Raw genomic sequence first — 44,160 nt, 5'->3', positions numbered from 1 at the left:
AGCCAAACGGCGCAAAACGTGACTGTCCCAAGATCATCGGCATGTCAGCGATCCGTTCTCTCGATGGGCGCGGCATCTTTCATGCCACCTCCTGAATTCAGAAAATAGTGGCGGCGGCACCGCCGAAACCCGCCCGTTGCACGGAGGGACGGGAGGAAAGGGCTGCTGCCGTCCCCGCCCCTGTGATCCTTCCGGCCTCCAGCAGATAATCGCGATCGACAAGGGCAGAGCTTCCGCGAACACCCTGTTGCGCCAGCGCAAGGCAGGACAGCGTTCTGCGCTTCATACCATTCATGATTTTCCTCCAACGGCGCAGTAGCGGGATTGCCATTCTCCTCAAGGCTTCCCTGCGCTGATGGAAGTTTAGCAACGACAGGCGCATATAAAATGCACTAATGTAATGCATTATTGTACTTTTGGAGGGTGAATGCCGCATCACGGCCAGATAGCTGCTAACAGGATCGAAACGACGGCGCGCATACTGACTTCGTCCCTGCGCGTGTCGGAGTTCAAGCTGGAACAGGGCGCAGCCCATCTTGTCCTCGTCTCAGCCGGTGAAGCGGAGATCATTCAGGGCGAAAAGACACTTGTGGTTACCGCGCCGGGGCTGGCCTGGCTGCCTGCCTCCGGCCCCGCCGGCCGCCTGCGGCTGAATGCCGGAAGCCGCGGATCACTGCTGAAAACGACCGAAATCGGCCTTGCGCATGCCATGCCAACCGGAACGAGCGCAATCATGGTGCGCAGCACATTGCAGCGCGTTCTGACCCGGACGCTGGCTGAAAAAGACAGCCTAGAACTGGCGGGTTATCTCGACACCATCGCGGATGAGAATTTCCGGTCATCGACAGGATCGGATACGATCATCGCCAGCCTGTTATCCGTCACCCTTATCCGCATCTGCCAGCATGCCATGGCCGACGTCGCGGGCGCGGCTTCCACCGCAGGCAGCCTTACGGAGCGGTTTGTGCTACTTGTCAGTCAGCACAAACGCGACCAATGGGGCGTGGAAGACTATGCGGGTCAACTCGGCGTCAACCGTGAACGTCTTGGATTTGTGGTGCGCAAGGCAACGGGGCTTTCACCACAGGCCTATATTCACCGCGAACTGCTTTCCGAAGCGCGTGACCTTCTTCTTAACTCTTCACTGCAAGTCGCTGAAATTGCGTTTCGATTGGGATTTCAGGATCCTGGGTATTTCAACCGCTTCTTCACCCGCAATGAAGGCACGTCTCCCGGCCGTTTCCGGCGAACGGCGGTGCGCATACAGAACGTAGCACAGCCGTCCTATGCCGCATGGCCTTGAGTTCTGCCCGGCAGGTGCAAATCAGGACGGGCAGAAGAGACAACGGAGCGAAGTGCCGGCCTGTTTGCCCGGCACTCCAACGGGGCGTTAACGGGCGCTGTCGATAATCTGGCCGCCGTCCGGGGTCAGGCTCGAGCCTGTAATGAACCTCGAATCGCTGCTTGCGAGGAAAAGAGCGACCGGAGCGACATCCTCTTCAGGGGAACCGTAACGACCAAGGGCATTCGTGGGAGCAGGAGCGTCGACGCCCGCACCCCAGGTGTCGGCAACGGGAAGCAGGTTGTTCACGGTGATATTGTCAGGACCCCATTCGCGCGCAGCAGATCTCGTCAGGGCGCGGACGGCCTCCTTTGCAAGATTGTAAGGTCCATACGGCGACATGCCGAGAATACCGGCCAGCGACGCGAAATTAATGATCCGGCCCTCGCCACTGGCCTTCAGGTACGGATAACAAGCCTGCATCGTGCGAAGATAGGCGATCGGCCCCATATCGAGGTTTCGTTGCAGTTGCTCGACTGTCAGCTCGAGGATCGGGGAGTGAACGACAGTCGGGTCGAACGCGACATTCACGAGAATGTCGATGCCGCCAAATACCTCCGCTGCCTCAGCCACAGCCCGGGTGATCTGTTGGCCATCGCCAAGATCACAGACGATGCCGAGCGCGGTGCCACCACTGGATTGTATCTGACTGACGACCGCGTTCACATTTTCAGGCGTCAAGGACAATACCACGACCTTGGCGCCCTCCCTTGCAAAGAGTTCTGCCGTCGCACGGCCAATCCCTCTGCCTGCGCCCGCCACGATGGCTACTTTTCCGGTCAGTTTTCCCATTTTGATTTCCTTTCGTGATGAATGCGTCAGAGCTGCCGTGTAAGGGCATAGGGGGACGGGACTTCGCGTGCCGCGTTCTGCATGGCGAAGGAAACGACGAGCAGCCCGAGCCCGATGGCGGCAGGCAGTGCGCCGGCAGGTTTGCGGACGCCGATATGTGCAAGGCCGGACAGCAGCAGGTGAAACAGTACCCCCGCATACGCCAGATCGCTGATGGCGACGTTGAACCGCGCAAGGATGGCGATGACGGCGGCGATCTTCACCGCCGTCAGAAGAGGCACAAGGTATGCAGGGTAACCGAAGCCGGTTATCGTCTCCCTCACCCAGTCGGATTTGACGACGTAGATGACTGCCGACGCCAGATAGAGCAGGACGAGAAGGGTTGTTGCGACCCAGTAGATGTAGAATGAAGACATGGGATATCCATTGCCGCCGAATGTCTTCGGCAGCTTGATTTGTTCAATATTTTCGTTGTTCCGGAACAGCTTGGGGCTCATGATCCGGCGTTCACATGGAAAATGTGCTATTGAATGAATATGCGCAAGTAGGATGAATTTGGCGTGGTAAGTATGGAAAACCAGACTAATGGCGGTAAAACCATTAACATGCACGAGGAAATGCGTCGCGCTTTCGCGCTGCTTTCCGGCAAGTGGAAGCTCGAAATCATGTGGCTTCTCAACCAGCGGATCTATCGTTTCAACGAGCTGCGCAAAGCCATTCCCGGCATCACACAGCACATGTTGACCTCCCAATTGCGTGAGCTCGAGGCCGATGGACTGGTCTCTCGCACCGTCTTTGCAGAGGTTCCGCCACGCGTGGAATATGAAACTACGGCAAAGGCGAAAGGACTTGGCCCGACCATGGAGGCATTGATGGCATGGTGGAACGAGTACGGCGCGAGCGTTCCGGTTAAAACCACCACCCGTGGACGCAGACGGTCACCGCAAAAATAGATGGATTATTGCGGCCGTTGCGCCGCCGTCCTGTGCCGCCCGATCGGCAGCATCATTGGTTTGCCCGACGTCGGGTCTTCGATGACACGGCTTTCTATGCCGAAGACGTGCCGCACGTTTTCTTCCGTCAGCACCTCCTCCGGCGTGCCGCAGATATGCAGCTTTCCACCGGTCATGGCGACCAGATGATCAGCGTAGCGCGCCGCGAGATTGAGATCGTGCAGCACCATGACGATGGTGGTCTGACGGGCATGGTTGAGGTCCGTCAGAAGATCCAGCACTTCCACCTGATGGCTGATGTCGAGGAAGGTGGTGGGTTCGTCGAGCAGCAATATCTCGGTCTCCTGGGCGAGCGCCATGGCGATCCATACGCGTTGCCGTTGCCCGCCGGAGAGTTCGTCCACCGGCCGCTCGGCAAGTTCCACCGTATCGGTGGCGACGAGGGCTGCGGCCACGGCCTCATCATCCTGGCGCGACCAACGCGCGAAAAGGCCGTGATGCGGGTGCCGGCCGCGGCTGACCAGATCGGCAACGACGATGCCCTCGGGCGCAATCGGTGACTGCGGCAAAAGACCCATCCGTCTTGCAAGTTCGCGCGAGGGAAGACGGTGGATCGACTTTCCGTCGAGCAGGACCTGACCGGCGCGGGGAGAGATAAGCCGCGACATGCTGCGAAGAAGCGTGGACTTGCCGCAGGCATTGGCACCGACGATGACGGTGATCCGTCCGCGCGGAACGACAAGATCCAGCCCTTCGATGATGAGGCTTTCACCGTATCCGGCCGAAAGACGGTTCACGGAAAGGGAGTGGCTGGTCATAAAGAGCCTCCGCTGCGGTTCACCCGCACGATAAGGTAGATCAGATAGGGCGCGCCGAGCGCGCCGGTGACGACGCCGACCGGGTAACGGCCCGGCAGCAGGAACTGGCCGCAATAATCGCCCACCAGCACCAGGGCTGCCCCAACCAGCGCAGCCGGAATGAGCAGCGACCCATTGCTGCCAACGATACGCGCGGCAATCGGCCCGGACAGAAAGGCGACGAAAGCAATCGGCCCCGAAACTGCCGTGGCAAAGGCGATCATGCCGACGGCGGCGATAATCACGATAATGCGCGTTCTCCCCACCCGGACCCCAAGCGCCGCGGCCGTATCATCGCCAAGCCTCAATGCCTCGAGATCGCGCGCGCGACTGAGCAGCAGGCCGCCAAAGAGGATGAGCGCAACGAAGAGCGGCAGCGTCTGGGCAAGTTTTGCGCCGTTGACGCTGCCCGTCAGCCAGCGCATCGCCTCCTGCAGCGTCCAGGCCGGAGCAACGGACAGGATATAGGCGATGAAACTTTCGAGCATGGCCGAAACGCCGATGCCGACAAGGATCAGCCGCGTTCCGGCAACGCCGTTGCGGAAGGACAGCAGATAGACCAGCAATGCGACGCCAAGCCCGGCGACGACGGCGAAAACCGAAACGAGCGGTCCACTCAGATGCAGGACGACGATGGCAAACACCGCTGCCACGCTTGCGCCGGAACTGATGCCGATAATGTCAGGGCTGGCAAGCGGGTTGCGCAGCATGATCTGGAAGGCGACACCACCCAGCCCGAAGCTCAGACCCGCGAGAACGGAGAGCAACGCGCGTGGCAGGCGCAACTGCCCGACCGTGAAAGTGACCCCGGCAATGTCCTCTCCGAGCAGCACCCGCAGGACGTCACCGGGCGGCGTGAAGGATTGTCCCAGCACCAGCGTCAATACGAAAACCGCGATCAAAAGAGCTGAAAGGGCTGCAATGACAAAGCGACGCCGGCGCTGGCGGTCGTGACGATTGGAAACCAATGTTTCCATGACGGACGTGTGCATGTTCACAGTTCGCGTACCCGCTGACGTCTGACGATCCAGATGAAGAAAGGTGCGCCGACAAGCGCGGTGACGATACCGACATCGAGTTCGGATGGCCGCGCCACGATGCGCCCGACAATATCGGCCGCAAGCAGCAGACAGGCGCCGCCGAGCGCGGAAAATGGCAGAAGCCAGCGATTGTCGACGCCAACGAGCAGGCGGCAGAGATGCGGAACGACCAGCCCAACGAAACCGATTGGCCCGCAGATGGCAGTCGCCGCGCCGCAGAGGAGGATAGCGCCAAAGGATGCAATGGCTCTCGCGACCACGACATTCTCGCCAAGACCGGCAGCCAACTCATCACCAAGCGCCAGAGAATTCAGCTTGCGTGCCGAAAGAAGGCTGATGGCAAAACCGGCGGCGAGAAACGGCAGCACGGTCTCAATCCGGTCAAAGGTGGCACCACCGACACCGCCGATCTGCCAGGAACGGATGCCACCGGCAATATCGCTGCGCGGCAGCACGACGGCAATGACGAGTGAGGAGAAGGCGACAGAGGTGGCGGCACCGGCCAGAGCGAGTTTCAGCGGCGTTGCCCCACCGCGTCCGAGCGAGCCGACGACATAAACGAAAACCGCAGCTGCACCCGCCCCGACAATCGCCGTGATGATAAAGGCCTGCGCCGAGGCAATGCCGAACCAGACGATGGCGATAACGACGGCAAGTGATGCGCCCATATTGACGCCAAGAATACCGGGATCGGCAAGCGGATTGCGCGTAACGCCCTGCATGATGGCGCCAGCGAGCCCGAGCGCTGCCCCAGACAGCAGGGCAAGCAGCGTTCGCGGCAGGCGAACCGCGACAGCCGCTTCCGCCACCGTCTCGACGCGACCGGCAAGCGCTGCCGTGATGTCAGCGAACGTGACGTCACGGGTGCCAATCGCCACGGAAAGCGCACATAGCAGCGCCAGAAGCGCCAGCACGGCGCTGAGCCATGCGGTCCGCATGCGGTTGGAGCGGCCACCTGGCAGCACGGCCGGACCTCTGGAAGGCCCTTCCATTGTCATTTCGCTTTACCAGAGGACTTATCCGCTGCTTTCGCCAGAAGATCGGCGTAATCCTTCAAAACCCAGGAAATCGACAGCGGTGTGGGATTGGATGCGGTGCCGAGCGGATCACGCCCCAGCATGACGATGGCGTCATCGGCAACGGCGGGCATGCGGGCAAGCAGCGGATCGGCCCGCATCGCCTTGAGCAATGGCTGGCTGCCATAGGTCAAGACGATATCGACATCGTCGAAGGCATCGACTCGCTCGGCGCTGACGCCGGCGGCAAATTGCCCCGGTTTCGTCGCCTCCGCCACGCTCTTCGGCGAGGTAAGCCCAAGATCGGTGAAAAATTTCACCCGGCTGTCATTGGCGGTATAAAAATTGACGACACTGAGATTGGTGGCGTCGAGATGGGTGACGAACATCGCCGACTTGCCTTTCAGCTGCGGATGGCCGGCAACCACCTGCGCGATCTCACCCTCGATGCGTTTGATCAGCGCCTCACCTTCCGCCGCCATGCCAAGCCCGGCACTGTTCAGCCGGATCATCTCGCGCCAGTCGGTTGCCCACGGTGACACGGGATAGGCAACGACCGGTGCGATCTGGCTTAGCGTATCGTAGTCGGACTGGCTGAGGCCGGAATAGGCGGCGAGGATGACATCCGGCTGCGTTGCCGCCACGGCCTCGAAATCGATACCATCCCCCTCATCGAACAGAACAGGCTTTGCAGCACCCAATTCAGAAAGCTGCTTCGCTACCCACGGCAGCATTCCATCACCGTCATCATCGCCGAAATTGGCAGCGGCAAAACCGACGGGCACGATGCCGAGCGCCAGCGGCACCTCGTGGTTTGCCCAGGCGACGGTCGCGACACGCTGAGGCTTCCTCGCAATCGTGGTCGTACCGAAGGCGTGTTTGATGACGACGGGATAGCGCGTCGCCTCTTCCGCCGAAGCAATGGCTGGCGCGATCATCGACAGGAAAAACACGAATGCCGGCGCGAGGCAGCGAAACAGGAAAAGCATGGGCGAAGCTCTCAACGGTTCAAAAGTGGACTTGAACTCTCAGCTTCACATGCCCCCGTCAACCCCGGTGAGGAAATGCCGCCACAACAGTGGTGAAATTTCCGGGGTTTTGTACAAAACCGCGAAAAGTTACAATACCGGACAAACTTTCTCAAGTTATTGGGCGCTTCGAGAGCGGGCCGTGGAAGCGGCGATTGGGGCATCAACTTCTGGAATTTAGCAATGAACACTGAAATGAATGGCGTCAACGGCAGGACCGCGCGACTGCGCTATGGGCAGGCAGCCCTTCTTGCCTGCACGGCGCTTGTGACGGTACTGCCCGCTCGTTCGCTGGCGCAGGAGGCCGCCAATACGGGCGGAAGCACGGTTCTCGAGCGCATCACCATCGACAGCGGTGACAATGACCAGAAGTCGATCGTCGCAACCCGCACGACAAGCGGCAGCAAGATGGCAACCGACATTCTCGATACGCCGGCCGCCGTTTCCGTCATCACCGCCAAGGAAATGCAGCAGCGTGGCGTGCAGACCGTGGAAGAAGCCTTGCAATACACGGCAGGTGTGACCGCGGATTTCTACGGCTCGGACGACCGTTTCGACTATTTCAAGATTCGCGGTTTCGACGCCTACACCTATCGCGACGGGCTGACGCTCGGCCGTCCCTTCGGCGCGCTGCGCGAAGAGACCTATGCCTATGAGCGCGTGGAAGTCCTGAAGGGCGGCAATTCCACGACCTTTGGCGTATCCGATCCCGGCGGTTCGGTGAACTACTCGACCAAGGTTCCCAAACGCAGCCGCTTTGGTGAGGCCTATGTGACAGGCGGTTCCTATAGCCGCGCAGAAACCGGCTTCGATTTCGGCGACAACATCACCAGCGACGACACCCTCTCATACCGCCTGACCGGCAAGCTCAGAAATGCCGACGCGGAATATGACTATTCCCGCGACGACGAAAAATTCTTCATGGGCGGCCTGACATGGCGGCCCACCGATGCCACCAGCCTCACCGTCGTTTACGATCATCTCAACAAGGACGGCGTTCCCGGCGGCGGCGGCCATCCGGTCGGCTCGCATATCGACAGGAGCCGTTTCTTCGGCGAACCGGACTATAATTACCGCGGCACCAACCGCAATTCGCTGAGCGTGATGTTCGACCATGATTTCGGCTCTGGCCTGACGCTGAGTTCGAACGCGCGCTACAGCAAGGCAAATACCGATTTCGGTTATGCGTATATCTCGTCCACACCGACCAATGGCTCGACCATCGCCAACCGTTCCTATTTCGGCAACGAGACCGAAACCGAGAATTTCCTGATCGACACCCGGCTGCAATATGACGCGACGTTCGAAAGCGTCGAAAGCCGCAGCCTTGTCGGCGTTTTTTATAACGACTACTTGTCCGGCAGCAAAAGCTACTTCGGTTCTGCGCCAGGCATCAACTGGCTGAACCCGGTCTATACCGGTGCGCCCGCTTCGGTGCCGCTCTACGCCAGCTCGTTGACGGATCAAAAGACAAGGGCAATCTACCTCCAGCAGGACCTGACCTTCTTCGACAGGCTTACCGTCAGCGCCGGTCTGCGCAATGACTGGATCGACACCGACCAGACCAACAGGCTGAACGGCACGACGGCAAGCGGCGACATCAGCGAACTGACAAAGCGCATCGGCGTGTCTTACAAGGTCACGAACGAGATCGCGCCCTATATCAGCTACGCCGAATCCGTGGTGCCGGCCTCGGGCCTGACCGTCGAGCCCGAACGCGGCGAGCAGATCGAGCTTGGCGTGAAGTATCGCCCGGATGCCTTCCCTGCACTGTTCACGGCATCGATCTACGACCTCAAGAAAAACAATATTACCGTCACCAGCCCGATCACCAGCCTGCCCACCACCATCGGCGAGGTGCGCGTGCGTGGTCTCGACTTCGAGGCCAAGGCGGAGGTTACCGACGAGCTGAGCCTGACGGCGGCCTATTCCTATCTCAACGCGGAAATCACCGAAAACGGCATCGCTGGCAATGTCGGCAACCGCCCGCAATTCGTGCCTGAACATCAGGCCTCGCTTTGGGTAAACTACACGCTGGCTGGCAACGACAAACGCGGTGACATGACCTTCGGGCTCGGCGGACGCTTCACTGGCGCGTATTATTTTGATGATGCGAACAAGGTTTCGACCGGCAGCAGCGTGACCATGGACGCAGCGTTCAGCTACAAAATCCAGGAAACCACCTCGCTGGAGGTGAATGTTTCCAACCTCTTCAACGAGAAGCACGTCTCTTATGGCGGTTTCGGCGCAGACTTCTACAACCCCGGCCGAGCGTTCTCAGCTACGCTGCGCAAGACGTGGTGAGGGTAAGTATATCTCTACTTTTCAACATACTACGTAACCATCCTAACGTTCCACGTCATCACCTGGGGTGACGTGGAACGAAGCTCGAGGCATGCGCCGAACCCGCTCCGCATAGACGGCAAGGCGACCATTCAAAGCAGCCTGTGCATGCGCCGCCAGGCGGCTGGCGTATTGCCCACGGACTGGCGGAAGGCTTTGGTCAAATGGGCCTGATCGGAAAAGCCTAGCTGGGCGGCAATATCGGCCACCGTCAGATCGCCTTCGAGCAACAGTTTCTGGGCAAGGCTTATCCGCCGCTCCAGTTGCCATTGCAGCGGCGTCTTGCCCGTTGTCTGGCGGAACACCGTTGCGAACCAGCTTTCCGAAAGCCCGACGATGTCGGCCATTTCTGCAACCGTCATGCGGTCGTCACCGCGGCTTTCGACACGGAAAAGCAACTTGTTCATCTGCGCCTGCGTCAGCCTGCCATTTACCTGTTCCGGCGAAGATCCGGGAATATCGAGAAGACCGGCGACGATGCTGCCAACAAGGCTTTCCGCATAGACCGCATGTTTCGAAGGCTCGGCGAGTTCATCGACAAGCAGTCCAGCCAGTGTTTCGACCGAACCGATATCCTGTATCTCGACCGGGCGGCGCAAGGCTGTCATCGCCGCCGAACTGCCGACCGATGGCGACAGGAAACGCAGCAGGCGGTCCTTGTGGATATGCAGATTGAGATGCGAAAACCTGTGCGTAGCATTGCTGCTCGTCCACATCGGAACACCGGCCGGCACATAGACCGCCCGCGTCATGGGGCGGGAATGCTGCGTGAACTCGCCGTCGCGGTTGGAAATGCTGATGCGCGACGAGACATCGTTGAAAAATATCATGATACGTGGATCGGCGGCCAGGTAATAACCCTTCGCGCCCATCTGGCTCTCTGCCTCCCAGAAGGCGCTGACGAGCCCGTCCAGCTGGCGCCATTTGACCGGCGCAGTGACGCTGATCCCTTCCGTGTGCCAGGTCATGGAGTGCCAGAAACTCAATGCGGGTACCGTTCAGTTGTCGAGCCGAGGTTGTAAGACATGCGCGTCACGATAACGGCGCCGCACGCTCCACCATATGAGGCCGCAATAACATGACTTATCAATTCATGTTAATAGCAAAGATGGTTGTAATGCAAAACATTGCTGTGCTGCCAGTCGATCCCGCTCCAATGTGAGCCTTGGAACCTCTGCCCCGACCAGCCGTTTGATCTCCAGACAAATGAAATCACGAAGGGAGATCACTATGAACGACAAAAGGGAACCCGGCGATTTCGCCGACAAGAAGCGCGAAGAGCAGGGCCGCGGCGTCATCGTCGCTGGGCCGGATGCGCATGAGAATGAAAAGGGCGGCAAGGCGCCGGGGGATAGTGGCGAAAAGCCATCACCCGAAAAACCGGTTCCATCCTCAGACCGCAGATAGAAAATTGCCCCTCCCTGATCGCTCAGGGAGGGGCTTTTTTGGACTAGTCAGCCTTATCAGACAAGGTCGAAACGGTCGGCGTTCATGACCTTCGTCCAGGCGGCGACGAAATCACGCACGAACTTTTCCTTGTTGTCGTCCTGCGCATAAACTTCCGCATAGGCACGCAGGATGGAGTTGGAGCCGATAACGAGGTCCACGCGGGTCGCCGTATATCGGGTTGCTCCGGACTTGCGATCGCGAATCTCATAGAGATTGCCGCCGGTCGGAACCCAGGAATAGGCCATATCCGTCAGCGTTGTGAAGAAATCGGTGGTCAGAGCACCTGGGGTCTGCGTGAACACACCATGCGCTGCGCCGCCGTAATTGGCGCCAATGACGCGCAGGCCACCGATGAGAACGGTCAGTTCCGGCGCCGTGAGGCCCAGAAGCTGAGCGCGGTCCAGCAGCAGTTCTTCGGGGCTGACGACATAGTCCTTCTTCACCCAGTTGCGGAAACCATCCGCCAGCGGCTCGAGCGGCGCAAAGCTGTCTGCATCAGTCTGCTCGGCTGAGGCATCGCCACGACCGGGTGCAAAAGGCACGGCGACATCGAAGCCGGCTGATTTCGCCGCCTGCTCAACACCGTAGTTGCCGGCGAGAACAATGACATCAGCGATGCTGGCGCCAGTCTCACGGGCAATCGGCTCCAACACCGAAAGCACATGGGCCAAACGGGCGGGCTCGTTGCCTTCCCAGTCCTTCTGCGGCGCAAGGCGGATGCGCGCACCATTGGCGCCGCCGCGCTTGTCCGAACCACGGAAGGTACGGGCGCTGTCCCATGCGGTCGAGACCAGATCGGCGACCGCCAGACCGGAAGCGGCGATCTTTGCCTTTACGGCAGCGACATCGTAGCTCGTGGAACCTGCCGGGATGGGATCCTGCCAGATCAGGTCTTCTGCGGGAACATCCGGGCCGAAGTAGCGGGACTTCGGGCCCATGTCGCGGTGGGTCAGCTTGAACCATGCGCGGGCAAAGACCTCGGAGAAGTGGTCCTGGTCATCCTTGAACTTCAGCGAAATCTCGCGGTAGATCGGATCGACCTTCAGGGCCATGTCGGCATCGGTCATCATCGGGATGGTGCGGATCGAGGGATCCTCGACGTCAACAGGCTTGTCCTCTTCGGCAATGGTGATCGGCGCCCACTGGGACGCGCCAGCCGGGCTGTGCGTCAATGTCCACTCATGCTTGAACAGCATGTCGAAGAAGCCGTTGTCCCACTTGGTCGGTTCGCTTGTCCAGGCACCTTCAATACCGGACACCACGGTGTCACGGCCGATGCCGCGACCCTTGGTGTTGATCCAGCCGAGACCCTGATATTCGGGGCCTGCTGCTTCCGGATCGGGGCTGAGGTTGGCGGCGCTGCCGTTGCCGTGCGACTTGCCGATGGTATGGCCGCCTGCGGTGAGCGCGACGGTTTCTTCGTCATCCATGCCCATGCGGGCAAAGGTTTCGCGCATCTGCGCGGCTGTCGCAAGCGGATCGGACTTGCCGTTGACGCCTTCTGGATTGACGTAGATGAGACCCATCTGCACGGCGGCAAGCGGATTTTCCAGCGTCTCGGGCTTGGTTACGTCACCGTAACGACCATCGCTCGGTGCCAGCCATTCCTTTTCGTCACCCCAATAGGTGTCCTTTTCGGGAGCCCAGATATCCTCGCGGCCGAAGGCGAAACCGAATGTCTTCAGACCCGCGACATCATAAGCGATCGTTCCGGCGAGCGCGATGAGATCGGCCCAGGAAATCTTGTTGCCGTATTTTTTCTTGATCGGCCACAGCAGGCGGCGGCCCTTATCGGTGTTCACATTATCGGGCCAGGAATTGAGCGGTGCAAAGCGCTGGTTGCCGGTGTTGGCACCGCCGCGTCCGTCCGTCACGCGGTAGGAACCGGCCGCATGCCAGGTCACGCGGGCCATCATGCCCACATAGCTGCCCCAGTCGGCCGGCCACCATTCCTGGCTTTCCGTCATCAGGGCGCGCAGATCGGCCTTCAGGGCTTCCACGTCGAGCGACTTTAGCGCTTCGCGGTAATTGAAGGAGGTGCCGAGCGGATTGGTCTTGGTGTCGTGCTGATGCAGGATATCGAGGTTCAGCGCGTTCGGCCACCATTCGGTAACCGATTTACCGGAGGCCGTATTGCCTCCATGCATGACGGGACACTTGCCAGCCGGTTTTGAAGTTGCGTCCATTTCGCCCTCCGATGGGTTTAGTAATTAAACGACATAGTCAATTCGACATGCGCAGCATGTTGGAACCACAGCCCACAGCAGATCATCCTTACGGAAACCGCGCAGTGACGCTGGTGATACCGAACAGCTACATCCTCTTTCTGTCATGACGATGACTAACAGCCAGGTTCCATAATTTCCAATTGTATATTCTAAAGGCTGCGATATGCTCAGCTTATGATTGGACTATCGATGAAACACCTGCGTTATTTCGACGCCTTGGCGAAGATCGGCCATTTCGGGCGGGCGGCGGAGGCATGCGCCATTTCCCAGCCAGCACTTTCGCTACAGATCAGGGAACTGGAAGAGCTGATCGGCGCGCCTCTCGTCGAACGGGGCAGCCGCCAGATAAGGCTGACCGCTCTCGGCGATGAATTCGCCGAACGCACCCGCCTGATCCTGCGTTCGGTGGACGAATTGCAGGATTTGGCGAGGGCAAGGCACGGCCCGCTCAGCGGCCGCCTGCGCATCGGCGTCATTCCAACCGTCGCGCCCTATCTTTTACCGCAGGTCATTAAGACTCTAACCCGGCATTATCCAGGACTGGAAACGCGCCCGCGCGAAGCGGTGACACAGAAACTGATCGAGGACCTTCTGGAAGCCCGGCTGGACATGGCAATCGTCGCGCTTCCGGTGTCTGAAGCGTCGCTGGAAGAGGTTCCGCTGTTTTCCGAGGAATTCATTCTGGTCCGGCCGATGGAGGATGCGGGGATGCCGGTGCCAAGCGCCGGCAAGCTCGGTGAAATGCGCCTGCTGCTGCTCGAGGAAGGCCATTGTTTCCGCAATCAGGCACTGTCTTTCTGCAGTACAACGAACGCGCCGCCGCGCGTGCTGATGGAGGGCAGTTCGCTCTCGACGCTGGTCCAGATGGTAGGCGCCGGCATCGGCGTCACGCTCATTCCGCAGATGGCTGTCGATATGGAAACGCGGCAATCCACCGTCTCGGTATTTCGGCTGGCAGAGCCAAGACCATCCCGCACCATCGGCATGGTGTGGCGCAAGAGCAATCCGCTCTCGGCGCAGTTTACCCACATTGCCGAGATCGTCCGCGAATGCGGCCTGCAAAAACTCGGCCGTGTTGCCGATGCAGCGGCGTGACGGTGTCGAGGGCCAACTCGGATCTGCGGCCTCAACTCTTCACAGCACTACCAGCGTTACCCTCGCAAAGCCGGTCGGCCATGGCAAAAAAGGCAAGCTTCATCTTGCTGCGTTTGTCCGCGCCCTCGAGGGTTGAAACCGGTACCTGAAAACCGAACACGTCGTCCGGCTCGGCGGAACGTTCCCGCCAGAATGCGTCTATGTCGGAAAGCAACATTTTCTGCCGCCGCGCGCGACGATAATTGATCGGATGTCTGGCGTGGGAGACTGCGAAATAGGAACCCGCTTCCGTCTCGATTAGGCCTTGCAGCAGCATCAAAACGGCATCCTTCGGGCGAAGACCCGCAAGGTCGCGCGTTACTGCCACCATCTCCTGCTTTGCGGCGCGTGGCCCCTGCATGCCGCCAACGGCAATCGTCCTGTACCCTCCCCCATCCTGCGTCACGAAGATAAACTTCGTCGTCCACAAGGTGACGTCGTCACGGGTTCTGATCAGCCGAACCGCGAGAGCGCCTTCGTGGCGGCCGCCACATAAATCCGCAAGAGCAAGCGTGCAGCGATATTCGTCAGCACGGCCGCCTATGGTGCCGATTTCGACCGTTTTTCCACTCCAGAGCGCAGCCATAACCTCTCTGGAAAAACAATCGCTGGCGATGACGAAATTCTTCATGAGAAAATCCAGCCGTCTTCCATAAGAGATTTTGCCGACGAGGAATTTCGACAGGGGTTTCTGAAGAAGCTCGTCATGCGGCGGTGGCAGTTTTTGCGTCGCCGAGAACCGGGACAGAAACCGCCACCACCGCAGGGTTACAAGCGGATGAGCCAAAAAACGCATCCAGAAAAGGAAACCCCGTTTCCAGTGGGCGCGCATAGCGAAGGTCGCAACGCTCCAGGCCAGGGGAAAACGGAGGAGTTCCAGCCCATCGCCAGTCATCGTTTGTGCAGCGATGACCGGCTCGGGTTTCGCCGAGTTTTTTTCCGCAGCGAATGCGGCGATTTCAGTATGCGACATCGTAAAATTCCGGGGAGTATGACTGTTTGGACTGGGGCGTGGAGTGATTTGGCCGGGACTGTGCGCGCCCAGGATGAACCGAATATGAAATCGGATTGGTGCTCTGCTGCGATTATTGGCGCTGCAGCATTGCGCGAGGTTCCGGGCCGGCGACGCGCTTTCTACGCGCCGTCTTCTCGCCGGCAATCCGGAAGAAAACGATCCGGTGGGTGGGTCACTGTATGTACTCCGGTTGGCACGGTTGATCCCGTGCCCACACATTATGACCGCGAACGTTGCGGCAGCATTACAATCGCCGCGACCGGTCTACAGCGCGCAAAGCGCTATCAGAATCGAACCCGGAACGTGCTTCCAGAGGGGTTGCTTTCCAGCACGATACGGCCGTTATGATTGGCGACGATCTTCTTGACGAGGCTGAGGCCAAGTCCCGCACCCGTGCTTTTCGGCGTGACCCGATAGAAAGGTTCAAATATCCGCTCCTGCTGGTCCTCGGGTATGCCCTGCCCCTCGTCGGAAATCGCGATTTCGCCGTTTGCGAGAACCGAGACATGGATCAGCCCCTTGTTTCCACCATGGTCGATGGCGTTGCGCACGATATTCCTGATGGCGCGCGGCAGGGCGAAGGGGTTGCCTTGCATGTCGTATTTTTCGATCTGCGTTTCGAAGGAGATGTCGTAACCTGCCGAAAGCGCAAGCGGCGCGAGCTCTGCCACGACCGTGCGGGCGATATCGACCAGGTCCACCACCTCGCGCCGGTCGTTCACCTGATCGTTTCGCTCAAAGGCCAGAAGCTGTTCGGCGGTTTCACCGAGCCGCGCGACATCCTCCATCAGGCGCTGCTGGTCCGGTCCAGGCAGGCCCTCTATCCGGGTCTGCATGATTGCAATCGGCGTCCTCAATTCGTGCGCGGCATCGATCAGAAAACGTTGCCGCGCCTGGAACTGCTCTTCGAGCCGCTCGAGAATGCTGTTGAAGGAAACGATCAACGGAACGACTTCGCGCGGCACATCTTCGACGGGAAGCTTCGAACCCGGTCGTCGCGGGTCGATCTCCGGTGCTTTTTTGACGACGGAACTCAGGCCAGCAAGCGCCCGGCGCACGATGTGTGGCACGGAGAAAAACACCGCAGGCAAAAGAACCGCCAGCAGGGGGACATAAATCGGATAGGTGCCGGCAAGAAGCGTCAGAAACGACGCTCGTGCATTAGAGGTTCCGCCGAACATGATCCTGACGGGTCCCGACGTCGTCTCGATACTTTCAGCCGAAGCAACCTCGGATATGCCGCTGCCGCCGCGAATATCGGCGTCCGCCATCAGATGAACGTAGCGCGCCAGTTCGGCATAAACAGCCGGTACGGTGCCGAAGGTGGCCGCGTGACCGTCAGGCGTCGAGACCACGAACCACAACGTTTCATTCTTCGCCTTCAAGGCGCGTAATGCCGACCCCTCGGTAATGACCAGACCCTTTTGCGGATCAAGCGAAAGCGACTCGTCAAGCGTCGCCGACAAATCGTTCCAGAGCCCGATATTGGGCGAGAGCTTCATCACCCCGTAAACGCAGAGCCCGACAATGACGACAGCGATCATGGAAGAGACGACAATGCTGAGCTGCCAGCTCAATTGCCACCACAAGGACGGATTGGACTTGCCCTGCGCTTTCATGTGTCTTCCCTGAGCAGATAACCGATGCCGCGAATATTATGCACGCTAACCCCGGCCGAAGCGTCGAGCAGGCGTTTGCGCAGTCGCGATATATGCGCATCGAGCGCATTGGACTGGATTTCCTCCTCGTAATTGTAGACGGCGGCCTCAAGCGTCGAGCGCAGCACGGATTTGCCCTTTCGTTTCGCCAACGTGATGAGGACCATCAGCTCGCGCCTTGGCAGATCGAAGGGAAGCGAGTTGATCGTGACGCTGAGATGAAGCGGATCGATCACGATGCGGCCTGCAGCGATTTGCGACGGGGCGATGCTTGCCGGCCTTCTCAAAACCGCGCGCAGCCGCGCCAGCAGTTCGCCGACGAGAAACGGCTTGCCGAGATAGTCGTCGGCGCCGCCATTCAGCCCCTCGATCCGCTCCTCCGGTTCGTTCATCGCCGTCAATAAAATGATCGGCGTATCGATACCGGCGCGGCGCAGCTTTGGAATGAAGGTAAGTCCCTCCCCGTCCGGCAGACGACGGTCGAGCAGAATGGCATCATAGACATGCTGGCGCGCCAGCTCCATCGCATCGCCGAGCCGCATCGTATGGTCGATGACGATCCCCTGCTTGCCGAGCGTCGCCGACAGCGCATCCGCCATTTCCTTTTCGTCCTCAATCAACAGAAGTCTCATTTGCCACCGTCCCTTCGCCCCCTCCTTGTCTGCCAGAAAGGTTGCGACAGTATTGCGGCGCAGAAGATGCGGGCGGGTAATGCTGCTGCAATTATCAACACTTATCCAGAAGCCATCAGCCTGGAAGACAGGCGACATGACCGCTCGATCGGTGGTCACAGGATGAGTTTTGCCTGGAAGGATTATGTTATGTGGGTGAAAAGAACGATCAAGGCGGGGATCGCGCTTGCGGGCTGCGCTCTCGTCGTCACGGCTCTTGATCCGGCGCGCGGAAGTGTCGACGCGAACGAGCGCGTCAAGGGGATCGTGGCGTCAACCTCGATGAGCCCGGCCGGTATCCCGTTCGAACTGACGGCTGCGGAAATCGCAAGGATCGGCACACGAGCGATGGCGGAGCGGCTCAGCGTCAGTGGCGAACTTCAGCCGGTCAGCCGTGTAGTGATCCGCGCCCGCGAGGCTGGAAAAATTCTGGATATGAATGTCCGGGACGGACAGGCGGTGCGGGCGGGCGACCTGCTGGTACGGTTCGAAACCGAGGAACTGCAATCGACGCTGCTGCTGCGGCAGAGCGACCGGGATGCGGCCGAGGCCGAACTGACACTGGCGATGCAGGCCCTCACCCGCACCGAACAGCTGGCGTCAAAAAACATCGCATCGGCTGAACAGCTCGACAAGGCGAAGAGCGATGTCGTTGTGAAAACGGCAAGGCTGCAGAGCCTTTCGGCGCAGGTGGATATCGCCCGCCTTGCCCTTCGCAATGCCGAAATCCGCGCGCCTTTTGATGGCACCATTACTCGCCGGCAGGCAGAAGCCGGCTCCCGCGTCAGTGCCGATGGTGAACTCATGACGCTGGTCGATATAAGCATGCTTGAGGCGAAGGTTCTCGTTGCCACGCGCGACATCCCACGTGTCGCCGTTGGCCAGACCGCCGAACTCGATATTGACGGCATCGGCGGCCAGCCTCTCAGAAGCACCGTTGAGCGCATCAGCCCGGTTGCCGAAGACGGGACGCGCTTTGTCGCCGTCTATCTGCGGCTTGCCAACCGCGACGGCCGGCTGTGGGCAGGAATGTTCGCCAGCGGGTCCATCCTCGTGCGCGAAAAAAACGATGCGCTTGTCGTTCCTGCAATCGCGCTTCGCAAAGACGAAACCGGCTACCATGTCCTTAAAGTCCTGAACGGCCATCTTCGCCGCCAGACGGTGGCGGTGGGATCGCGCTGGAACGATGGCAGCCTGATCGAGATAGGCGCCGGTCTAGAGGGCGGTGAGACGATCCTGACCGCACCGCTTCCCGAATTGCAGCCCGACATGGCTGTTACGGTCGACAAGGCAGGCTGAGATGTTTCTGACCCGCATATCCGTCTCCCACCCTGTTTTCGCCACCATGATGATGGTGGCGCTTCTGGTCATGGGTCTTTTCTCGTTGCAGCGGCTGGGGCTCGACCTCTACCCCAATGTCGACGTTCCGGTCGTCGTGGTGTCCACCGCTTATCCGGGCGCCACGCCTGAAACGGTGGAGACAGAATTGACGCGCCCGGTCGAGGATGCGCTGAACGCCATCGGCGGTCTGGACGAGATCACGTCAACCTCCTACGAGGGACGCTCTGTCGTCGTCGCAAAATTCAAGCTCGAGGTTAAGAGCGCAACCGCTGCACAGGACGTGCGCGACAAGATCGCCGCCATCGACGCGAATTTCCCGCAAGAGGCCAAAAAGCCGGTCATATCCAGGTTCGATGCCGCCGCCGAGCCTATCCTGTCGGTGGCGATAAGCTCGACGTCGCTCGACATACCCGCACTCACCGCCCTTGCCGACCAGAAGGTGGTGCGGCAACTGACGACTGTTCCCGGCGTGGGGCAGGCAACGCTGGTTGGCGCCCGCAAGCGGCAGATCGACATCACGATCGACGACACCCGCATGCGCGCGCTTGGGATCGGCATCAACGAGGTGGTAAGCGCGCTACGCACCGGCAACAGCAACAGCCCGGCTGGAAGCCTTGTCGATACCGTTTCCGAACGCACGATCCAGGTGCAGGGCCGCATCGCAGAACCGCAGGCGCTGCTGGACATGGTCGTCGCCCGGCGCGGTGGCGCAGCCATTTATCTTCGCGACATCGCCGCACTCTCCGAGGGGGCTGCCGACCCCGAAAACCGTGCCCTCTATAATAGCCAGACTGCGCTGGCGATCGACATCGTCAAGGTTCAGGGTGCCAACACGGTTCAGGTTGTCGCGGATGTGAGAAAGCGCCTGGACGCCCTCAATGCCGACCTTGTTCCGCAAAACGTGCAGTTGCGAGTCATTACGGACACATCCATTCCCATCCGGGAATCCGTCACGCAGGTGCAGACGACGTTGATAGAAGGGGCGGCACTTGCCGTGGCCATCGTCTTCCTGTTCCTCAATTCCTGGCGCAGCACCGTCATCACCGGACTGACGCTGCCGATCGCGATCATCGGCACGCTTGCGGTCATTGATGTTATGGGCTTCACGCTCAATACACTGAGCCTCCTGGCGCTGACGCTTTCCATCGGCATTCTGGTGGATGACGCCATCGTTGTGCGCGAAAACATCACCCGTCACCTTCACATGGGGAAATCCCATATCCGCGCAGCACTCGACGGCACGAACGAAATAGGACTTGCGGTTATCGCGACAACGGCGACAATCGTGGCGGTCTTCCTGCCTGTCGCTTTCATGGACGGCATCGTCGGTCGGTTCTTCTATGAATTCGGCATCACCGTTTCAGCTGCCGTGCTGATCTCGCTTTTCGTCGCCTTCACGCTCGATCCGATGCTGTCGAGCGTCTGGTACGATCCGGATGCGCAACCCAACGCCCGGCGTGGGCCGGTGGGCCGGCTGATCGCCCGTTTTGATCACGGCTTCGAATGGCTCGCCGATCAATATCGGCACGTGATCGGCTGGACATTGCACCACCGGCTCGTCACCCTGCTCGTCACATCAGGCATTTTTGTCGGCAGCCTGCTCATGGTGCCGTTGGTCGGTGCGGAATTCGTCCCGAATACGGATGAAGGCCGCTTCCAGATAAACGTCACGGCACCGGTCGGCTCCTCGCTGGATTACACCACGGCGAAGGTGCGGCAGGTCGAGAAGGCACTCCAGGAATTCCCGGAGGTCGAAATGCTCTATTCCACCGTCAATACCGGCGGCACCGTCGGTAAACATCGCGCCGCCGTTCTGGTGGGACTGGTGCCGCTGGAGATGCGCAACCGAACTCCGGTCACGCTGGCCGATCCGATCCGCAAACGCCTGGCGGCCATATCGGGCATAGAGGTCGCGATCCTGCAAAACGGTCTTGGCGGTGGCGAAAGCCCCGTCCAGCTCAGCATTCTTGGCGACGACCGGGCGATCCTCGAAAAGATCGCCGACGGTCTGATGGAAGACATGAAAAAAATCCCCGGCCTCGTGGATGTGACCTCAAGCACCCGCGACGTGACCTCCATCCTTTCGGTACGCCTGAAACGCGAGGCGGCAAGCGATCTAGGCATTTCCCGATCCGATCTTGCCGCAGCGCTCTCGCCGCTCATCGCCGGTGAGGACGTGTCGAAATGGACGGATGCGGGCGGTAACAGCTACGACATCGTCGTGCGCCTGCCCGGCGAGCGGCGTGCCGACACGACGAGGATCAGCGAGTTGATGATTGCCACCAGCCGCACGGCATCCAACGGCTCGCCCCTGATGGTACGTCTGGATCAGGTCGCCGATATTACCACCGTGGAAGCACCCGCCGAAATCCGCCGCATCGACAATCGCCGCGAGGTGCTGGTTTCGGCCAACATATCAGGACGAGCGCTTGGCGAAGTGACAGACGTGTTGAAAACCCTTACCGCCGCCCGCGACCTGCCGGACGGCTACCGTATCCGCTTCGGCGGCGAAGCCGAAACCATGGAAGAGACGGTTGGCCACATGGTAACCGCGCTCGCAATGGCGGTCATCTTCATCTACATCGTGCTCGCCTCGCAATTCGGCAGCTTCCTCCAACCGCTCGCCATCATGGCGTCGCTGCCGCTGTCACTCATCGGCGTCCTCGTCGGGCTCTTGGTTGCCGGCAGCACGATCAACATGTTCTCGCTGATCGGCTTCATCATGCTGATGGGCCTCGTTACAAAGAACGGCATCCTGCTTGTCGATTTCGCCAACCGCGAAAGGAAGCGTGGACTTCCGCTCAACGAAGCGCTGGCGAGCGCCGGCATCATCCGCTTCCGCCCGATCATCATGACGACGCTTGCGATGATTTTCGGCATGATTCCGCTCGGGCTGGCTGTTGGCGGTGGCGGGGCGCAGCGCGCGCCGATGGCGCACGCAGTAATCGGCGGCCTCATCAGCTCCACCCTGCTCACCCTGATCGTCGTGCCAACAATCCTGTCTTACATCGACAGCATCACCCGGCGTTTCGCCCGCCTGCTACCGAAGGCACCGGACGAGATGGGGGAGACCGGATCGACCAAACGTCCATCTTCACCATCCTAGGTTCGCTGGTGACGTCTGCCGTCAGGACTTTTCTTCGGTCAGGCGTTTCCTCTTCCCCCTCGGGCGGAAGTCGACCAGAAGCGATTTCAGTTCGATTTCCCGGACGCGCCTTGCTGCCTCGTCCGGGCGAACCCATTCCAGAAGGCGTTCGCCGCGCTCCTTGAAACTCGTTTCCTCCCCGGTGATCTCGATCTGGAAGACATCGACAACGCAGGGAACGACATCGCCGTTGTCGAGCATCTTGAGATAGGTGTAGCGGCCAACGGCGTCCTTCCTCACGCGGCCGCGAACGCCCGCTTCCTCCCACGCCTCGATCGCGGCAGCCTCATGCGGCTTCTTGCGTTTCATCGGCCAGCCGCGCGGAATGATCCAGCGTGCGCTGGTGCGGGAGGTGACGACGAGGATTTCGATCTCTTCGCCGCTTCCGGTATAACGGAAGCATAAGGCGGCATATTGCTGCCGGAAAGAGCCGGTGAACAGCTTTTCAGGAACAGCAGCAAGTTGCTGGAGCAATGTCAGGGAACGCGCCGGACGGGCTTTCCGGCTTTTCTTCGTGGATTTCATATCCGTTGATACTGCCGATTTTCCGGGTTGCATCAATGCCCCGCGTGCATTTATGACAGTTTTATGACTATCACCCCCCACAACTAATAAAGCGCCATTGAGGGCCAATTCGCATGATGAGCATTTTTCGCAAGCTGATGCCGCGCGAGGACCGTTTCTTCGACATGTTTAGCAAACATTCGGAAACGGTCGTCAAAGCCGCCGCAGCTCTGGACCACCTTCTGAGCGGCGTCGACGTTGAGAAAAACTGCGACCTTATCGTCGCCCTCGAAGACCAGGCGGATGATATTACCCGCGACGTTCTGCTTGCGGTGCGCCGCAGCTTCATAACGCCCTTTGATCGTGGCGATATCAAGGACCTCATCCAGTCCATGGATGACGCCATCGACATGATGCACAAGACCGTCAAGACGATCCGGCTGTTCGAGCAAACCGAATTCGACCCGCTGATGCGCGAGATGGGCCACGAGATCGTGCGTGCGGCAAGCCTCGTCGCCGAAGCCATCCCGCTTCTGGAAAAGGTCGGCACCAATGCCCAGCGCCTGTCGGTGATTGCCGAAGAGGTTACCCGCGTCGAAGGGCGCTCCGACGAGCTTCATGACCAGGGCCTGAAGGACCTCTTCCGGCGCCATGGTGCGACCGGCAATGCCATGGCCTATATGATCGGCAGCGAGATCTACGGCGAACTCGAAAAGGTCGTCGACCGCTTCGAGGACGTGGCGAACGAGATCAGCGGCATCGTTATCGAGAACGTCTGATGGATGTCGCGCTTGCACTTCCACTACTTGTCGGCCTTATCGCCATCGCGCTGTTCTTCGATTTTCTGAACGGTCTCCACGACGCCGCAAATTCCATCGCCACCATCGTTTCCACCCGTGTATTGCGCCCGCAATATGCGGTGGCATGGGCGGCCTTCTTCAATTTCATCGCCTTCCTGTTCTTCGGCCTGCATGTGGCCGAAACGCTCGGCACCGGCATCATCGATCCGGCCATCGTCTCCCCGCAGGTGATCTTCGCGGCATTGATGGGCGCCATCGTCTGGAATATCGTCACCTGGATTTTCGGCATTCCCTCCAGCTCGTCACATGCCTTGATCGGCGGTCTCGTCGGTGCGGGCTTTGCGAAGGTCGGTTTCAATTCCATCGTCTGGTCGGGTCTTCTGAAAACCGTGGGCGCGATCTTCATGTCGCCGGCCATCGGCTTTTTCCTGGCACTGCTGCTGGTGCTTGCCGTCTCCTGGCTGTTCGTCCGCCAGACGCCCTTCGCCGTGGATCGCACCTTCCGCATCATGCAGTTCATTTCCGCCTCGCTCTATTCGCTCGGCCACGGCGGCAATGACGCACAGAAGACCATGGGCATCATCGCTGTGCTGCTGTTCAGCCAGGGGCATCTTGGAGAGAGCTTCTACGTGCCGTTCTGGGTGGTGATCTCGTGCCAGTCGGCCATGGCGCTCGGTACGCTTTTCGGCGGCTGGCGCATCGTGCACACCATGGGGTCGAAAATCACCAGGCTGAACCCGATGCAGGGGTTCTGCGCCGAAACCGGCGGTGCGCTGACACTTTTCGGCGCGACGTGGCTCGGCATTCCGGTGTCCACCACCCATACGATCACTGGCGCCATCATCGGCGTCGGTGCCGCGCGTCGCGTCTCGGCGGTGCGTTGGGGCCTTGCGGGCAATATCGTCATTGCCTGGGTCGTGACCATGCCGGCCGCTGCCCTGATATCCGCATCTGTCTATGGTCTTACATCGCTGTTCGGCTGAGACAGAGACCCGCCCTCTCTGCCAAAGCTCCCGGAACAAAAGCCACCCTGTGGTTGTTGATCCGGGAGACAACAGGCGACAAGGCGGATCGCGGATCATGGCACGGCAGGTTTTCTGGAAGGGCTATCTGAAGCTGTCGCTGGTGACGGCCGCAGTTTCGCTGACGCCTGCCACAACCGAAAGCAACAAATACCGCTTCCACGTTCTCAACCGCAAAACCGGCAATCGCGTCGAAAGCCGCTATGTCGACAGCGTTACCCACAAGCCGGTGGCCGCAAAGAACCAGGTGAAGGGTTTTCCCCGCGCAGAAGACGATTATGTGTTGCTGGAGGATGACGAGATCGATGCGGTCGCGCTCGAAAGCACCCGCACCATCGACATCCAGACCTTCGTACCCACAGGTTCTATCGACTGGATATGGTACGACCGGCCGCACTTCCTGCGCCCGGAAGACAAGATCGGCACGGAAGCCTTCAGCGTGATCCGGGAAGCCATGCGGGCAAACGGCGTTGTCGGCATTGCGCGGCTTGTTCTCTATCGCCGCGAAAGAGCGGTTCTGCTAGAACCGTCAGGCAAGGGCATCATTCTGTGGACCCTGCACTATGGCGAGGAAGTGCGCGAAAGCATCGACGCGCTGGACCCGAAGATGAAATTCGAAAAGCCGCTGCTGGACGCGATGGAAAAACGCATCGGCAAACAGATGACGGGATGGAGACCGGCGCTGGTGCAGGATCCGATCCAGAAAAAGATCAGCGCTTTGCTAAAAACCAAGAGCAAGACCGTCTCTTCCCCGGAAAAGAAGACCGGCACGAAAACCCGGACCGGCGGCAATGTCATCAACATCATGGATGCCTTGAAGAAAAGCCTTGCCTCGGACAAGAAAGGCTGACGCTCATCGGGCCCTTTTCGGCAGGGGTCGCGCGGCAGCGAAAAAGCCGTCCCATGGATCCTTCTTCAAGGCAGAAAGGCGCGCGCCGATATTGCTGACCGTGAAGTGTGCCGGACCTATCTCATCTGAGAGTTCCGCCCATTCGATTGGCGCTGAAATGGCGGCTCCGGGTCGGGCACGTGTCGAATAGGGCGCAACAGCCGTATTGCCCCTGCCATTACGCAGATAGTCGAGGAAGATGCGGCCCTGGCGTTTCGCTTTGGTTGCCACCGCAAGATATTTCTCCGACTCCGCCTTGGCCATGTCATCCGCCATGGTCTTTGCAAAGGCCTTCAAGGCCGGCCATCCCGCTTCCGGTTTCAAAGGTGCCACCACATGCAACCCCTTGCCGCCGGAGGTTTTCACGAAAGCGGCCAGACCGGCATCTTCGAAACGCCGCTTCAGTTCCAGTGCCGCATCGATTACATCCTGCCATGACACGTCCTCGCCGGGGTCTATATCCATGGTGATCATGTCAGGCTTTTCCCAGTTCGCGGTTGTCGCCCCCCATGGGTGAATTTCAAGCGCAGCGGACTGGACCAGGGCCATCATGCCATCGAAATCCGTAATCCTGATCAGCGGTTCCCCGCCCTTGTCCTTCGGATCCTTGATCTGTTCTATCGCCTTGTTCACACCGCGCCAGGCGTGTTTCTGGAAGAAACGCTGCCCATCGATCCCTTCAGGACAACGCAGCAGCGCCAGAGGCCGGTTGACGACAAAGGGGGCCATATAGCGCCAGACCTGGGTGTAATAATCGGCAAGCCCTTCCTTGGTCACGCCATCGTCCGGCCAATAAAGTCGTTCCGGATGGGTGAACTTGATCTTTGACTGCGGCGTCCCTTTTCCCGACACTGCTTTATCCTCGCGTTCGATTTCACCCGCCGGCTTGTCTTCCCGCAAGCCGCGGAATGATGCGTGGCGCAGATTGCCATCTCCGGACCAGGCACGAAACTCCACTTCTACAACCAGTTCCGGCTTGACGTAATGCAGGTCGCGGCGCGCAAGTGCCGTGAGCTTTTCGCCGAAAGGGCTGTCATCGATGCCCAGCGGCTTCAGGCGGCCAAGCAGCATTTCGGCAATGTCAGCGGTATAGCCGGTGCCGACGCGGCCGACATGACGCAGCTTGCCTTCCTCATAAACGCCGAGCGCCAGAGAGCCGATGGCATGGTCCGACGCGGAGGAAAGCGTATAGCCGCCGATGACGAACTCCTGCCGCATCGAGCACTTGGATTTCACCCAGCTACCCTTGCGGCCCGAGACGTATTTGCTGTCCTTGACCTTGGAGATAACGCCCTCGAGGCTGAGGCGGCAGGCATGATCGAGAACAAGCCCGCCACTTTCCTCGAAATGTTCGCTGTAGCGAAGATGCGGGTTGCTGGCGGGCAGCAGCTTTTCCAGTAGCGCCTTGCGATCGGTCAGCGCCGCCCCGCGCAAATCCGTGCCATCCAGATACAGGAGATCGAAGGTATAAAAAACGAAGCGGTCGCTGCGCCCTTCGCTCAAGTCCTGTTGCAAGGCTGAGAAATCCGAGGCGCCGCTGTCCCGTTCCACCACGATTTCGCCGTCGATCATCAGTGTTTCTGCCGGCAGCGACTTGAGCGCTCCCGCCACGGCATCGCCGAACTTTTCGGTCCAGTCCAGTCCGCTACGGGTCAGAAGCTGGAGTTTGCCGTGGTCGATACGGACCTGCAGCCGATAGCCGTCGAACTTGATCTCATGCAGCCAGCGGGAGCCTTCCGGTGGCTTGGGTTTCAGCGTCGCAAGTGCCGGCGGCACAAAGGATGGCAGCGCGTGTTTGCGGGCACCTTTCGGCAGGGCATGCGCCTGTTTTTTGCCCGAGGAAGAACTAACGGTCTTTTTCGATACGGGCTTCGAATTCCAAGTGTCCTTCGGCTTGGCGGCAACTTCTTCAACACTTCGGCCAGTCTTCACCGATTCCGGCCGCTCCTCCAGAATATCGGCGCCGCCATCATGCCTTGCCTCTTCGTCGTCGCCCTTGATCAGCAGCCAGTTTTCACGGCTTTCACCGGGCTTTCCATGCATACGTACAAGATGCCAGCGGCCTTTAAGCTTTTCGCCCTCCAGTTCGAATTCGAGATGGCCTTTGCGGTAGCCTTTCTTGGCGTCGCCAATCGGGCGCCAGACACCCCGATCCCAAAGAATGACAGTGCCGCCGCCATATTGACCTTTCGGGATTACGCCTTCGAAGTCGCCGTAGCTTAGAGGGTGGTCCTCGACATGCACCGCAAGGCGCTTGTCCTCCGGGTCAAGGCTCGGCCCGCGGGTTACCGCCCAGCTTTTGAGGACGCCGTCCATCTCCAGCCGGAAATCGTAATGCAGCCGGCGGGCATCGTGCTTCTGTATGACGAAACTGGATCCCTGCGCATCGACCTTGTCGCCCTTCGGCTCCGGCGTCTTGTCGAAACTGCGCTTGGCGTTATAGCTCTGCAAACCCATGGATCAGCTCGCTTTCCGGGAGGATTTGCGCCCTGCACCAGCGGTAGATTTTCCGCTTTCGCCGTCACCGGCGCTGCGTCGCAAAGCCTCCTTCAGGTCGATGATGTTATCTTGCTTGCGCGGCGGCTGTTTGCTGATTTCCCTGCCCTCGATCTTCGCCTTCACCAGTTCCGCCAGCGCATCATTGTAACGATCGGTATATTCCGCCGGATCGAATGTGCCTGCCCGTTTCCCGATGATGTGACCGGCGAGTTCAAGCATCTCTTCATCGAACTGAATATCGGGAATGGACTTGAAAACGGTGGTTTGCGAGCGAACCTCGTAGCCGAAATTCAAGGTCGTCGCCACGAGCGCCTTGCCGCTTGGACGGATCAACAGCACGCGGTTTCGGCGAAAGAGTACCGCTTCGCCAAGTGCCGAGACCTTCTCGTCGTCCATGGCTTTTGCCAGCAGCGTCAAAGCCTCTTCGCCACCTTCCTGCGTCGGCGCCAGATAATAGGATTTATCGAAATAGAGCTTGTCGATCTCGTCGTGGCTCAGAAAATGCCTGATGCGGATGACCTTGTCGTTTTCTGGCATCAACGTTGCGATCTCATCTCCCTCGATGACGATATGGTCGCCATTGTCGAGTTCATATCCCTTGACCTGATCCTCGCGGTCGACAGCATCGCCGGTATCGCTATCGACATATTGCCTTTCGACGCGATGGCCGGTCTTTCGGTTGACGATGTTGAAGGAGATCTTTTCCGATGAAGTGAGCGCGGAATAGAGACCGATTTCACAGGTGAAATCGCCGAATGTCAGATGACCCTTCCAGCTCGCTCTCCGGTTCATAATGGCCGCCCATGGTCGTCTTGAGAGGATTGGCCTCTGCCCCGGTCCGCAGCAAGGATGCGCTCGATAGCGGGAACGTCCGCATCGGCCAGCACCGGAACAGGGTCGGATGCCATCGCCTCCAGCACCTCCGGCGAAAGCCCGCCATTGCGGATGACCCATTCCATGGCTTCGCGCGTTTGCCGTTCGGCCTTCAGCTGCGCATAAAGCGCCAGTATCAGCCGGTCGCGGACATCGAAGGGCTTCACATCTCTGTCTGAACGTTCTGTCTGTCGTTTCATGTCAAGTCCTCAAAGCCGATCAGGCAACGCCCCGGCCTCCGGTCACACCATAGACCTCGCCATTTATGAAGCTGCCATCCTGCGAAGCCAGCAGCACATAGACCGGTGCCAGTTCCACAGGCTGGCCTGGACGGCCGAAATCGCTGTCCTTGCCGAAATTCCTGACCTTCTCGTCCGGCTGCCCGCCGCTGGGCTGCAAAACCGTCCAGAAGGGACCAGGCGCGACGACATTTGCCCGCACGCCTTTTTCGATAAGCTGTTTGGCGAGCGCTTTCGTATAGGCAACGATGCCGGCTTTCGTAGTGGCATAATCAAGAAGAATGGGAGACGGCTCATAGGCCTGTATAGACGCGGTGGTAATCACCGACGATCCGGGCTCCAGATAAGGAACGGCGGCCTGCGCAATCCAGTGCAGCGCGTAGAGATTGGTCTTCATCGTGCGGTCGAAATCTTCAGTCGACAGCTCGGCGATACCCTCGCGATATTGTTGTCTTGCGGCATTGATCACCAGAATATCGAGGCCGTTGAGATCACCTACCGCTTTTTCAACCAGTTCGCGGCACCATGCCTCATCGGTAATATCTCCGGGTAAGGCGACCGCCACGCGGCCTTCCGCTTCGATAAGTGCTACCACCTCTTCGGCGTCCGATTCTTCCTCCGGCAGATAGGATATCGCGATATCTGCACCCTCTCGCGCAAAGGCAATTGCCACGGCGCGACCGATGCCGGAATCACCGCCGGTTATGAGCGCCTTGCGCCCGGCAAGCTTGCCGCTGCCGCGATAGGTCTTTTCACCATGATCAGGGAAAGGCATCATGTTCGTAACCAGCCCCGGCATTTCCTGAGTCGGCGTTGAAAAGGGCGGGCGCGGATACTGGTTGCGCGGGTCCTGCGGCTCAAGGCGGTCTGTCATTGGTTTCTCCCAGAGATAGAATTCCATCCTTGGTGCGTCTCATGACCAGCGAATTCATCATCGGAAGGTCAGGGCTGTCGTCTGCCGCCGGCTGCGGCGGTGGCGACACGGACGCACCACACACAATCCTAACGATCTGCGTTCGCTCTCGTTCCATTGGCGTAGGAGAATGGAATTACGACGGCATCACGCCGCCGCACTCCTCTTTCAGACGGAATGTTTCTTCCGCTTGCCCGTACTTGCCGCCGCGGCAGGAGCCACATCCGGCCTGCCGAAGAGATAACCCTGCGCCTGCGCGCAACCTTCATCGACAACCATGCGATATTGCGCGTCGGTTTCGATACCCTCCGCCGTCACTGGCAGATCGAGGCTGCGACCGAGGCCGATCACCGCGCGCACGATGGCGCGGGCATTATCATCCTCGCTCATGGCGGCGATGAAGCTGCGGTCGATCTTGATCTTGTCGAAGGGGAAGCTCTGCAAGTTGCTGAGCGATGAATAACCGGTGCCGAAATCATCCATGACGATGGCCACACCCAGCGCCTTCAATTGGTTGAGGATGATCAGCGTCGCCTTGCGGTCCTTCAGCAACGCGGCTTCGGTGATCTCGAGTTCCAGCCGGTTCGGCGAAAGGCCGGACTGCATGAGGACCGTGCAGACGACATGGCCGAGATTTGCGAGCGAAAACTGCAATGGTGAAACATTGACTGCGATTTTCAAGTGCGGCGCCCAGGTGCTCGCCTGGCGGCAGGCCTCGCGCAGCACCCATTCGCCGAGCGAGATGATGATCCCGCTTTCCTCGGCAATCGGAATGAAGACATCCGGAGGTACGACACCCCGTGTCGGATGCTGCCAGCGTACCAGCGCCTCATAACCGACGACCTGACCACATTCGACGGAAAGGACAGGTTGATAGTTCAACACCAATTCGTTGCGGTTGATGGCGAGCCGCAGATCAGTTTCGAGCTGGCGGCGCTCGCGGGCCTCCTGATCCATCAGGGGATCATAAAAGGACAATATTCCGCGCCCACCCATCTTGGCGCGGTAAAGCGCCAGATCAGCGGCGTGCAAGATGCTTTCGTTGCTGTTCCCGTCCCGCGGAAAGACGGCGATGCCGATGCTGACGCCGACAGCGGTCGGATCGTTGGCCGCATTCATTTTCAACCCGAACATGGCAAGGATTGTCTCGGCAAGCAGACGTGCCTCCTCCGATTTGGTGTGCCGGGCAGTCAGGATAACGAATTCATCGCCCCCGAGACGGGCGACGATATCTCCCGGCCTTGCGCATTCATCGAGGATGGTCGCAACTTTTTTCAGCACCCGGTCGCCCTCGGCATGGCCGAAAATGTCGTTGACCGCCTTGAACCGGTCGAGATCGAGCGCCAGCAAGGCAAACTCATCCTCCGCGTCGCAATGTTCGATCTGCTGGTGCAGCCGCGTCTGGAACATGGTGCGGTTCGAAAGGCCGGTCAGCACATCGTGGCGGGCCAGATATTCGATCTCCCTTTGCGCCTCCCGCTTTTCCGTCAGGTCGCGGATGGCCAACACTTCGCAAGGATGGCCGCGATACTCGATGGTGCGCACGGCAAGCTCGAACACTTGCGGCCGGTCGCTGCGTTCGCGGATTGCCTCAACCGGCGCGAGGCGCGGCAGATAGGTGGGCTGTCCGTCCATGGCCTTAAAGAGATCATCTGGATTTTTACCCATCAGCGATGCCTCATCGCTGCCGACAAGCCCGGCAAAACGGGTATTCAGCTCAACAATGCGGCCATCACGGACCACGGCAAGACCATCCAGCGTCGCATCCACAAGCCCCTTGAGATCGACAAGGTAACGGTCAACGAGAGCGGCGGTGGCAGTGGCTGCGAGGACCAGGAAAGTCACGCCCGAAACGGCAGCAATCATGATCACTCTGGCGAGATTGTCGGGATCCGGGCCAGCGACGGACGGATCCGGCGACAGGATCGTGGCCGACATGGCGGTGAAATGCAAAGCGCAGATTGCCAAGATCGAACATCCGGCCGGAATGACGATGCGTTTCCATGTGGCGGAACGAAGGAACAGGAAAAAGGCCAGCAGAAAAAATACCCAGGCAACGGCAAAGCCACCCAAAACGGGGCCCCAGCGATAGCTGATCGTGGCGGCCACATCCATGCCCGCCATGCCGACGAAATGCATGACGGCAACCGAAAGGGTAACCAGCGTTCCGACGATAACGGGACTGTAGCTCGCCTTCGAGCGCGCCCTGAGCGCCAGCCAGAACCCCAGAACGGCCAGAACCGCCGACAGCGCCGTGAACTGGAAATCAAAGCCGATCGGGACTGAACCCTTATAAGCAAGCATGGCAACGAAATGCGTGGCCCAGACGCTGAGCCCCGCTGCAAAGGCGGCAACCAGCACCCAGTAAGGCTTGCGGCCAGCCGGGCTTTCTTCCGCACGCAACAACAAATGGAAAAAAGCATGCATGCCAAGCAGGCAAATAACCGCTGCAAGCAGCACGATCGCATGATCGTGTTGTACCGCAACGCATTCCAGAACCGTGAACATGATGCACTCTCCCAGCCTCGAGAACCGCCCACGATCGCACTATGGAGTTGGTTTATTTATAAATCTCTAATGCAACTTTGGATAATTGATCGATCTCATCGACAAAGAGCCAGGAGACGCCAGGCCGACGCGCCAGCCCACAAAGCTCTTGCGACCGGCCCAATAAACGCCAAGAGGGAAAGCCTTTATTTCCAGCTTCGAAAATCGTCCCCGGCACAACCGAAAGGTGCCGGACCATCAGCAAAACGCTCCTGCAGACGCGCGCAGCCCCACTCGTTGAGCGCCGCGGGCATCATGTTGTTGAGGTCCATGCCCGGAGAGTTGAATTGCGAAGGCGCGCTGGTGACGTACCACAGCCAGTACCCCAAGGTTGCAACGACGATAAAGGCTAAAATTGCAACGAACGTTGCCAGCCGTCGCGCAAGGCTTGGGGCCTTTGTCACCGCCGCGCCGGGGGCGGATACGCCCTCCTGCCCACGGTTCGCAAGCACCGGTTCGAGCGAAGCAAGTGCTTCCGCTCTTTCCTGTTCCGATAGGTCAATTCGCTCCAGCTGATCGTCAAGCAGCACAGGCAGCGGGGTTTCACCGTGCCAGACCGCCAGTGCGACATCGTGTTTGCCGGTGTGGCCGACGACGACCGGGATTCGCCCTCTTTCCAGGTAGGTAAAGGATTGCCTCTTCGTCTTCCCTTCCCTGACCGTATCGGCATAGGTCACGAAGAGACGGCTGCGTTTTTCGGCGACCGCCGTCAGCGCCACCGGAATAACAGTCAATGGCGCCGGCTGCCGCAGACGCAGACGAGCCCGCAAGGTGCGGATAAGTGTAAGCAGCAGTGCGAAACAGCCGAAACCGAGCAGGGCAACGAACACGCCCAGGGTTATGATCCGGTTCCAGAGCATATCGAGGCCAAGTGAAATCGTTGCAAGTTCGGGATTCTTCGCCGAAATGACCAGACCGGTTTCATAGTCGCCGGAATGGAAATCGACGAACATGACCTCGACATCCTTCTTGTAGCTCACACCGCCATGGTCGTAGGAAAGCTCCGCTTCGCAATTCGTGAAGATCGCCTTGCGGGTCTTGCAACTGCCATTGATGTCGCCGCTTTCGATCTCCAGCGGGTCGCGGCTGATCTGATAGTCGCGCAACACACCCGGGCCTTCGGCCACGAGCAGGACGACTGTAATCACCAGCAGCACGGGAATGGAGAAATAATAGGCCGCCGGTACCGAAATGACACCGCGCTTCAAACGGAGCGGCCTTGCGGGAAGTTTTATTTGTGGGAAGCTCATGGTGCCAACGCATTTAGTGGAATGTGAGCGAGCGGGGTTTGGGAATCCCGCTCTGGGAAAGGGTCGATCGCTGCACGGTCTAACCCGCTAAAGCCATCGCGAAAACCCCAAGAATTCAAGGATGCGGGCGTAATAGTTCGCACGGCGGCCCTGTCTTAATTGGCCAGCAAGCAGTCGGGGGCCCCACAAAAAAACGGGCGGTAAATTCACCGCCCGTCACATGTTTTCCGTCTAGTGGTTTGCAGTCACTGCTTCGTCACGTTTTCCAGTCGCGTCGTCTGGCTTGGGTGACCGACATAATCCTTGACGCGCGACGTCAAAACGATCGGCTCGTATCTCTCGAAGAGAGGCAGAACGGCTGGCTTCTGCGCGACGAACATTTCCTGCATCTGGGTGTAGATTTCCCCACGTTTCTTGGCATCGGGCTCAAGGGAAGCCTTTGCGGTCAGAGCCGTCAGTTCCGGAATGTCCCAGGCAGAGCGCCAGACGAAATTGCCGGCATTGTTGGCAGCAAGCGAGTTGTCCGGGTTACTGGAGAACTGCTCCATCGAGCCGAGGACGTTGGGCATATATGCGCCCGTCTGCGGAATGAGCAGATCGAAGTCCCGCGCACGGTGAGCGGCAATCACATCCGAACCGTTACCCTGCTGAATGTTCACCTTGATACCGACCTGGCTGAGCGATGCCTGGATGGCCGTAGCAAGATCGATGCGCGGCGTTTGGGCAATTGTCTTCAGATTGAGCGTGAAGCCATTCTCATAACCGGCTTCCTTCAGAAGAGATTTCGCTTTTTCGACATCAAGCTTCCAGTCGGGGCTTGGAATGGCATATTCGAAATTCTCCGGAACCGGCACCGTGCGCGCCCTGCCATAGGGGCCCATGATGGTCTTTTCCATTCCCTTGTAGTCGATGCCGTAAGCAATTGCTTCGCGAACCTTGGGGTTGGAAAGAGGCTCCTTGCCTGCATTCATGGACAGGACGTAGAAACCACCCGTCGGCACGCGCTGGATCTGAAAACCTTCCTTGTTGTTGAAGGTCGCAAGGTCGGATGCCGTCAGCGCGCTGGCAATGTCGATGTCGCCTCGCTCCAGCATCAGGCGCTCCACCTGGCTTTCCGGTACATGCCGCACGATCACGCGACGCATTTTCGGGCTGCCGGCCACATAGTCCTTGTTGGCCTCAAGAATGATGATTTCGTTCGGCGACCAGCGATTGAGGGTGAAGGGTCCTGAACCGGCGGAATTTGTTCTCAGCCACGCATTGCCCCAGTCGCCATCAACTTCATGGGACTTGAGCTCCTTGCTGTCGACAACGCTGGCAATGACCATCGCCAGACGATAGAGCAGCAGTTCGGATGTCGTTTGCCCTGACAGTTCGATGCGGACCGTCTTTTCGTCCGGGGCGCTCACCAGCTTGTCGACATTTTCCGCGTTGTAACCGACGCGCTTGAGGTTGGCGGCCGCCGCCTGATTCATCTTCAAAAGGCGGCTGAACGAATAAACCACATCTGCGGAGGTAACGGGATTGCCCGACGCAAAGTTGGCGGCGCGAAGATGAAACGTGATGCCCTTGTCATCTGTCTCCCAGCGCTCCGCCAGCTGCGGCGAAACCTTTCCCGAGCCATCAACCGAGATCAGCCGATCGTAAAGATTGGCCATGATTTCGTTGGCTTTCGCTTCGGTAGCCTGATGGGGGTCTAGCGACAGCACCTGGGCAAGCGACGTCCCGACGACGAGCTGGTCGTTGGGGGTCTTGGCCGCCACCGGCGACGCCTGCACCAGCATGGCGCCCAGAACGGTGGTGAATGCGAGACGGATCATTGATTTTTTCATACCTGCTCCTCCTACAGATCGGTAATTGCAAGCCGGCAGCGCCACGTGCGCCAACCGGCCTGAAACAGTCAAAGATGGTTGTTATTAAGCGCCTCGATGAGCGCGGCGATGTAGCCGTAGCAAAACGCAAAGGCGACACCGACGGGATCGCGGCCCGCAATCGTCGGCACATGATCGGGCATGATCATGTAGCGATAGCCGAGTTCATGGTAGAGCTTCAGCGAACGGACCATGTCCATGTCACCCTCGTCGGGAAACGTTTCCATGAACGACAGCTTGCCGCCGCTGATGTTGCGGAAATGGACATTGAATATCTTGTCACGGCTGCCAAACCAGCGGATGATCTCGTCGATCTCCTCGCGCGGATTGTCGAGCATCTCGCCGATCGATCCCTGGCAGAAATTCAGGCCATGATAGGGGCTTTCCCGCATCTGCACGAACTTCTTCAGACCCTCGACGGTGCCGAGCACCCGGGTGACACCCTTGTAGCCGGGCGGGGTGTAGGGGTCATGCGGATGGCAGGCGAGCCGGACCTTGTTGCTTTCAGCAACCGGCACCACGCGTTCGAGGAAATAGTCGATGCGTTCCCAGTTTTCGTCCTCGGATAGAACACCGGCAAGGCCCGGAGCCGCATCATGGTCCGCCTTGTCCCATCGCCAGGCTTCATTGAGCGAACCACCACGCCCACGCTCCATTTCAGTGCGCGGGATGCCGATGAGATTGAGGTTGTATTTCGCCGCCGGGATGCCGGCCCTGGCGATATCCTCAATCATTCTGCAGACGGCATCGATCTGCCGGTCGCGTTCTGGCCCGGCAAGCAGGATATCGGGAAACGATGCCTGTTCGATCGGCCTTGATGGCAACGGCAATTGCACCATGTCGAGCACGAGGCCAAAGCTCTCGACCTTGTCACGGTGGCGCTCAAAATCCTCAAAGGTCCAGCTTGCGGGTGCACCAGGCGGATCGGCGTTGATATTCTTGACGCCAAGCTGCGCCCAAACCTTGAAATCCTCGTCATCGCGCGCTGTCACCTGGGTGCCGACATACATCGATTCTCTCCTCACTCCATGCTAGTCATCATATGACATCGCACGAAATAAGATGAGTGTCGAGATGCTATTGCGCCTCGGAAAGCAACCTGTAGCGACGCTGGCTCGCAAGCATATGATCGCGCATGGCTTTCCGCGCGGCATCCGGATCCTGCTCTACGATGGCGCGCAGGATTGCCTCGTGCTCGGCCTGCACTTTGCGCAGATAATCCGCGTTGCCCGTCTCCGGCAGGGTTGGAAACTGACCGCGCGGTATCGAGCGTGACCCGAACTGGCGCAGTGCCTCGAGATAGAACCGGTTGTTGGTCGCTATCGCAATGGCCGTGTGAAACTCGTAATCGGCACTGACGGTGCTTTCGCCCGCATCGATGGCCCGGCCCATTTTCCGATGGGCTGCGGAAATCGCCGCTTCCTGCTGGGCTGTGCGGCGATAGGCGGCAATTGCCGCTGCTTCGCCTTCGGTTGCGAGCCGAAACTCAAGCATTTCCAGCGTTTCTGCAATTGTGCCAACTTCGGATTGCGTCAGCTTCACACCCGCCCACTCGCTGACATTGCTGACGAACACGCCCTTGCCGTGGATGGGAATGACATAGCCGGAAGAGCGCAGATCCGCGATCGCCTCGCGAACCACTGTGCGGCTCACGCCGTAGGTGCGCTCAAGCTGCGGTTCCGTGGGAAGCTGATCGCCGTTCTTCAGTTTTCCACTGCGAATTTCTGCACTGAGATTATCGATGATCTGTTGTGCCCGCCGCTCTCGCGGCTTTTCCCTATCGCCCATCATGCCACTCTTCCCTCTTGCAGAAAACGAATCCCTTCGTTACTCATATGATGACGTGGCGTTACGTCATATGTTTTCATGTTAGCTCAGGGAGGAGTTGGGATGAAGTACCATCAAAAGTTTTTGCAGGGTAGAATTGCTCGTCTGCGGCGAGCCGTTCAAAAAGTGGCATCGCTGACAGCGTTTTCTCGTGGAAGTGCGATTTGCGATGACTGAAATTTCATTGCGCGGGCTTGGACATCGCTTCCTGCAACTTGTCGTCAGCCTCTTCATCCTGCTCTGCATCACCTTCATCATTGGCCGGGTGATGCCGACCGATCCGGTCGGGGCAATCGTCGGTGAGCTTGCAGATCCTAAAGCCTATGAAGCCATGCGGGCTCGGCTTGGGCTTGATCTCCCTCTCTACCAGCAGTTTTTCATCTATCTCCGCGGCCTGCTGCACGGCGATTTCGGTATAGCTATTCTGACCGGAAACCCGGTAACGCGGGACCTGGCGCAAGCCTTCCCGGCGACGCTTGAGCTTGCAACGCTGGCAATCATCATCTCCACCGTCATCGGCGTCCCGCTCGGTCTCTCCGCGGCCCTGTTTCGCGACACGTTCATCGACAAGTTCGCACGTGTCTTTGCGCTGGTGGGGCATTCGATACCCGTATTCTGGTTCGGTATCGTCGGGCTCGTGATTTTTTATGCGAATCTCAACCTTGTCGCCGGGCCCGGTCGCGTGGACGTCTTTTACGAAGGCCTCGTGGAGCCGAGAACAGGGCTGATGCTGGTCGACACTCTTCTCGCAGGTGAGACAGAGATTTTCTGGAATGCGCTCGCGCATATCATGCTGCCGGCGATCATCCTTGCCTATATGGCAATGGCCTATATTACCCGCATGACACGCGCCTTCACGCTCGAACAGCTCAGCCAGGATTATGTGATCGCGGCGCGTGCGAAAGGCGTCAGCCCGGCGCGCACCGTAACCCGCCATGTACTGCCGAATATCGCGGTGCAGCTGATCACCGTTCTCGCCATCTCCTATGGCAACCTGCTGGAAGGCGCCGTTGTGACCGAAATCGTCTTTTCCTGGCCCGGCATCGGACAATACATGACGAATGCACTGCTTATCGGTGACATGAATGCGATCCTCGCAGCCACGATCGTCATCGGCTTCATCTTCATGATGCTCAACTTCCTCGCAGACGTGGCCTACACCACGCTTGACCCGCGGACACGGGAGGTCGCTCGATGACCGATATAACTCAGAACACTCCCGTGCGGAGCCGCAGCGCATTGTCTCGGATATCCACAACGACGGCGCGGACGCTGCGGAAGCTTGGCGACGAGCCTCTTGGAATGTTTGGCTTTGCCATTCTCGCCATTCTGGTCGTAGTTGCCATTTTCGCTCCCCTGATTGCGCCATATGATCCGGTGCGCCAGGTGCTCGACAATGCGCTTCAGCCTCCCAGCTGGGCGCATCTGGCGGGAACCGACGAATTTGGCCGCGACATTTTCAGCCGCCTCGTCTATGGCACCCGCATCACGATCCAGACCGTTTTGTCGGTCTCAGTCATCGTCGGCCCTATCGGCCTTGCAATCGGTGTCATGGCCGGTTTCTTCGGCGGCAGAACCGACGCCATTCTGATGCGCGCGACCGATATTGTCCTTTCCTTCCCTTCGCTCGTTCTGGCACTTGCCTTTGCTGCTGCAATGGGAGCCGGTCTCGGCACCGCAATCATCGCGATCTCGCTGACCGCCTGGCCGCCCATCGCGCGTCTGGCGCGTGCCGAAGCGCTGGTCGTGCGCAACACCGACTATGTTGCGGCCGCACGCCTCTATGGGGCCTCGCCGATGCGCATCCTGTTTCTTTATATCGCGCCGATGTGCATTCCTTCGGTCATCGTCAGACTGACATTGAATATGGCCGGTATCATCCTGACGGCCGCCTCGCTTGGCTTCCTCGGTCTTGGCGCGCAGCCGCCGCTTCCCGAATGGGGGGCGATGATTTCCAGCGGCCGTAAATTCATGCTCGATTACTGGTGGGTCGCCGTCATGCCCGGCATCGCGATCCTTTTGACGAGTCTTGCCTTCAACATCGCTGGCGATACGCTGCGCGACCTACTGGATCCGCGTCATGCCCGTTCCTGATAGCTCTCCCATTCTTTCGGTCCGCGATCTTAACGTTCGCTTTGGCCGCAACGCCATCCCCGCCGTCTCCAATGTCAACTTCGACGTCGGACGCGAGCGTGTCGGTATCGTCGGCGAATCCGGGTCCGGAAAGTCCACGACCGGTCGTGCCGCCATGCGCCTTCTGCCCAAGAGCGCCACGGTGACGGCAGAACGGATGGATTTCCTCTCCGAACCGCTGCTTGAAAAATCCGAGCGCCAGATGGGTGCGATCCGCGGCAGCGAGATGGCGCTCATCATGCAGGATCCGCGTTATTCCCTCAATCCGGTCCTGCCGATCGGAAAGCAGGTGGCGGAAGCGGCCGAGCTGCATCTGGCCCTCAAAGGCAAGGCCGCCAGAAATGCCGCGCGCGACATGCTGCTGCGCGTGCGCATCAACGATCCTGACCGCGTGATGGGGCTTTATCCCCACCAGATCTCAGGCGGCATGGGACAGCGCGTGATGATCGCCATGATGCTGCTTGCCAAACCCAAGCTGGTCATCGCCGACGAACCGACCTCAGCACTCGATGTCAGCGTGCGCAAGGATGTCCTTCTGCTTCTGGACGAGATGGTGCGCGAAAACAATTCGGGCCTCATCCTCATCAGTCACGATATCCGCATGGTCGCGGCCTTTTGCGAACGCGTGCTGGTCATGTACGGCGGACGCGTCGTGGAGACGCTTTCCAAGCTCGAAGATGCGCAACACCCCTACACACGGGGCCTGATCGCGGCCATGCCCGATCCCCGCAATCCGGTCCGGCGCCTCAAGGTGCTGGATCGCCAGGCAATCGATGCGGAGGTGATGCGATGATCACGGTAGACAAGCTGGATGTCGTCTACGGCACGAAGGAAAACCGCAATCATGTCGTGCGCGACGTCAGCTTTCGGGTCAACCGAGGCGAGACACTCGGCATCGTTGGCGAAAGCGGTTGCGGCAAGTCGACATTGCTGCGGTCGCTTGCCGGCCTGGAATCCGGCTGGACCGGATCGATCTCTTTCGAAGGCAAGCCTGTGGGCAAAGTCCGTAGCCGCGACGAGCTGAAGCTGGCGCAGATGGTGTTCCAGGACCCCTATGGTTCCCTGCACCCACGCCACCGCATCGGCCGGGCTCTTGCCGAACCGATCCGCTCCATGGGGCTTGGTGACGGCTGGTCGAAGGTTCCGGCCGCGCTGCAGCAGGTTGGCCTGCCCGCGCATTTTGCCGAGCGCTTCCCGCACGAACTGTCCGGAGGCCAGCGTCAGCGTGTTGCGATCGCCCGCGCGCTTATCCTCGAGCCGCCGATCCTGCTTCTCGACGAGCCGACATCCGCTCTCGACGTCTCCATTCAGGCGGAAATCCTGAACCTGCTGGCCGATCAGCGCGACGAGCAGAACCTCACATTCGTTCTCGTCAGCCACGACCTGTCGGTTATAGCCCATATGTGCGACCGCGTTCTGGTCATGCAGAATGGTGTTTTTGTCGATGAGTTGACCAAGGCCGATCTTGAAGCGGGCATCACCCACGCGGCCTATTCAGGCGAACTCTTCGAAAGCAGCTTTCTTTGAAAGCCGTCATGGGGTGAGCCATTGGAACAGCTGGACTGCGAGGTTTTCCCTGGCAGTCCAGTATCTGATCAGGCCCTCGGCCCGCGCAAGAGGCAGATGGCCTCGTGATCAGTTCAGCCGCGCTCCGTCTTCACTCGAAAACAGATGGACGCTGTTAAGCGTCGGCGAGACCATGATGCTGTCGCCGACTGCCTGCCCTATGCGTTCCCGAAAGACGCCGAGCACCTTGGTATCGCCGAGTTTCATGGTGACCTGCGTTTCCGATCCTAATGGTTCAACCAGCATTATCTCGGCAGGCACGCCGCCGGCATCAAGCAGGAAGTGTTCCGGGCGGATGCCGTAAACGGTCTGTTTGCCGGCAAAGCCGGCCGCGGAAACTGGCAAGGGCAACACGATACCTGCGGTTTCAAAACCTCTTTCAGTTATCGCGCCTGTCAGGAAGTTCATCGATGGCGAACCGATGAAGCCCGCAACGAACTGATTTGCCGGGTGGTCGTAAAGTTCGAGCGGCGTGCCGATCTGCTCGACCCTGCCGCCATTGAGAACCACGACCCTGTCGGCCATCGTCATCGCCTCGACCTGGTCGTGCGTCACATAGATCGTGGTGGTCTTCAGCTTCTGGTGCAGCGCCTTGATCTCGCCGCGCATGACGACGCGCAACTTCGCATCAAGGTTGGACAGGGGCTCATCGAACAGGAACACCTGCGGATTGCGAACAATGGCCCGGCCCATCGCAACACGCTGGCGCTGGCCGCCGGAAAGCTGGCGCGGATAACGGTCGAGCAGCTGCGCAAGGCCAAGAATATCCGCTGCCCAGTTCACCTTTTCAGCAATTTCCTGCTTGCTGGAACCGCGGTGCTCCAGCGAAAAGCCCATATTGCTGGCCACCGTCATATGCGGATATAGGGCATAGGACTGGAATACCATGGCGATATCGCGGTCCTTGGGATCGAGATCGTTGACGACCCGTTCGCCGATCCTGAGTTCGCCGCCGGTAATCGTTTCAAGACCGGCTATCATCCGCAACAGGGTCGACTTGCCGCAGCCGGAAGGCCCGACAAGCACAACAAACTCGCCGTCCTTAATGGCGAGATCGATGCCGTGAATGGTTTTCACCGCGCCATAGCTTTTGCGGATGTCGGAGAGAGTAACGTGAGCCATCAATCGGTTTCCGGTTCTTCAGCCCTTGAGGCCGGTATGGGCGAGGCCTTCGACAAACTGCTTCTGGGCAATCACGAAGACGATGAGCACGGGCAGCGCAGTCAGCGTCGCTGCGGCAAGCTGGATGTTCCACATCGGCCCGCCATAGGCGTCGGTATATTGCGTCAGCGCCTGCGGCAGCGTGAACATCTCGGCGCTGGAGAGAAAGACGATGGGTTCGAGGAACAGGTTCCAGGAATGCAGGAACGTAAAGATCGCGACCGAAGCAAGCGCCGGCTTCGCCAGGGGCAAGGCAATTTTGCGAAATATCTTGAAACGTCCAAGACCGTCGACGCGTGCGGCCTCCTCCAGCTCCCCCGGCAGTGTCACAAAAAACTGCCGCATGACGAAGGTGGCAAACACGCTTGGCGCCCCGAAAATCGGCACGAGGATCAGCGGCCAGTGGGTGTTGACCATGCCTGCCTTCAGGAACATCTGGAAGAGCGGCACGATCGTCACTTCGGACGGGATCAGCAGGCCAAGCAGCACGATCATGAAGGTCACATTGGCGCCCGGAAACCGGATACGTGCGAAGGCATATCCTGCCATGGAGGAGACAATCATCGTGCCAATCGCCACGACAGCAGCAATATAGGCGGAGTTCCAGTATTGCCGCACGAAGGGTTGCAACTCGAATACCTTCGCATAGGTCGTCCAGTCGTGGCTCTGCGGGATGAGCTGCGGTGGGAAGGCGAAGATGTCGCTGATCGGCTTGATCGACGATGTCACCATCCACCAGGTCGGAAAGACGAACGGGATCAACAGCACGCACAACAGCCCGTAAAGCGCCACCTGCATGCGGGGGGAAAGGTCAGCTTTCATAAAAGACGATCCTCTTGCGCATCTGCCACTGGGCAAATGTCAGCACGGCAACGATCAGAAACAGCAGGATGGACAGCGTCGAGCCGTAACCGAAGAAATGGAACTGGAAGGCCTGCTGATAGAGGTAGTAGACCAGCACCGTGGTCGACAGACCCGGCCCGCCCTGGGTCAAAACAGCGATCTGAGCAAAAACCTGTAACGAGCCGACAATGGTGATGATCGAGGTCAACAGGATCGTCGGGCTGATCAGCGGCAGGGTGATGCGACGGAACTGTTTGAAGGCTGGCGCACCGTCGATGCGGGCGGCCTCGTAGAGTTCCTTCGGCACGCCCTGAAGTGCCGCCAGGAACAGGATCATGTTGAGCCCGACATTCTTGAAGACCTGTACGACGATGACCGAAATCATCGCTGTCGTCTCCTCGCGCAGCCAGTTGGGGCCTTCGATGCCGACCATCAGCAACATGCCGTTGATGCCGCCGTTCTTCTGCAGCAGGAAACCCCAGACGATCGTCCAGGCAACCAGAGACACGACGACGGGCGAGAAGAACAGCGTTCTGAATATCGCTATGCCGGCAAGCTTCTGGTTGAGCAGCACGGCAAGCAGCAGCGCCAGCGACAGGTTGAACACGACGAGGCCGGCTGAGAATATCCCGGTCGCGCCCAGCACCTCCAGAAGATTGCCGTCTTCGATGAGCATCCGGTAGTTCTGCGCACCGGTATAGGTGAAGGTATTGGCGAGCACGTTCCACTCATGCAGCGAATACCAGAACACCAGCCCGAGCGGGATCAGCACGAAGATGATGATCCCGATCAGCTGCGGGGCGATGAACAGAAAGCCAGCGAGACTGTCGCGCCGCGCGATGGTCCAGAACGCCGATGCAGGGCGATGCCGGGGACGGGTAATCTCCTGCGCGACAGCCATGGCTTTCTCCTCAGCGCTTCAGGAGCGGCGCGATCTGGCCGCAGATTTTTTGAAGCGCTCCCGCGACATCGGCCTCCGGCCGCCAGACCGCATCGAGGTTTGAGCGCACGATCTGCTGTATCTGGGCAAAGCCGGTGTGGCCGGGCATAACCTTGCCCGTGGCGATGCCTGATATGACGACCTTTTCGATCTGTTCCTGGCTGAGCAGCGGATTGGTTTTTTTCAACACCTCCGCATTCAACAGCGACTTGCGTGCCGAGGGGAAGAACTGGCTGAGCTTTGCCGAATTTTCCGGATTGGTGATGTAAGC

At 59.3% G+C, this 44,160-nt stretch carries 40 protein-coding genes (1 of these 40 cut by a window edge); 14 read left to right on the top strand and 26 right to left on the bottom strand.

The features are described 5' to 3' along the window. Window positions 1–97 precede the first annotated feature (97 nt). Entirely contained in the window at window positions 98–295 is a 198-nt protein-coding gene (locus FB593_RS21250) for a hypothetical protein (RefSeq protein ID WP_065705625.1), read from the bottom strand. A gap of 132 nt (window positions 296–427) precedes the next feature. On the opposite strand from FB593_RS21250, the gene FB593_RS21245 reads away from it, so the two are divergent. After that, a complete protein-coding gene (locus FB593_RS21245; protein ID WP_035200379.1) occupies window positions 428–1,303 on the top strand; it encodes a helix-turn-helix transcriptional regulator in 876 nt (291 codons plus the stop codon). Window positions 1,304–1,390: 87 nt separating this feature from the next. Here FB593_RS21245 and FB593_RS21240 read toward each other — a convergent pair whose 3' ends face one another. Together FB593_RS21240 and FB593_RS21235 are read right to left on the bottom strand one after the other, a co-directional pair. Further along, window positions 1,391–2,134, bottom strand: a complete 744-nt coding sequence (locus FB593_RS21240; RefSeq protein WP_145166904.1) for an SDR family NAD(P)-dependent oxidoreductase — start codon at window positions 2,132–2,134, stop codon at window positions 1,391–1,393. 26 nt (window positions 2,135–2,160) lie between these two features. Then, window positions 2,161–2,550: a DoxX family protein gene (locus FB593_RS21235; protein WP_186447946.1), complete on the bottom strand. Its 390-nt coding sequence runs from the start codon at window positions 2,548–2,550 to the stop codon at window positions 2,161–2,163. 153 nt (window positions 2,551–2,703) lie between these two features. Here FB593_RS21235 and FB593_RS21230 point away from each other — a divergent pair, with 153 nt between their 5' ends. Continuing rightward, window positions 2,704–3,087, top strand: a complete 384-nt coding sequence (locus FB593_RS21230; protein WP_186447945.1) for a winged helix-turn-helix transcriptional regulator — start codon at window positions 2,704–2,706, stop codon at window positions 3,085–3,087. A 5-nt stretch (window positions 3,088–3,092) separates the two neighbouring features. Here the strand turns inward: FB593_RS21230 and FB593_RS21225 are convergent, their stop codons facing one another. From FB593_RS21225 to FB593_RS21210, 4 genes are read right to left on the bottom strand one after another with little or no spacing between them, the layout of a single operon-like run. Continuing rightward, a complete protein-coding gene (locus FB593_RS21225) occupies window positions 3,093–3,905 on the bottom strand; it encodes an ABC transporter ATP-binding protein (RefSeq protein ID WP_035200373.1) in 813 nt (270 codons plus the stop codon). Then, window positions 3,902–4,936 carry a FecCD family ABC transporter permease gene (locus tag FB593_RS21220; RefSeq protein WP_035200371.1) on the bottom strand — a complete coding sequence of 345 codons (1,035 nt, stop codon included), beginning with the start codon at window positions 4,934–4,936 and terminating at the stop codon, window positions 3,902–3,904. The genes FB593_RS21225 and FB593_RS21220 overlap by 4 nt, the downstream gene beginning before the upstream one ends. 2 nt (window positions 4,937–4,938) lie before the next feature. After that, window positions 4,939–5,982, bottom strand: coding sequence for a FecCD family ABC transporter permease (locus FB593_RS21215; protein WP_145166902.1), 1,044 nt, complete (start codon window positions 5,980–5,982; stop codon window positions 4,939–4,941). Next, a complete protein-coding gene (locus FB593_RS21210) occupies window positions 5,979–6,989 on the bottom strand; it encodes an iron-siderophore ABC transporter substrate-binding protein (RefSeq protein WP_145166901.1) in 1,011 nt (336 codons plus the stop codon). Before FB593_RS21210 ends, FB593_RS21215 begins: the two co-directional genes overlap by 4 nt. A gap of 222 nt (window positions 6,990–7,211) precedes the next feature. Here FB593_RS21210 and FB593_RS21205 point away from each other — a divergent pair, with 222 nt between their 5' ends. Then, the gene (locus FB593_RS21205) at window positions 7,212–9,332 is read left to right on the top strand and encodes a TonB-dependent siderophore receptor (protein WP_145166900.1); all 2,121 of its coding nucleotides are present in this window, start codon (window positions 7,212–7,214) and stop codon (window positions 9,330–9,332) included. A 131-nt stretch (window positions 9,333–9,463) separates the two neighbouring features. On the opposite strand, the gene FB593_RS21200 is transcribed toward FB593_RS21205, so the two are convergent. After that, on the bottom strand, window positions 9,464–10,357 hold the full coding sequence (locus FB593_RS21200) for a helix-turn-helix domain-containing protein (protein WP_198927084.1): 894 nt from the start codon (window positions 10,355–10,357) through the stop codon (window positions 9,464–9,466). A gap of 244 nt (window positions 10,358–10,601) precedes the next feature. Here FB593_RS21200 and FB593_RS21195 point away from each other — a divergent pair, with 244 nt between their 5' ends. Then, the gene (locus tag FB593_RS21195) at window positions 10,602–10,778 is read left to right on the top strand and encodes a hypothetical protein (RefSeq protein WP_035200363.1); all 177 of its coding nucleotides are present in this window, start codon (window positions 10,602–10,604) and stop codon (window positions 10,776–10,778) included. Between the two features lie 56 nt (window positions 10,779–10,834). Here the strand turns inward: FB593_RS21195 and katG are convergent, their stop codons facing one another. Continuing rightward, entirely contained in the window at window positions 10,835–13,006 is a 2,172-nt protein-coding gene (gene katG / locus FB593_RS21190; protein WP_111804001.1) for a catalase/peroxidase HPI, read from the bottom strand. Between the two features lie 216 nt (window positions 13,007–13,222). Here katG and FB593_RS21185 point away from each other — a divergent pair, with 216 nt between their 5' ends. Then, window positions 13,223–14,143 carry a hydrogen peroxide-inducible genes activator gene (locus FB593_RS21185; protein ID WP_013761123.1) on the top strand — a complete coding sequence of 307 codons (921 nt, stop codon included), beginning with the start codon at window positions 13,223–13,225 and terminating at the stop codon, window positions 14,141–14,143. A 31-nt stretch (window positions 14,144–14,174) separates the two neighbouring features. Here FB593_RS21185 and FB593_RS21180 read toward each other — a convergent pair whose 3' ends face one another. The 3 genes from FB593_RS21180 to FB593_RS21170 form a co-directional block, all read right to left on the bottom strand. Further along, window positions 14,175–15,155, bottom strand: a complete 981-nt coding sequence (locus tag FB593_RS21180; protein WP_065660290.1) for a DUF535 family protein — start codon at window positions 15,153–15,155, stop codon at window positions 14,175–14,177. A 326-nt stretch (window positions 15,156–15,481) separates the two neighbouring features. Next, entirely contained in the window at window positions 15,482–16,816 is a 1,335-nt protein-coding gene (locus FB593_RS21175) for a sensor histidine kinase (RefSeq protein WP_145166899.1), read from the bottom strand. Continuing rightward, complete coding sequence (locus FB593_RS21170) at window positions 16,813–17,487, bottom strand: response regulator transcription factor (RefSeq protein ID WP_111788565.1); 675 nt, start codon at window positions 17,485–17,487, stop codon at window positions 16,813–16,815. Before FB593_RS21170 ends, FB593_RS21175 begins: the two co-directional genes overlap by 4 nt. A 189-nt stretch (window positions 17,488–17,676) precedes the next feature. Here FB593_RS21170 and FB593_RS21165 point away from each other — a divergent pair, with 189 nt between their 5' ends. Further along, on the top strand, window positions 17,677–18,825 hold the full coding sequence (locus FB593_RS21165; protein WP_112675484.1) for an efflux RND transporter periplasmic adaptor subunit: 1,149 nt from the start codon (window positions 17,677–17,679) through the stop codon (window positions 18,823–18,825). Window position 18,826: 1 nt separating this feature from the next. Next, window positions 18,827–21,973, top strand: a complete 3,147-nt coding sequence (locus FB593_RS21160) for an efflux RND transporter permease subunit (protein WP_112675434.1) — start codon at window positions 18,827–18,829, stop codon at window positions 21,971–21,973. Between the two features lie 21 nt (window positions 21,974–21,994). Here the strand turns inward: FB593_RS21160 and FB593_RS21155 are convergent, their stop codons facing one another. Beyond that, window positions 21,995–22,537 (bottom strand): NUDIX hydrolase, encoded by a 543-nt coding sequence (locus tag FB593_RS21155; protein ID WP_038495316.1) that lies wholly within the window; start codon window positions 22,535–22,537, stop codon window positions 21,995–21,997. Between the two features lie 113 nt (window positions 22,538–22,650). Here FB593_RS21155 and FB593_RS21150 point away from each other — a divergent pair, with 113 nt between their 5' ends. From FB593_RS21150 to FB593_RS21140, 3 genes are all read left to right on the top strand, one after another. Beyond that, window positions 22,651–23,295: a DUF47 domain-containing protein gene (locus FB593_RS21150; protein WP_004431197.1), complete on the top strand. Its 645-nt coding sequence runs from the start codon at window positions 22,651–22,653 to the stop codon at window positions 23,293–23,295. Next, window positions 23,295–24,299 carry an inorganic phosphate transporter gene (locus FB593_RS21145; protein WP_004431194.1) on the top strand — a complete coding sequence of 335 codons (1,005 nt, stop codon included), beginning with the start codon at window positions 23,295–23,297 and terminating at the stop codon, window positions 24,297–24,299. The genes FB593_RS21150 and FB593_RS21145 overlap by 1 nt, the downstream gene beginning before the upstream one ends. A 97-nt stretch (window positions 24,300–24,396) precedes the next feature. Next, window positions 24,397–25,188, top strand: coding sequence for a Ku protein (locus FB593_RS21140; protein ID WP_145166898.1), 792 nt, complete (start codon window positions 24,397–24,399; stop codon window positions 25,186–25,188). 3 nt (window positions 25,189–25,191) lie between these two features. Here FB593_RS21140 and ligD read toward each other — a convergent pair whose 3' ends face one another. The 9 genes from ligD to FB593_RS21095 all read right to left on the bottom strand — a co-directional run bounded on the left by ligD (window position 25,192) and on the right by FB593_RS21095 (window position 37,210). Further along, window positions 25,192–27,684 carry a DNA ligase D gene (gene ligD / locus FB593_RS21135; RefSeq protein WP_145166897.1) on the bottom strand — a complete coding sequence of 831 codons (2,493 nt, stop codon included), beginning with the start codon at window positions 27,682–27,684 and terminating at the stop codon, window positions 25,192–25,194. Window positions 27,685–27,687: 3 nt separating this feature from the next. Further along, window positions 27,688–28,518, bottom strand: coding sequence for a Ku protein (locus tag FB593_RS21130; RefSeq protein WP_112161251.1), 831 nt, complete (start codon window positions 28,516–28,518; stop codon window positions 27,688–27,690). Continuing rightward, window positions 28,515–28,799 carry a hypothetical protein gene (locus FB593_RS21125; RefSeq protein WP_145166896.1) on the bottom strand — a complete coding sequence of 95 codons (285 nt, stop codon included), beginning with the start codon at window positions 28,797–28,799 and terminating at the stop codon, window positions 28,515–28,517. Before FB593_RS21125 ends, FB593_RS21130 begins: the two co-directional genes overlap by 4 nt. Before the next feature lie 19 nt (window positions 28,800–28,818). After that, window positions 28,819–29,712 (bottom strand): SDR family oxidoreductase, encoded by an 894-nt coding sequence (locus FB593_RS21120; protein WP_013761134.1) that lies wholly within the window; start codon window positions 29,710–29,712, stop codon window positions 28,819–28,821. A 207-nt stretch (window positions 29,713–29,919) separates the two neighbouring features. Continuing rightward, window positions 29,920–32,259, bottom strand: coding sequence for an EAL domain-containing protein (locus tag FB593_RS21115; protein ID WP_145166895.1), 2,340 nt, complete (start codon window positions 32,257–32,259; stop codon window positions 29,920–29,922). A gap of 185 nt (window positions 32,260–32,444) precedes the next feature. Continuing rightward, window positions 32,445–33,548, bottom strand: coding sequence for a hypothetical protein (locus FB593_RS21110; protein WP_145166894.1), 1,104 nt, complete (start codon window positions 33,546–33,548; stop codon window positions 32,445–32,447). A 245-nt stretch (window positions 33,549–33,793) separates the two neighbouring features. After that, window positions 33,794–35,332, bottom strand: a complete 1,539-nt coding sequence (locus tag FB593_RS21105) for an ABC transporter substrate-binding protein (protein ID WP_370953851.1) — start codon at window positions 35,330–35,332, stop codon at window positions 33,794–33,796. A gap of 116 nt (window positions 35,333–35,448) precedes the next feature. Continuing rightward, window positions 35,449–36,429 (bottom strand): mannonate dehydratase, encoded by a 981-nt coding sequence (locus FB593_RS21100; protein WP_013761138.1) that lies wholly within the window; start codon window positions 36,427–36,429, stop codon window positions 35,449–35,451. Between the two features lie 67 nt (window positions 36,430–36,496). Beyond that, entirely contained in the window at window positions 36,497–37,210 is a 714-nt protein-coding gene (locus FB593_RS21095; RefSeq protein ID WP_082065900.1) for a FadR/GntR family transcriptional regulator, read from the bottom strand. 205 nt (window positions 37,211–37,415) lie between these two features. Here FB593_RS21095 and FB593_RS21090 point away from each other — a divergent pair, with 205 nt between their 5' ends. From FB593_RS21090 to FB593_RS21075, 4 genes are read left to right on the top strand one after another with little or no spacing between them, the layout of a single operon-like run. Further along, window positions 37,416–38,444: an ABC transporter permease gene (locus FB593_RS21090; RefSeq protein WP_065660278.1), complete on the top strand. Its 1,029-nt coding sequence runs from the start codon at window positions 37,416–37,418 to the stop codon at window positions 38,442–38,444. After that, entirely contained in the window at window positions 38,441–39,340 is a 900-nt protein-coding gene (locus tag FB593_RS21085) for an ABC transporter permease (protein WP_013761140.1), read from the top strand. Before FB593_RS21090 ends, FB593_RS21085 begins: the two co-directional genes overlap by 4 nt. Further along, window positions 39,327–40,172 (top strand): ABC transporter ATP-binding protein, encoded by an 846-nt coding sequence (locus FB593_RS21080; protein ID WP_025594967.1) that lies wholly within the window; start codon window positions 39,327–39,329, stop codon window positions 40,170–40,172. The genes FB593_RS21085 and FB593_RS21080 overlap by 14 nt, the downstream gene beginning before the upstream one ends. Next, on the top strand, window positions 40,169–40,906 hold the full coding sequence (locus FB593_RS21075) for an ABC transporter ATP-binding protein (protein ID WP_025594968.1): 738 nt from the start codon (window positions 40,169–40,171) through the stop codon (window positions 40,904–40,906). Before FB593_RS21080 ends, FB593_RS21075 begins: the two co-directional genes overlap by 4 nt. Before the next feature lie 108 nt (window positions 40,907–41,014). On the opposite strand, the gene FB593_RS21070 is transcribed toward FB593_RS21075, so the two are convergent. The 4 genes in view from FB593_RS21070 to FB593_RS21055 are tightly spaced (at most 18 nt apart) and all read right to left on the bottom strand, a layout consistent with a single transcriptional unit that may run on beyond the window. Next, window positions 41,015–42,067 carry an ABC transporter ATP-binding protein gene (locus FB593_RS21070; protein WP_145166893.1) on the bottom strand — a complete coding sequence of 351 codons (1,053 nt, stop codon included), beginning with the start codon at window positions 42,065–42,067 and terminating at the stop codon, window positions 41,015–41,017. Between the two features lie 18 nt (window positions 42,068–42,085). Further along, window positions 42,086–42,928, bottom strand: coding sequence for a carbohydrate ABC transporter permease (locus FB593_RS21065; RefSeq protein ID WP_145166892.1), 843 nt, complete (start codon window positions 42,926–42,928; stop codon window positions 42,086–42,088). Further along, a complete protein-coding gene (locus FB593_RS21060; RefSeq protein WP_004431155.1) occupies window positions 42,918–43,850 on the bottom strand; it encodes a carbohydrate ABC transporter permease in 933 nt (310 codons plus the stop codon). Before FB593_RS21060 ends, FB593_RS21065 begins: the two co-directional genes overlap by 11 nt. Before the next feature lie 10 nt (window positions 43,851–43,860). Next, on the bottom strand, window positions 43,861–44,160 hold the final stretch of the coding sequence (locus FB593_RS21055; RefSeq protein WP_145166891.1) for an ABC transporter substrate-binding protein. The gene runs 972 nt beyond the window's last position; the window shows 300 of its 1,272 coding nt (coding positions 973–1,272); its start codon lies off the right edge, out of view; it ends in the stop codon at window positions 43,861–43,863.

Origin of the sequence: Rhizobium sp. SJZ105 (assembly GCF_007828365.1) — a bacterium.
Lineage (GTDB): Bacteria > Pseudomonadota > Alphaproteobacteria > Rhizobiales > Rhizobiaceae > Agrobacterium > Agrobacterium tumefaciens.
Note: the sequence above shows the minus strand (reverse complement) of the source record. Positions and strands in the feature narration are given on the sequence as shown.

What these genes read in the sequence shown, in the direction of transcription:
- FB593_RS21180 (WP_065660290.1), bottom strand. Translation starts at nt 15,155, where the DNA reads ATGTCGCATACTGAAATCGCCGCATTCGCTGCGGAAAAAAACTCGGCG.
- FB593_RS21240 (WP_145166904.1), bottom strand. Translation starts at nt 2,134, where the DNA reads ATGGGAAAACTGACCGGAAAAGTAGCCATCGTGGCGGGCGCAGGCAGA.
- FB593_RS21160 (WP_112675434.1), top strand. Translation starts at nt 18,827, where the DNA reads ATGTTTCTGACCCGCATATCCGTCTCCCACCCTGTTTTCGCCACCATG.
- FB593_RS21170 (WP_111788565.1), bottom strand. Translation starts at nt 17,487, where the DNA reads ATGAGACTTCTGTTGATTGAGGACGAAAAGGAAATGGCGGATGCGCTG.
- FB593_RS21125 (WP_145166896.1), bottom strand. Translation starts at nt 28,799, where the DNA reads ATGAAACGACAGACAGAACGTTCAGACAGAGATGTGAAGCCCTTCGAT.
- FB593_RS21100 (WP_013761138.1), bottom strand. Translation starts at nt 36,429, where the DNA reads ATGTATGTCGGCACCCAGGTGACAGCGCGCGATGACGAGGATTTCAAG.
- FB593_RS21175 (WP_145166899.1), bottom strand. Translation starts at nt 16,816, where the DNA reads ATGAAAGCGCAGGGCAAGTCCAATCCGTCCTTGTGGTGGCAATTGAGC.
- FB593_RS21110 (WP_145166894.1), bottom strand. Translation starts at nt 33,548, where the DNA reads ATGAGCTTCCCACAAATAAAACTTCCCGCAAGGCCGCTCCGTTTGAAG.
- FB593_RS21250 (WP_065705625.1), bottom strand. Translation starts at nt 295, where the DNA reads ATGAATGGTATGAAGCGCAGAACGCTGTCCTGCCTTGCGCTGGCGCAA.
- FB593_RS21210 (WP_145166901.1), bottom strand. Translation starts at nt 6,989, where the DNA reads ATGCTTTTCCTGTTTCGCTGCCTCGCGCCGGCATTCGTGTTTTTCCTG.
- FB593_RS21245 (WP_035200379.1), top strand. Translation starts at nt 428, where the DNA reads ATGCCGCATCACGGCCAGATAGCTGCTAACAGGATCGAAACGACGGCG.
- FB593_RS21145 (WP_004431194.1), top strand. Translation starts at nt 23,295, where the DNA reads ATGGATGTCGCGCTTGCACTTCCACTACTTGTCGGCCTTATCGCCATC.
- FB593_RS21215 (WP_145166902.1), bottom strand. Translation starts at nt 5,982, where the DNA reads ATGACAATGGAAGGGCCTTCCAGAGGTCCGGCCGTGCTGCCAGGTGGC.
- FB593_RS21115 (WP_145166895.1), bottom strand. Translation starts at nt 32,259, where the DNA reads ATGTTCACGGTTCTGGAATGCGTTGCGGTACAACACGATCATGCGATC.
- FB593_RS21090 (WP_065660278.1), top strand. Translation starts at nt 37,416, where the DNA reads ATGACTGAAATTTCATTGCGCGGGCTTGGACATCGCTTCCTGCAACTT.
- FB593_RS21195 (WP_035200363.1), top strand. Translation starts at nt 10,602, where the DNA reads ATGAACGACAAAAGGGAACCCGGCGATTTCGCCGACAAGAAGCGCGAA.
- FB593_RS21065 (WP_145166892.1), bottom strand. Translation starts at nt 42,928, where the DNA reads ATGAAAGCTGACCTTTCCCCCCGCATGCAGGTGGCGCTTTACGGGCTG.
- FB593_RS21155 (WP_038495316.1), bottom strand. Translation starts at nt 22,537, where the DNA reads ATGAAATCCACGAAGAAAAGCCGGAAAGCCCGTCCGGCGCGTTCCCTG.
- FB593_RS21150 (WP_004431197.1), top strand. Translation starts at nt 22,651, where the DNA reads ATGATGAGCATTTTTCGCAAGCTGATGCCGCGCGAGGACCGTTTCTTC.
- FB593_RS21120 (WP_013761134.1), bottom strand. Translation starts at nt 29,712, where the DNA reads ATGACAGACCGCCTTGAGCCGCAGGACCCGCGCAACCAGTATCCGCGC.
- FB593_RS21085 (WP_013761140.1), top strand. Translation starts at nt 38,441, where the DNA reads ATGACCGATATAACTCAGAACACTCCCGTGCGGAGCCGCAGCGCATTG.
- FB593_RS21165 (WP_112675484.1), top strand. Translation starts at nt 17,677, where the DNA reads ATGTGGGTGAAAAGAACGATCAAGGCGGGGATCGCGCTTGCGGGCTGC.
- FB593_RS21220 (WP_035200371.1), bottom strand. Translation starts at nt 4,936, where the DNA reads ATGCACACGTCCGTCATGGAAACATTGGTTTCCAATCGTCACGACCGC.
- ligD (WP_145166897.1), bottom strand. Translation starts at nt 27,684, where the DNA reads ATGGGTTTGCAGAGCTATAACGCCAAGCGCAGTTTCGACAAGACGCCG.
- FB593_RS21205 (WP_145166900.1), top strand. Translation starts at nt 7,212, where the DNA reads ATGAACACTGAAATGAATGGCGTCAACGGCAGGACCGCGCGACTGCGC.
- FB593_RS21075 (WP_025594968.1), top strand. Translation starts at nt 40,169, where the DNA reads ATGATCACGGTAGACAAGCTGGATGTCGTCTACGGCACGAAGGAAAAC.
- katG (WP_111804001.1), bottom strand. Translation starts at nt 13,006, where the DNA reads ATGGACGCAACTTCAAAACCGGCTGGCAAGTGTCCCGTCATGCATGGA.
- FB593_RS21130 (WP_112161251.1), bottom strand. Translation starts at nt 28,518, where the DNA reads ATGAACCGGAGAGCGAGCTGGAAGGGTCATCTGACATTCGGCGATTTC.
- FB593_RS21070 (WP_145166893.1), bottom strand. Translation starts at nt 42,067, where the DNA reads ATGGCTCACGTTACTCTCTCCGACATCCGCAAAAGCTATGGCGCGGTG.
- FB593_RS21230 (WP_186447945.1), top strand. Translation starts at nt 2,704, where the DNA reads ATGGAAAACCAGACTAATGGCGGTAAAACCATTAACATGCACGAGGAA.
- FB593_RS21235 (WP_186447946.1), bottom strand. Translation starts at nt 2,550, where the DNA reads ATGTCTTCATTCTACATCTACTGGGTCGCAACAACCCTTCTCGTCCTG.
- FB593_RS21060 (WP_004431155.1), bottom strand. Translation starts at nt 43,850, where the DNA reads ATGGCTGTCGCGCAGGAGATTACCCGTCCCCGGCATCGCCCTGCATCG.
- FB593_RS21185 (WP_013761123.1), top strand. Translation starts at nt 13,223, where the DNA reads ATGATTGGACTATCGATGAAACACCTGCGTTATTTCGACGCCTTGGCG.
- FB593_RS21080 (WP_025594967.1), top strand. Translation starts at nt 39,327, where the DNA reads ATGCCCGTTCCTGATAGCTCTCCCATTCTTTCGGTCCGCGATCTTAAC.
- FB593_RS21105 (WP_370953851.1), bottom strand. Translation starts at nt 35,332, where the DNA reads ATGCTGGTGCAGGCGTCGCCGGTGGCGGCCAAGACCCCCAACGACCAG.
- FB593_RS21095 (WP_082065900.1), bottom strand. Translation starts at nt 37,210, where the DNA reads ATGATGGGCGATAGGGAAAAGCCGCGAGAGCGGCGGGCACAACAGATC.
- FB593_RS21225 (WP_035200373.1), bottom strand. Translation starts at nt 3,905, where the DNA reads ATGACCAGCCACTCCCTTTCCGTGAACCGTCTTTCGGCCGGATACGGT.
- FB593_RS21140 (WP_145166898.1), top strand. Translation starts at nt 24,397, where the DNA reads ATGGCACGGCAGGTTTTCTGGAAGGGCTATCTGAAGCTGTCGCTGGTG.